The sequence below is a fragment of the Sphingomonas sp. PL-96 genome, from assembly GCF_020707215.1.
Taxonomy (GTDB): domain Bacteria; phylum Pseudomonadota; class Alphaproteobacteria; order Sphingomonadales; family Sphingomonadaceae; genus Sphingomonas.
Genome location: NZ_JAJFET010000001.1, coordinates 968,223 through 1,025,893, shown reverse-complemented (window position 1 = coordinate 1,025,893; position 57,671 = coordinate 968,223). Strand labels below are relative to the sequence as shown.

42 protein-coding genes and 1 tRNA gene (2 of these 43 cut by a window edge) are annotated in these 57,671 nt (G+C 66.5%); 17 read left to right on the top strand and 26 right to left on the bottom strand.

Annotated elements, in window-relative coordinates; translation table 11 throughout:
- The 8 genes from LK533_RS17920 to LK533_RS04660 all read left to right on the top strand — a co-directional run.
- On the top strand, positions 1 to 792 hold the 3' portion of the coding sequence (locus LK533_RS17920) for an NlpC/P60 family protein (protein ID WP_229361593.1). It extends 6 nt beyond the left edge of the window; 792 of the gene's 798 nt are visible here — the last part of the coding sequence; the start codon falls outside the window, past its left edge; its stop codon occupies positions 790 to 792.
- Positions 789 to 1,715 (top strand): N-acetyl-gamma-glutamyl-phosphate reductase, encoded by a 927-nt coding sequence (argC, locus tag LK533_RS04690; protein ID WP_229361592.1) that lies wholly within the window; start codon positions 789 to 791, stop codon positions 1,713 to 1,715. Before LK533_RS17920 ends, argC begins: the two co-directional genes overlap by 4 nt.
- 84 nt (positions 1,716 to 1,799) lie before the next feature.
- Positions 1,800 to 3,257, top strand: a complete 1,458-nt coding sequence (zwf, locus tag LK533_RS04685) for a glucose-6-phosphate dehydrogenase (RefSeq protein WP_229361591.1) — start codon at positions 1,800 to 1,802, stop codon at positions 3,255 to 3,257.
- An 88-nt stretch (positions 3,258 to 3,345) separates the two neighbouring features.
- Entirely contained in the window at positions 3,346 to 4,053 is a 708-nt protein-coding gene (gene pgl / locus LK533_RS04680; protein WP_229361590.1) for a 6-phosphogluconolactonase, read from the top strand.
- Positions 4,050 to 5,870, top strand: a complete 1,821-nt coding sequence (gene edd / locus LK533_RS04675; protein ID WP_229361589.1) for a phosphogluconate dehydratase — start codon at positions 4,050 to 4,052, stop codon at positions 5,868 to 5,870. Before pgl ends, edd begins: the two co-directional genes overlap by 4 nt.
- A 38-nt stretch (positions 5,871 to 5,908) precedes the next feature.
- Positions 5,909 to 6,877 (top strand): glucokinase, encoded by a 969-nt coding sequence (locus LK533_RS04670; protein WP_229361588.1) that lies wholly within the window; start codon positions 5,909 to 5,911, stop codon positions 6,875 to 6,877.
- On the top strand, positions 6,874 to 7,485 hold the full coding sequence (gene eda, locus LK533_RS04665) for a bifunctional 4-hydroxy-2-oxoglutarate aldolase/2-dehydro-3-deoxy-phosphogluconate aldolase (protein ID WP_229361587.1): 612 nt from the start codon (positions 6,874 to 6,876) through the stop codon (positions 7,483 to 7,485). Before LK533_RS04670 ends, eda begins: the two co-directional genes overlap by 4 nt.
- A gap of 8 nt (positions 7,486 to 7,493) precedes the next feature.
- Positions 7,494 to 8,042 (top strand): nucleoside 2-deoxyribosyltransferase domain-containing protein, encoded by a 549-nt coding sequence (locus LK533_RS04660; RefSeq protein ID WP_229361586.1) that lies wholly within the window; start codon positions 7,494 to 7,496, stop codon positions 8,040 to 8,042.
- A gap of 5 nt (positions 8,043 to 8,047) precedes the next feature.
- Here the strand turns inward: LK533_RS04660 and mltG are convergent, their stop codons facing one another.
- The 5 genes from mltG to fabD all read right to left on the bottom strand — a co-directional run bounded on the left by mltG (position 8,048) and on the right by fabD (position 12,498).
- Positions 8,048 to 9,016, bottom strand: a complete 969-nt coding sequence (gene mltG / locus LK533_RS04655) for an endolytic transglycosylase MltG (protein ID WP_229361585.1) — start codon at positions 9,014 to 9,016, stop codon at positions 8,048 to 8,050.
- A gap of 40 nt (positions 9,017 to 9,056) precedes the next feature.
- On the bottom strand, positions 9,057 to 10,316 hold the full coding sequence (fabF, locus tag LK533_RS04650) for a beta-ketoacyl-ACP synthase II (protein WP_229361584.1): 1,260 nt from the start codon (positions 10,314 to 10,316) through the stop codon (positions 9,057 to 9,059).
- 132 nt (positions 10,317 to 10,448) lie between these two features.
- On the bottom strand, positions 10,449 to 10,685 hold the full coding sequence (locus tag LK533_RS04645) for an acyl carrier protein (RefSeq protein WP_229361583.1): 237 nt from the start codon (positions 10,683 to 10,685) through the stop codon (positions 10,449 to 10,451).
- 101 nt (positions 10,686 to 10,786) lie between these two features.
- Complete coding sequence (gene fabG, locus LK533_RS04640) at positions 10,787 to 11,524, bottom strand: 3-oxoacyl-[acyl-carrier-protein] reductase (protein ID WP_229361582.1); 738 nt, start codon at positions 11,522 to 11,524, stop codon at positions 10,787 to 10,789.
- Between the two features lie 14 nt (positions 11,525 to 11,538).
- Positions 11,539 to 12,498, bottom strand: coding sequence for an ACP S-malonyltransferase (gene fabD / locus LK533_RS04635; protein ID WP_229361581.1), 960 nt, complete (start codon positions 12,496 to 12,498; stop codon positions 11,539 to 11,541).
- 172 nt (positions 12,499 to 12,670) lie between these two features.
- Between fabD and LK533_RS04630 the strand changes: the two genes are divergently transcribed.
- The 5 genes from LK533_RS04630 to LK533_RS04610 all read left to right on the top strand — a co-directional run bounded on the left by LK533_RS04630 (position 12,671) and on the right by LK533_RS04610 (position 14,928).
- Complete coding sequence (locus LK533_RS04630; protein ID WP_229361580.1) at positions 12,671 to 13,033, top strand: RcnB family protein; 363 nt, start codon at positions 12,671 to 12,673, stop codon at positions 13,031 to 13,033.
- A 151-nt stretch (positions 13,034 to 13,184) separates the two neighbouring features.
- The gene (gene rpsF / locus LK533_RS04625) at positions 13,185 to 13,601 is read left to right on the top strand and encodes a 30S ribosomal protein S6 (protein ID WP_229361579.1); all 417 of its coding nucleotides are present in this window, start codon (positions 13,185 to 13,187) and stop codon (positions 13,599 to 13,601) included.
- Between the two features lie 12 nt (positions 13,602 to 13,613).
- On the top strand, positions 13,614 to 13,838 hold the full coding sequence (rpsR, locus tag LK533_RS04620; protein WP_125959570.1) for a 30S ribosomal protein S18: 225 nt from the start codon (positions 13,614 to 13,616) through the stop codon (positions 13,836 to 13,838).
- A gap of 12 nt (positions 13,839 to 13,850) precedes the next feature.
- Complete coding sequence (rplI, locus tag LK533_RS04615; RefSeq protein WP_229361578.1) at positions 13,851 to 14,444, top strand: 50S ribosomal protein L9; 594 nt, start codon at positions 13,851 to 13,853, stop codon at positions 14,442 to 14,444.
- 409 nt (positions 14,445 to 14,853) lie between these two features.
- A tRNA-Glu gene (locus tag LK533_RS04610) sits at positions 14,854 to 14,928 on the top strand.
- A 221-nt stretch (positions 14,929 to 15,149) separates the two neighbouring features.
- Here the strand turns inward: LK533_RS04610 and LK533_RS04605 are convergent.
- The 9 genes from LK533_RS04605 to glf form a co-directional block, all read right to left on the bottom strand.
- Entirely contained in the window at positions 15,150 to 16,103 is a 954-nt protein-coding gene (locus LK533_RS04605; RefSeq protein ID WP_229361577.1) for a Tim44 domain-containing protein, read from the bottom strand.
- A gap of 50 nt (positions 16,104 to 16,153) precedes the next feature.
- Complete coding sequence (locus LK533_RS04600) at positions 16,154 to 16,465, bottom strand: zf-TFIIB domain-containing protein (protein WP_229361576.1); 312 nt, start codon at positions 16,463 to 16,465, stop codon at positions 16,154 to 16,156.
- Between the two features lie 204 nt (positions 16,466 to 16,669).
- Complete coding sequence (locus LK533_RS04595; RefSeq protein WP_229361575.1) at positions 16,670 to 18,061, bottom strand: efflux transporter outer membrane subunit; 1,392 nt, start codon at positions 18,059 to 18,061, stop codon at positions 16,670 to 16,672.
- Positions 18,062 to 18,072: 11 nt separating this feature from the next.
- The gene (locus tag LK533_RS04590; RefSeq protein WP_229361574.1) at positions 18,073 to 21,258 is read right to left on the bottom strand and encodes an efflux RND transporter permease subunit; all 3,186 of its coding nucleotides are present in this window, start codon (positions 21,256 to 21,258) and stop codon (positions 18,073 to 18,075) included.
- 79 nt (positions 21,259 to 21,337) lie between these two features.
- Entirely contained in the window at positions 21,338 to 22,609 is a 1,272-nt protein-coding gene (locus tag LK533_RS04585) for an efflux RND transporter periplasmic adaptor subunit (RefSeq protein ID WP_229361573.1), read from the bottom strand.
- Complete coding sequence (locus LK533_RS04580; protein WP_229361572.1) at positions 22,606 to 23,007, bottom strand: hypothetical protein; 402 nt, start codon at positions 23,005 to 23,007, stop codon at positions 22,606 to 22,608. Before LK533_RS04580 ends, LK533_RS04585 begins: the two co-directional genes overlap by 4 nt.
- Positions 23,008 to 23,317: 310 nt before the next feature.
- Complete coding sequence (locus tag LK533_RS04575; RefSeq protein WP_229361571.1) at positions 23,318 to 23,923, bottom strand: TetR/AcrR family transcriptional regulator; 606 nt, start codon at positions 23,921 to 23,923, stop codon at positions 23,318 to 23,320.
- Positions 23,924 to 24,004: 81 nt separating this feature from the next.
- Positions 24,005 to 25,231 (bottom strand): multidrug effflux MFS transporter, encoded by a 1,227-nt coding sequence (locus tag LK533_RS04570; protein ID WP_420705813.1) that lies wholly within the window; start codon positions 25,229 to 25,231, stop codon positions 24,005 to 24,007.
- A gap of 128 nt (positions 25,232 to 25,359) precedes the next feature.
- Positions 25,360 to 27,609 carry a UDP-galactopyranose mutase gene (gene glf, locus LK533_RS04565; protein WP_229361570.1) on the bottom strand — a complete coding sequence of 750 codons (2,250 nt, stop codon included), beginning with the start codon at positions 27,607 to 27,609 and terminating at the stop codon, positions 25,360 to 25,362.
- A 272-nt stretch (positions 27,610 to 27,881) separates the two neighbouring features.
- Between glf and LK533_RS04560 the strand changes: the two genes are divergently transcribed.
- Positions 27,882 to 30,068 (top strand): family 1 glycosylhydrolase, encoded by a 2,187-nt coding sequence (locus LK533_RS04560; RefSeq protein ID WP_229361569.1) that lies wholly within the window; start codon positions 27,882 to 27,884, stop codon positions 30,066 to 30,068.
- Positions 30,069 to 30,139: 71 nt separating this feature from the next.
- Here LK533_RS04560 and LK533_RS04555 read toward each other — a convergent pair whose 3' ends face one another.
- The 6 genes from LK533_RS04555 to LK533_RS04530 all read right to left on the bottom strand — a co-directional run bounded on the left by LK533_RS04555 (position 30,140) and on the right by LK533_RS04530 (position 37,290).
- Complete coding sequence (locus LK533_RS04555) at positions 30,140 to 32,113, bottom strand: glycoside hydrolase family 2 protein (protein WP_229361568.1); 1,974 nt, start codon at positions 32,111 to 32,113, stop codon at positions 30,140 to 30,142.
- 94 nt (positions 32,114 to 32,207) lie between these two features.
- Complete coding sequence (locus LK533_RS04550) at positions 32,208 to 33,650, bottom strand: efflux transporter outer membrane subunit (protein ID WP_229361567.1); 1,443 nt, start codon at positions 33,648 to 33,650, stop codon at positions 32,208 to 32,210.
- Complete coding sequence (locus LK533_RS04545) at positions 33,647 to 34,573, bottom strand: HlyD family secretion protein (protein ID WP_229361566.1); 927 nt, start codon at positions 34,571 to 34,573, stop codon at positions 33,647 to 33,649. Before LK533_RS04545 ends, LK533_RS04550 begins: the two co-directional genes overlap by 4 nt.
- Positions 34,574 to 34,580: 7 nt before the next feature.
- Positions 34,581 to 34,805 (bottom strand): DUF1656 domain-containing protein, encoded by a 225-nt coding sequence (locus LK533_RS04540; RefSeq protein WP_229361565.1) that lies wholly within the window; start codon positions 34,803 to 34,805, stop codon positions 34,581 to 34,583.
- Positions 34,802 to 36,835 (bottom strand): FUSC family protein, encoded by a 2,034-nt coding sequence (locus tag LK533_RS04535; protein ID WP_229361564.1) that lies wholly within the window; start codon positions 36,833 to 36,835, stop codon positions 34,802 to 34,804. The genes LK533_RS04540 and LK533_RS04535 overlap by 4 nt, the downstream gene beginning before the upstream one ends.
- Entirely contained in the window at positions 36,832 to 37,290 is a 459-nt protein-coding gene (locus LK533_RS04530) for a MarR family winged helix-turn-helix transcriptional regulator (RefSeq protein WP_229361563.1), read from the bottom strand. Before LK533_RS04530 ends, LK533_RS04535 begins: the two co-directional genes overlap by 4 nt.
- 170 nt (positions 37,291 to 37,460) lie before the next feature.
- On the opposite strand from LK533_RS04530, the gene LK533_RS04525 reads away from it, so the two are divergent.
- Positions 37,461 to 38,294: an endonuclease/exonuclease/phosphatase family protein gene (locus tag LK533_RS04525; RefSeq protein ID WP_229361562.1), complete on the top strand. Its 834-nt coding sequence runs from the start codon at positions 37,461 to 37,463 to the stop codon at positions 38,292 to 38,294.
- Positions 38,295 to 38,339: 45 nt separating this feature from the next.
- Here the strand turns inward: LK533_RS04525 and LK533_RS04520 are convergent, their stop codons facing one another.
- Positions 38,340 to 40,754, bottom strand: coding sequence for a TonB-dependent receptor plug domain-containing protein (locus LK533_RS04520; RefSeq protein ID WP_229361561.1), 2,415 nt, complete (start codon positions 40,752 to 40,754; stop codon positions 38,340 to 38,342).
- Between the two features lie 344 nt (positions 40,755 to 41,098).
- Here LK533_RS04520 and LK533_RS04515 point away from each other — a divergent pair, with 344 nt between their 5' ends.
- Positions 41,099 to 43,435: a GH92 family glycosyl hydrolase gene (locus tag LK533_RS04515; protein WP_229361560.1), complete on the top strand. Its 2,337-nt coding sequence runs from the start codon at positions 41,099 to 41,101 to the stop codon at positions 43,433 to 43,435.
- Between the two features lie 84 nt (positions 43,436 to 43,519).
- Here the strand turns inward: LK533_RS04515 and LK533_RS04510 are convergent, their stop codons facing one another.
- The 5 genes from LK533_RS04510 to LK533_RS04490 form a co-directional block, all read right to left on the bottom strand.
- A complete protein-coding gene (locus LK533_RS04510) occupies positions 43,520 to 45,844 on the bottom strand; it encodes a GH92 family glycosyl hydrolase (protein WP_229361559.1) in 2,325 nt (774 codons plus the stop codon).
- Between the two features lie 17 nt (positions 45,845 to 45,861).
- Positions 45,862 to 47,292 carry a glycoside hydrolase family 125 protein gene (locus tag LK533_RS04505; protein ID WP_229361558.1) on the bottom strand — a complete coding sequence of 477 codons (1,431 nt, stop codon included), beginning with the start codon at positions 47,290 to 47,292 and terminating at the stop codon, positions 45,862 to 45,864.
- Positions 47,293 to 47,315: 23 nt separating this feature from the next.
- Positions 47,316 to 49,622 carry a GH92 family glycosyl hydrolase gene (locus LK533_RS04500; RefSeq protein WP_229361753.1) on the bottom strand — a complete coding sequence of 769 codons (2,307 nt, stop codon included), beginning with the start codon at positions 49,620 to 49,622 and terminating at the stop codon, positions 47,316 to 47,318.
- Positions 49,623 to 49,803: 181 nt separating this feature from the next.
- Positions 49,804 to 50,871: a glycoside hydrolase family 43 protein gene (locus LK533_RS04495; protein WP_229361557.1), complete on the bottom strand. Its 1,068-nt coding sequence runs from the start codon at positions 50,869 to 50,871 to the stop codon at positions 49,804 to 49,806.
- 117 nt (positions 50,872 to 50,988) lie between these two features.
- Positions 50,989 to 54,045, bottom strand: coding sequence for a TonB-dependent receptor (locus tag LK533_RS04490; protein WP_229361556.1), 3,057 nt, complete (start codon positions 54,043 to 54,045; stop codon positions 50,989 to 50,991).
- 548 nt (positions 54,046 to 54,593) lie between these two features.
- On the opposite strand from LK533_RS04490, the gene LK533_RS04485 reads away from it, so the two are divergent.
- Positions 54,594 to 57,671, top strand: partial view of a glycosyl hydrolase 2 galactose-binding domain-containing protein gene (locus LK533_RS04485; RefSeq protein WP_229361555.1) — the 5' portion only. Its footprint extends 330 nt past the window's final position; the window shows 3,078 of its 3,408 coding nt (coding positions 1–3,078); its start codon is at positions 54,594 to 54,596; the stop codon falls past the right edge of the window.

The following is a 57,671-nucleotide window of genomic DNA, read 5'->3' as shown; positions in this document are numbered from 1 at the left end:
GTCGATGCCGCGCGTCGCGACCTGGCCGATGTTCGATTGGCGGATCGCGTGTTCGCGCCGCACTATGCCCTTGCGGTGCCGCGTACCGCAGGCCGAGCAGTGCCTCTTCTCGCCCGCGGCAATGCGCCGGAAACGGTTCAGTCGGAAGTGCTTGCAGGTGAACCCTTCGACGCACTCGAGTTTTCCGGTGACCATATCTGGGGCCTCTCTCCGGTCGACGGCAGCGTCGGCTTCGTCGAGGCAGCCGCTTTCACCGCCGTCTATGCTCCCACCCATATCGTCGCAGTCCGCAACGCGAGCATCCGTGCCCTGCCCTCCAGCGACAGCAAGGTGCTGGGAACGCTCGCGATGGGAAGCCGGGTTGCAGCCACCGGTGCCGGTGAGTCGGCGTTCGAGGTCGACGGTGGCTATGTCGATGCCGACGCTCTGCTGCCCCTCGACGCGCTGGCGCTCGACATTGCAACCGTCGCGGAGCGCCTGATCGGAGCACCGGCGCGCGCAGGCGGCCGGTCCGGCGCCGGGGTCGATGCTGCAGGCCTGGTGTTCCTGTGCCTGCAACTTGCCGGCGTCGAGGCACCGCGCTTCCTGGACCTTCAGGGGGCAATGCTGGGCATGGCCCTGATCCCGGAGGCTCCGTTCGTGCGGGGCCAGGTCCTCTTCTTCGAAGACCACAGCGCCGTCGTGGTCGACGCCGAGAACGCGATCCATGTTTCCCCGGACGGTGTCGCACGCGCGCCGATTGCGGCGCTTGTTGCCGCACATGGGACCATCGTGAGGAGGCGGCAGCCGTGACCGCGACCGTATTCATCGATGGTGCCGTCGGCACCACCGGCCTTGAGATCCGGGAGCGGCTCACCGGTCGCCCGGAAATCAGCCTCGTGACTCTGGAAGACAGCCGCCGCAAGGATCCTGCGGCCAGGCGCGAGGCGCTGAACGACGCCGACTTCGTCATCCTCTGCCTGCCCGATGACGCAGCGCGCGAGGCGGTCTCGCTGATCGACAACGATCGCACGCGCGTGATCGACGCTTCCACCGCTCATCGCACCGTGGAAGGCTGGACCTATGGCATGGCCGAACTGGAGCCGGTGCAACCGACGCTGATTGCCGAGGCTGCGCGCGTCGCCAATCCGGGCTGCTACCCGACCGGGTTCCTGGCCCTTGTGCGTCCGCTGGTACGGGCCGGCCTGATCCCGCACGACTGGCCGGTCAGCGTCAACGCCGTGTCCGGCTATTCGGGCGGGGGTCGGTCGATGATCGAGGAATATCAGCAGCCGAACCCGCCGGCGTTTCGCGCCTATGCGATGGCGCTGGGACACAAGCACGTGGCCGAAATGCAGCGCCATGCGCGGCTGGCACATCCGCCGATCTTCACGCCAGCCGTGGCGAACACCTATCGCGGCATGGTCGTCGAGGTGCCGCTGCCACTGCACGCGATGACGCCGCGTTCCGCGCTTCCGGCGATCGAGAGCGCGCTTCAGGAGGCCTATCGCGGCTCCCCGGTGATCCATGTCGGTTCTGCCGAAGCGCCGACCGTGTCGATCGAGGAGAACGCCGGTACCGACAGGCTGACGGTGCGGGTCTTCGGCAACGCCGCGGTCGGCCAATCGCGACTGGTCGCGACACTCGACAATCTGGGCAAGGGCGCGGCGGGGGCCGCTGTCCAGAACCTCAACATCATGGCCGGGTTCGATCCCGCCGCCGGGCTGGTCCTCTAAGGGCAGCCGTTCGACCAGCCTGCGGGTTGCATGGCGCCGCAGGCGGGCTAAGCGCATGTGCGAAGTTAGAGCGAGGGAGTTACTATGAGACAGCCGGTCGGCAAGCTGCTGCTGTTCGGGGCAACGGGCGACCTGTCGCAGCGCATGTTGCTGCCGTCGCTCTACGGCCTTCATGCCGACGGGCTGCTGCCGGAAGGCCTGACGATCACCGGGACGGCGCGGCACGACCACGACGACGCCGGCTTCCGCGCCTTTGCCAAGGCGGCATTGGACGAGCACCTGCCCGCCGATCGCCAGGATGAGGCTGCGCTTACCGGCTTCCTGGAGCGTCTGCACTATCACCCGATGGACGCGTCGCAGGTCGACGGGTTCACCGGGCTCGCTGAAAAGCTGGGCGACATCTCGGGCGGGCTCGCGATCTTTCTCTCCACGGCGCCGTGGCTGTTCGCCCCGACCATCAAGGGCTTGAAATCCGCGGGGCTTGCCGGCGAAAACGTCCGCATCAGCCTGGAGAAGCCGCTCGGCAACGACCTGAAATCCAGCCGCGAGATCAACGACATCGTTGCCGAGGCGTTTCCGGAGGACCGCATCTTCCGGATCGACCATTATCTGGGCAAGGAGACGGTGCAGAACATCCTGGCGTTGCGCTTCGGCAATGCGATGTTCGAGCCGATCTGGAACGCCCGCGGCATCGACCATGTCCAGATCACCGTGTCGGAAACCGTCGGGCTGGAAGGCCGTGCAGGCTATTACGACGATGTCGGCGCGCTGCGCGACATGGTGCAGAACCACATGCTCCAGCTGCTGGCATTGATCGCGATGGAGCCGCCGGCACGCTTCGACGGCACCGCCATCCGCGACGAGAAGGTGAAGATCCTGCGCTCGCTGCGTCCGATCGGCCCGGCCGAGGTACAGACCGAGACCGTGATCGGCCAGTATCGCGACGGCGCCGTCAACGGCGAGATCGTGCGCGGCTATGTCGAGGAGCTGGAGAAGCCGTCGAACACCGAAACCTTTGTCGCGGTGAAGGCGCATGTCGACAGCTGGCGCTGGCAGGGTGTCCCCTTCTACATGCGCACCGGCAAGCGGCTGTCGGCGCGACAGTCGGAAATCTCGATCCAGTTCAAGCCGGTGCCGCACTCGATCTTTGCCGATCGTGGCGGCATGCTCCAGCCCAACACGCTGGTGATCCGGCTGCAGCCGGAGGAATATGTGCGTCTTCTGGTGATGGCCAAGGAGCCGGGGCTGGATCGCGAGGGCATCCGCCTGCGCGAAGTGCCGCTGGACCTGTCGCTCACCACAGCCTTTGCTGGCACCCGCCGTCGCATCGCCTATGAGCGCCTGCTGCTTGACCTGATCGAGGGCGATCCCACCTTGTTCGTGCGCCGCGACGAGGTGGAGGCGCAGTGGACCTGGATCGACGCGATCCGCGCCGGCTGGGAGGCCAACGACATGAAGCCCAAGCCCTACGCCTCCGGCAGCTGGGGCCCCACCGCCAGCGTCGCGCTTACCGAGCGTGACGGCGTGACGTGGAACGAGTGAACCTTACCCCGCCCCTTTCCGTTGGTTCGGAAGGGAGCGCAGGACCAGCTCCGGTCCTGCGCCCGCGGCTGGCAAGCAGGATGATCGAATGACCGAGATTGAATGGTGGGAATATGACGACGCGGCCGAGATGGCCGGCGCCGTCGCCGGTGACGTGCAGTTCATCATCGAAAGCGCGATCGACGCACGCGGCGCGGCGGTAATCGCACTGCCGGGCGGCAAGACCCCCCTGCCCATCTATGAGAAGCTGGCATCGGCCAAGCTCGACTGGAAGCGGGTGACGATCGTACCCACCGACGACCGCCTCGTGCCGATGGGCGACGCGCTGTCGAACGTGACCGGGATCGCCAAGGTGTTCCTGCCCAAGGGCGCGCGCGTGCTGCCGCTCACCAGCGAAAAGGCGAGCGACTATCGTGCCGCCGGGCGCGCTGCCGACGCCCGGCTGCAGGACGTGCACTGGCCGCTGGACCTCTGCCTGTTGGGCATCGGCACCGATGGCCACACCGCCTCGATCTTCCCCGGTCCCGACCTGGACGAGGCGCTGCAGGGTCCCAAGGAGCGCCGCGCGCTGGGCGTGATGCCCGACCCGCTGCCGCCCGAGGCACCGGTCGCGCGCGTCACCCTCTCCCACTCCGCCATCGCCTCTTCCCGCGCGCTGATGATCGCCATCTCCGGGCCGAAGAAGCGCGAAGTGCTGGAGCGCGCGATCAGCGAGGGCGCCGGCTCGACGCTGCCGATCGGGCGCGTGCTGTCCGAGGTTGAATTGCCGGTCGACGTCCACTGGAGCGAATCATGACGCTGCATTCCGAAATCGCGGCCGTCACCGACCGCGTCATCGCCAACTCGCGCGAGCGCCGCGCGGCCTATCTCGACCTGATCCAGCGCGAGCGGGAGGGCGGCGTCGATCGCCCGATGCTCGGCTGCGCCAACCTGGCGCACGGCTATGCAGGGACGGACGAGGATCGCGACTTCATGCGGCCCGCCAAGAACATGAACGTCGGCATTGTCACCGCCTACAACGACATGCTGTCGGCGCACGCGACCTATTACCGCTATCCCGAACAGATGAAGGTCTGGGCGCGTGAGGCCGGCATCACCGCGCAGGTGGCCGGCGGCGTGCCGGCGATGTGCGACGGCGTGACCCAGGGTTATCCCGGCATGGAACTGTCGCTGTTCAGCCGCGACACCATTGCCCTCTCCACTGCGGTTGCGCTCAGCCACGGCATGTTCGAGGGCGCGGCGTTGCTCGGCATCTGCGACAAGATCGTGCCGGGCCTGCTGATGGGCGCGCTGCGCTTCGGTCACCTGCCGATGGTCATGGTGCCGGGCGGCCCGATGCGCTCGGGCCTCGCCAACAAGGACAAGGCGGCGGTGCGCGAGCGCTATGCCGAGGGCAAGGCGACCCGCGAGGAATTGCTCGACGCGGAAATCGCCGCCTATCATGGCAAGGGCACCTGCACCTTTTACGGCACGGCCAATTCCAACCAGATGATGATGGAGGCGATGGGCCTTCATGTGCCCGGCGCAGCCTTTGCCAACCCCGGTACCAAGCTGCGTCAGGAACTGACGCGCGCCGCCGTTCATCGCCTGGCCGAGATCGGCTGGAACGGCGACGACTATCGCCCGGTCGGGCGGTGCGTCGATGAAAAGGCGATCGTCAATGCAGCCATCGTGCTGCTCGCGACCGGCGGTTCGACCAACCACCTGATCCACCTGCCCGCGATCGCGCGCTGCGCCGGCATCGTCCTCGACTGGGAAGATTTCGATCGCCTGTCGAAGAGCGTGCCGCTGCTCGCACGCGTCTATCCGAACGGCGCGGCGGACGTGAACATGTTCGAGGATGCGGGGGGTCCCAGCTTCGTGATCCGCGAACTGCTGAACGCCGGCCTGCTGCACGGCGACGTGCTGACGATCGCAAAGGACGGCATGGCTGCCTATGGCCGCAAGGCCGGGATCGAGGCGGACGCGCTGGTCTGGCACGAGCATGGCGCCCAATCGGGCGACGAGAATATCGTCCGCACCGCCGACGCAGCCTTCTCGCCCGAGGGTGGCTTCCGCATCCTCCAGGGCAACCTCGGCCGCGCCTGCATCAAGGTGTCGGCAGTCGAGCGCGACCGCTGGACGATCGAGGCGCCGGCGCGCGTCTTCTCGGACCAGGCACAGGTGCAGGAGGCGTTCAAGGCCGGCGAGCTCGACCGCGACGTGGTGGTGGTCGTCCGCCACCAGGGTCCGCGCGCCAATGGCATGCCGGAACTGCACAAGCTGACCCCGCCCCTGGGCGTGCTCCAGAACCGCGGTTTCCGCGTTGCACTGGTCACCGACGGCCGCATGTCGGGCGCGAGCGGCAAGGTGCCGTGCGCGATCCACCTGTCGCCAGAGGCGCTGGGCGGCGGCCCGATCGGCAAGGTGCGCGATGGCGATATCGTGCGGCTCGATGCTGAGGCAGGCGTGCTCACCGCGCTGGTCGATCCGGCCGAGTGGGAGGCCCGCGAACTTGCCGAGGCACCAGCGCCTACGCAGGGCACCGGCCGCGAGCTGTTCGCGCTCATGCGCCACGGCGCGAGCGAGGCGGAGGCGGGAGCCTCGGCCATGCTTGCAATGGCAGGCTTCTGACAAGGACCCGAAAAACGGGCAAAGGGAGGGGATGCGGAATGGAAGTCGTTGCGGTTGATATCGGGGGCACGCACGCGCGCTTCGCCATCGCCGAGGTGGAAGCCGGTCGGGTCATCAGCCTGGGCGAGCCGGTGACGCAGAAGGTGGCCGAACACGCCACCTTCCCGCTCGCCTGGTCGGCCTTTGCCGAGCAGCTGGGCCGGCCGGTCCCGCGCGCCGCGGCGATCGCGCTTGCCTCCCCGATCAACCCCGAGCTCATCAAGCTCACCAACAATCCCTGGATCATCCGCCCGCCGCTCATCAAGGAGCGGTTGGACGTCGACGCGTATTCGTTGATCAACGATTTCGGCGCGATCGGCCATGCGGTGGGCCAGCTCGACGGCGACGCCTATGTTCATCTGTGCGGCCCGGACGTGCCGTTCCCGGATCGCGGCTCGCTGACCGTTTGCGGCCCGGGCACCGGCCTTGGCGTCGCCCAGGTGTTTCGCGAGGCGGGCGAGTACCACGTCATTCCCACAGAGGGTGGGCATCAGGATTATGCGCCGCTCGACGAGATCGACGACGCCATCATCCGCCGCCTGCGCCCAACTTACACCCGCGTCTCCGCCGAGCGCGTCTGCGCCGGCCCGGGCCTCGTGCACATCTACGAGACGCTAGCACAGATCGAGGGCAAGCCCTTCGTCCACCTCGACGACAAGCGGCTGTGGCAGCTCGCGTTCGAGGGCAGCGACCGGCTGGCCGTGGCGGCGCTCGACCGGTTCTGCGTTTCGCTGGGCGGCGTCGCGGGCGATCTGGCACTGGCGCACGGCCCGACGGGTGTGGTGATCGCCGGCGGCCTGGGGCTGCGACTCAAGGACCGGCTGATCGAATCCGGCTTTGCGCAGCGCTTCGTCGCCAAGGGGCGGTTCCAGCAGCTGATGAACACCATTCCCGTCAAGATCATCACCCATCCCCAGCCCGGCCTGTTCGGCGCCGCGGCGGCATTCGCGCAGGAGCACGCACGATGACCTATCCCGACATCCAGACGATCATGAACACCGGGCCGGTCATCCCCGTGCTGGTGATCGAAGACGCTGCCACCGCCCGCCCGCTGGCCGAGGCGCTGGTGCGCGGCGGCATCCGCACGCTGGAAGTCACGCTGCGCACGCCCGCCGCCCTCGACGCGATCCGCGAGATGAAGAAGGTTGAGGACGCGATCGTCGGGGCGGGCACCGTGGTCAACGCCGGCCAGTTCGCCGAGGCGGTGGATGCCGGCGCCGAGTTCATCGTCTCGCCGGGCCTTACCGAAAAGCTTGGTGCGGCGGTGATCGAAAGCGGCGTGCCGTTCCTGCCGGGCATCGCCAATGCCGGCGACATCATGCGCGGCCTCGACCTGGGGCTCACGCACTTCAAATTCTTCCCGGCGGAAGCCTCGGGCGGATTGAAGGCGTTGAAGGCGCTGGCGGCTCCCTTCTACCAGGCACGTTTCTGCCCGACCGGCGGCGTGTCGCTGGCAAGCGCGCCGGAGTGGCTGGCGTTCGATCCGGTCCTCTGCGTCGGCGGGAGCTGGCTTGCGACCGGCACAATGGAAGAAGTTGAGGCAAAGGCGCGTGCGGCTGCCGAGCTGAAGCGCTGAAACCAGGCGTGGGTCGCCTGCTGTGTGCACTGCTGCCGGCGCTCGCGGTCGTCCTTTCCGGGACGGCTGCGGCCCAGCCGCGGTTGATCACGTCGCCCGCACCGCTCCCGCAGGATCATGCGCACCCGCGTGTGTTCCTGGCCGGCAGCATCGACATGGGCAAGGCGACGGACTGGCAAGCCGAGTTCGTAAAAGCACTCGGCGACCTCGATGTGACGATCCTCAATCCGCGTCGCACGGACTGGAACCCGGCCTGGAAGCCCGAAGCGAGCCAACCCCACTTCCGCAAACAGGTCGAGTGGGAACTTAGCGCGCTCGAGTCCGCCGACGTGATCGTCCTCTACCTCGCACCCGGCACCCAAAGCCCCGTCAGCTTGCTGGAGATGGGGCTACATGCGCGGTCGGGGAAGCTGATCGTGCTGTGTCCGCCGGGCTTCTGGCGCAAGGGCAACGTAGACATCACTGCTGAACGCTACGGCATCCGGCAGGTGGACAGCATGGAAGCCCTCACCGCCGAAGTACGCCGGCGGCTCACCAGCGCCAACCGACCGAACTAGACGGTCTACATCTCCCCGCGCGCACGGCGGATCGCGTACCATTTGCGCACGTTGGCGTTGTGCTGTTCGAGCGTGTCCGCGAACACATGGCCGCCCGTGCCGTCTGCGACGAAGTAGAGCGCGCTGGTCGCGGCGGGATCGAGCACCGCATCGATCGACGCGCGCCCCGGATTGGCGATCGGGCCGACCGGCAGTCCGGCGGACGCATAAGTGTTGTAGCCGTTCTTCGCGTCCAGTTCGGAACGCAGGATGCGCCGACCGAGCGGCCGCCCCTTGGTGACCGGGTAGATGACGGTTGGGTCCGCCTGCAGCGGCATGCCCTGGCGCAGGCGGTTGCTGTAGACCGCCGCGACCGCCCGCCGCTCCGCTGCCTTGGCGGTCTCCTTCTCAACGATCGAGGCGAGCGTCAGCGCTTCGCGCGGGCTGCGCACGACCGCGGTGGGCTTACGCCGCTTCCAGGCAGCGGCGAGATAGTCGCGCATCGCCGCCTGCATGCGGTCCAGCACCGCCTGGCGCGTGTCGCCGCGCTGATAATCATAGGTGTCGGGAAGCACGCTGCCCTCTTCCGGCACCGCCACGGTGCCGGTCAGGTGCGGCGCGCGCATCAGTGCTTCGTGCACCAGCACGGAGGGCATGCCCTCGGGCACCGTCACCCGGCGCTGGATGACCTTGCCGCTCTGCAGCAGTTCCAGCACGTCGGACTGGCTGGCTTGTGCCGGCACGCGATATTCGCCCGCGCGGATCGGCGCGTCGGAGCCCAGCACGCGCGCGAACAAGAGGAAGCGACTGGCCGAGCGGATCGCGCCGGCCTTTTCCAGCTCGGTCGCAGCGCGCGACAAGGTGGCGCCGTTCGGCACCACCACTGCCAGGTCTTTTTCGGCCGGTCCCGCTCCGGTCCAGCTCCTCGCCACCCCGAACAGGGTGACGAGCAGCACCAGAGCCAGGACCATGCCCAGGCATCCGAGACGACGCATCAGCCGCGGCTCCAGGACTGCGGCGATGCGCCAACCCGCATCAGATCGCCTTCATCACCAGCGAGGCGTTGGTGCCGCCGAAGCCGAACGAGTTGTTCAGGATCGCCTTCACCTTGCGCTCCTTGGCGACGTGCGGGACCAGGTCGACGCCTGCGCAATTGTCGCTCGGATTGTCGAGGTTGAGCGTCGGCGGGACGATGCCGTCGCGCATCGCCAGGATGCAAAAGATCGACTCGACGGCGCCGGCGCCGCCGAGCAGATGCCCGATCGCCGACTTGGTCGAGCTCATCGATACGCCGTCCATGGCGCTGCCGAACAGGCGACGAACGGCGCCGAGTTCGAGCTCGTCGCCGAGCGGCGTCGAGGTGCCGTGCGCGTTGATATAGTCGATGTCGGAGAGCGCCAGGCCCGACTTGCGCAGCGCCATTTCCATCGAGCGGAACGCGCCCGACCCCTCGGGATGCGGCGCCGTCACGTGATAGGCGTCGCCCGACAGGCCATAACCGATCACCTCGGCATAGATCTTGGCGCCGCGCTTCTTGGCATGCTCATATTCCTCGAGCACCACCACGCCCGCGCCTTCGCCCATGACGAAGCCGTCGCGATCCTTGTCGTACGGGCGGCTGCCCTTGGTGGGATCGTCGCGGAAACCCGTCGACAGCGCACGCGCCTGGCCGAAGCCGGCGATGCCGATCGGGCAGATCGCACCCTCGGCGCCGCCTGCCAGCATCACGTCCGCGTCGTCCATCGCGATCATTCGCGCGGCATCGCCGATCGAATGCGCGCCGGTCGAGCAGGCGGTGACCACTGCATGATTCGGACCCAGCAGCCCGTATTTGATCGAGACCTGACCCGAGATCAGGTTGATCAGCCGGCCGTGGACGAAGTGCGGCGACACGCGCTTCGGGCCCTTGGCCGCGAGCACCAGCGACTCGCTTTCGATGCCCGGGAGACCGCCAATGCCCGCGCCGATCGAGCAGCCGGCGCGATAACGCGCTTCCTCGCTCATGTCGGTGAGGCCGGCGTCCTCGATCGCCTGGCCTGCGGCGTCGATGCCGAAGACGATGAACGGATCGACCTGGCGCTGAACCTTGTGGTCCACGCGCTTGTTCGGGTCGAACCCATATTCATGATCCGCCGGCTTCACTTCGCAGGCATAGTTGGTGTGGAAGTCGGTCGCGTCGAAGCGGGTGATCGTCCCGGCGCCCGACTTGCTGGCGATGATGTTCTTCCAGGCCGTTTCGACATCGGCACCCAGCGGGGTGACGAGGCCGAGGCCGGTCACGACTACGCGGCGCATGGCAACTCTCCGTCTGTGCTCTTCAAATGCGAACGGCCCCCCGCCCCTCGCTTGTCGCGGCGGGACGGAGGGCCGTTCCTGATCGGCGTCAGCCGCGGCCCCGTCGCGTCACCGCGACCGGACCGGCAGGGCTCAGCCCTTGTGCTCGTCGATGTAGTTGATCGCGTCCTTGACGGTCGTGATCTTCTCGGCGGCATCATCGGGAATCTCGACCCCGAACTCTTCCTCGAACGCCATCACCAGCTCGACAATGTCGAGGCTGTCTGCGCCCAGGTCGTCGATGAAGCTGGCGTCCTCGGTCACCTTCTCGGCCTCGACGCCCAGATGCTCGACGACGATCTTCTTCACGCGATCGGCGGTCTCGCTCATTCCCTGTTCCTCTTCAAATGCTGTAACGCGAATTCCTGAACGCACCTAGAACGCCGCCCGTTCGCTTGCAAGGGGCCGAGCGCGTCGGAGCGTGCAGCAGCTCAGATCATTGCCATGCCGCCGTTCACGTGCAGCGTCTGGCCGGTGACGTATCCCGCTTCGCGGCTCGCGAGATAGACAACGGCAGCACCGATGTCCTCTCCCGTGCCCAGATCGCCGGCCGGGATCTTGCCCAGCAGGCCCTGCTTCTGCGCGTCGGGCAGCACGTCGGTCATCGCCGAGCGAATAAAGCCCGGTGCCACGCAGTTCACCGTGATGCCGCGGCTCGCCAGTTCCTGGGCCAGCGCCTTGGACAGACCGACCAGCCCCGCCTTGGACGCGGCATAGTTGGCCTGGCCGGGATTGCCGGTCTGGCCGACAACGGAGGTGATCGACACGATGCGTCCGAAACGGGCCTTCATCATCGGCTTGGCGGCAGCGCGTGCGAGGCGGAACGCGGCTTCCAGGTTGACGCGGATCACCTGATCCCATTCGTCATCCTTCATCCGCATGGCGAGGTTGTCGCGCGTGACGCCGGCATTGTTGACGAGAATGTCGAGCTTGCCGAGCGCCTGCACCGCCTGCGGCACCAGCTGGTCGACGGCCGCACCATCGGAGAGATTGCACGGCAGCGCGACGTGATCGCCGCCCAGCTCCGCCTTGAAGGCTTCCAGCTTGTCGAGGTTGGAGCCCGAGAGCGCGAGCCGGGCACCCTGCCCTGCCAGCGCCTTAGCGATGGCGGAGCCAATGCCGCCGGATGCGCCGGTCACCAGCGCGGTCATGCCTGTAAGGTCGAACATATCCTGGTTCCTGTTCAGAGGCGCGCGACGAGCGCCTCGATGTCGTCCATCGTCACCACGCTGGTGGGGGTCGCATCGGGTGCGATCCGCTTGACCATCGGGCCGAGCACCTTGCCGCCGAACTCGACGAAGTCGCTGACGCCGGCGTCCTGCATCGCCAGCACCGATTCGCGCCACCGCACCATGCCGGTCACCTGTTGGACCAGCGCGACCCGGATCGCGCCGGGATCGGCAATCGCCACGGCGTCGACATTGGCATAGACCGGCACCAGCGGCGCGCGCAGATCGGCGTCGAGCAGTGCATTCTCCATCGCCTCCGCCGCCGGCTGCATCAGCGGGCAGTGGAACGGCGCCGAGACCGGCAGCAGCAGCGCGCGCTTGGCGCCCATCTCCTTGGCAAGCGCGACCGCGCGCTCGATCGCCTGGCGATGGCCGGAGATCACCACCTGGCTCGGATCATTGTCGTTGGCGACGGTGGAGACCAGCTGCGGGCCGCCTTCGGCGAGGATCGAGTCGGCGGCAGCGCCCGCGATCGTCTGCGCCTTTTCCAGGTCGACGCCCAGCAGCGCGGCCATGGCGCCCTCGCCCACCGGCACCGCAGCCTGCATCGCCTGCCCGCGCAGCTTCAGCAGCCGCGCGGTGGTGGCAAGGTCGAACGCCCCCGCCGCGCACAATGCGCTATATTCGCCAAGCGAATGGCCCGCGACGAAGTCGGCCTTGTCGGCAAGGCGGATGCCGCCTTCCTTCTCCAGGACGCGCAGCACGGCGATGGCGTTGGCCATGATCGCCGGCTGGGCATTCTCGGTCAGCGTCAGTTCGTCGGCAGGACCTTCGGACATCAGGCGGAAGAGATTCTGCCCGAGCGCCTCGTCAACCTCCCCGAACACCTCGCGGGCATGGGGCGATGCGGCAGCGAGTGCCGCCCCCATGCCGACCGACTGGCTCCCCTGGCCGGGAAAGATGAAAGCGCGCACGTGCCTCTCCTTGGATCTCGAACCCGCCGGTTAGGCCGAGCGGCAAGATGAACGCAAGCCCGCGCGCCGCGACAGCTTGCGACCATTTCGCCCGTTCCGCGACAAACGCCTGCGACAGCCAGCCCCCAGATTGTCTTCATCGCCACTGAGGGTGATGAAGGAGTAGGTTCCCATGAAGAAGTTCGTTCTCGCCGCCGTCGCCGCTTCGCTGCTCGCGACGCCCGCCATGGCCGCGCCGCAGCGCGGGGACCATGGGCCGGCCCGCACCGAGCGGACCACCGTCGTCCACAAGCAGGTCACCCGCACGCCGCAGCGCGGCTACGCCCAGGCGCAGCAGAACCGCAACTGGCAGCGCGGCGAACGGTTCGACAGCCGCTATGCCCGCAACTATCGCCAGGTCGACTACCGGACCCACGGCCGCCTCTATGCGCCGCCGCGTGGCTACCAGTGGGTGCAGTCCGGTAACGACGCCGTACTGGTCGCGCTGGCGAGTGGCCTGATCGGTGCCGTGCTCGGCGGCGCCCTTGCCAACTAAATGCCTTGCCTTTCGCCGCTTACACGGTACAGGCACGGGTCCTCGGGGGTGGAAGGCATCTGCTTTTCCGCCCCCGATTTGAATACGGACGACAGTCGGAGGGGCGTCGCATGGGGCGGCGTCAGCGATCGGCCAACATTAAGGTAACAGCATGGCTCTGTACGAGCATGTGTTCCTTGCGCGCCAGGATCTGGCACAGGCGCAGGTGGACCAGCTGGCGGAAACCGCCACGAAAATCATCGAAGACAACAACGGCCGCGTCGTGAAGACGGAGACCTGGGGGCTGCGCTCGCTGGCCTACCGGATCGCCAAGAACCGCAAGGCGCACTATGTCATGCTCGAAATCGACGCGCCGGCTGGCGTGGTCGCCGAGCTGGAGCGCCAGACCCAGATCAACGAGGACGTGATCCGCTTCATGACCGTCAAGGTCGACAAGCTGGAAGACGGCCCGACCGTGATGATGCGCAAGAGCGAGCGTTCGGAGCGTGGCGACCGTGGTGGTCGTGGCCGCGACCGCGACGATCGTGGTCCCCGCGAAGACCGCGGCCCGCGCCGCGAAGAAGCGTAAAGGAGCATCATCATGGCACGACCGTTTTTCCGCCGCCGCAAGAGCTGCCCCTTTTCGGGCAAGGATGCTCCCCGGATCGACTATAAGGACGTCCGTCTGCTGCAGGGCTTCGTGTCCGAGCGTGGCAAGATCGTCCCGTCGCGCATCACTTCGGTGAGCGCAAAGAAGCAGCGCGAACTGGCCCAGGCCATCAAGCGCGCGCGCCATCTGGGCCTGCTGCCCTACATCGTGAAGTAAGGAGCGCCCGACATGGACGTCATTCTGCTGGAGCGGGTCGAGAAGCTCGGCCACATCGGCGACGTGGTGAAGGTGAAGGACGGCTTTGCCCGTAACTTCCTTCTGCCGCGCAAGAAGGCGCTGCGCGCCAACGAAGCCAACCGTAAGGTCTTCGAAGCCAACCGCGAGCGGATCGAGGCCGACAACGCGTCGCGCCGCACCGACGCACAGGCCGAAGCCAAGACGCTGGAAGGCGTCTCGGTGACCCTGATCCGTCAGGCATCGAATACCGGCCAGCTCTACGGCTCGGTCGCGGTTCGCGACCTGGTCGAGGCGCTGGTTGCCGATGGCCACAAGGTCAACAAGGCACAGGTCGTTCTCGACCGTCCGATCAAGGCGATCGGCCTGCACGAAGTGCGTGTCGCGCTGCACCCGGAAGTCGCGGTGACCGTCAAGGTCAACGTCGCACGTTCGCCGGAAGAGGCAGACATGCAGGCGCAGGGCGTCGACGTGATGGCTGCGATGTTCGAGCAGGACACCGCCGGCTTCACCGAGGACTATGATCCCAACGCCGAGCCGGGCGAGATCGCGCGCGACGACGCGCCGGCCGTGGGCGAAGAGGCCTAAGGCTTCTCGCGGCAACGCCGAAAACAAGAAGGGCCGCCGGGTACTCCCCGACGGCCCTTTCTTTTTGCCTGCGCGCCTTGCCGGTGCTTCCGGCCGCGGCGATCAGTGTACCATCACATAGGCGCTGACCACCGCTACCAGGGGAACCGAAGCAAAGACGACCGGAACGAACTTGAACATCGCATCACCTACAAGGTTGTTGCTGGTTCAATGCGCCACCGAAAGAAAGGTTGCCAGAAGGTGAACGGCAAGTCGCGGTCACGCATCAGCCCCCGGCTCCGGGGGGCGAGACCAAGAAGCCGGCTTTTCGCGCGCAATCTCAGCGGCTTGCGAAAAAGACTTACCCGAGCAAATTGGTCGCTTGACGTGCCCGGCCTCCGACCGTAAACGGCCACCTCACCAAGCGATTGGCCCCTTCGTCTAGCGGTTAGGACGTCGCCCTCTCACGGCGAAAACACGAGTTCGATTCTCGTAGGGGTCACCATTCCAGGTCAGTGCACCTGAAGTTCCGGAAGTTTCCGGAAGGTGAGATCTACCCAGCAGCTTGTTTGTATTCGCAGCGGCGCGGTCTTGCGGCCGGCGCTTTCCGCTGCGGTTCTGCAATCCCGTCGGACGAGCATGACAACGCTCAGACGATTTAAAAGACAAGGGCGGGGCGAGATTGCTCCCGCCCCGCCCTTGTCGTCTAGCGAACCTGCGCTTCGGTCACGCCTCCTGGATCGCGGAGAGGCGCCAATCCCCGTTCGCATCCCGCTTGAACGTCCACAGTTCGGTCGCCTGGCTGGGCCGGTCGGGGTCGCCCTCGACGACGGCACCGGTGCTGCGGTCGCGCATCACGTCGATGCTCTCGTAGCGCATGGCGATGGTGGCATAGTCGCTCGTGCCTTCCCGCCACGCCTCCGCCACCTCGGCGTCGATCAGCCGGGTGCCGACCACGTCGTTGCGGCGGCCGCTGGTGGCGTTCTGGCCGAGTTCCTCCGCGAAATAGGACATGACCTCGGGCGTGGTGCGCTCGCGCAGCCGTGCATAGTCCTCCTTGCCGAACGCATCCTGCACCTCGATCAGCAGCCGCTCGAACGCCTCGCAATCGGCGTGATCAATCGCGATGTCCTGGTGCGCGGTCGCTGGAATGCCCGAGGCGGCGAAGCTGCGGGCCGGCGCCGGTGCCGCGTACGGCTCCGGTCGCGTGAAGGGCGACGCCACCGAACCGCCAGGGACACCGGCAAGTGCAGGCTTGCGGCGGAACATGCGGAACAGCAGCCATGCGATGCCGCCGATCACGGCCACCTGCAGCAGCGCCAGCAGCATGCCCGCCCCGGCCAGCGAACCGAGCCCGCCACCCAGCAGCGCACCGATCAGGCCGCCGGCGATCAGGCCGCCGATCAGTCCCCGGCCCAGGCCGCCGCGACGTGCGGGCGCGCCGCGGCCGGCCTGGGTCGCCTGGGTCGAGGCATTGGGCCGCTCGGTCATCGAACGCTGCACCGGCGCGGTCTGGCGCGGCGCCACGCCCGTGGTCGGCGGCGCCTGATAGGTGCGGGCACCCCGGCTGCCGAAGCTGCCACGACGGCGCGCGTCGGCATCCCCGGGCGCGGCGAGCATCACCACCGTACTCAGGCCAAGGGCCAGTGCGGCCAGGTTCCCGGTCTTGAAGCGGATCATTGAGGGTCCTCGAGAAAGAATAACGATTGGGGGGCGAATAGGAGCGTGCGTCAGTCGAACAGCTCTTCCAGGAACGACTTGCGGCGCTTGTGTGGCTTGCCCTGGCCGCCGTGATAGCCGGAGTGCTGCTGCGTCGGCCAAGGAGACGCCGGAGACGCCTGCCAGTTCGGCTGCCGGGGCGGCGGCGGCGGGGCCATCGCACCGCTGTCGGCAGCGCTGCGCTCAAGGATCTTGTCGAGCTCGCCGCGGTCGAGCCAGACGCCGCGACATTGCGGGCAATAGTCGATCTCGACGCCCTGCCGCTCGCTCATCACCAGCGGCACGCGGCAGATCGGACAGGGCATTCCAACGGCGGTGGTCATCGCAAACTCCACGTTCGGGGACCGGCCGCAAGATTGAGAGAGTGCCGGGCCCGAGTTTCACGCGGTCCGACATCACAACCACAAGGTGGGTGTCAGAGGGGCCCGGCCCGCACCGACAAGTTGGGGAAATTAGCCGCGCGGTTCAAGAGGGGAAGCGCGGCAACGTCGCGGATCGGGGCGACACCATCATGCCGCCCCGGTTGGTCACGCTTGCCAATTACCGCCGAGCGCGCGGAACAGATCGACCTGGGCGTCCGCGATAAAGGCATCGGCATTGGCCAGCGCCGCCTGAGCATCGGCAAAGGTCCGCTCCGCATCCAGCAGCTCCAGCGAATTGATGTCGCCCTCGCGCTGGCGAGCGCGCGCAATGGTTACGGCCGCCTCGGCCTCGTTGCGCGCCGCCTGCAGCGCCGTGCGGCGGTCCAGCGCATTTGCGTAGGAAGAAAGCGCCGTCTCCGTCTCCTGCAGCGCGCGCAGCACGGCGCCGTCGAAGTCGGCGAGCGCCTCGCGGCTGTCTGCCTCCGCGGCCGCGACCCGCGCACGCGCCGGACCCGGGTTTACCGCCCAGTTGAGCAGCCCGCCTACCAGCCAGCGCAAAGGACCGGCGCCGAACACGTCGCCGATGTCGGTGCCGGTCGACCCGCCCGAGGCGCCCAGCGAGATGCGCGGGTAGAGGTCGGCGGTCGCAACCCCGATACGCGCGGTGGCGGCAGCAAGGCGCCGTTCGGCCGCACGCACGTCCGGCCGCCGCGAGAGCAGGGCCGCACCGTCGCCGACGGGGATCGGACGGTCGAGGCGCAGCGTCGTCGTTCGCGCCCCCGCGATCGGCGGCAGGTCCGCCGGCGTGCGACCGGTCAGCAGCGCGAGCCGGAACAAGGCCGCGTCGCGCTCGGCGCGAAGCGCGGGAACCTGCGCCTGTCGCTCGTTGCGCAATGCGCCGATCCGGGCGGTGTCGAGCCGCGTCCCCTCTCCGACGGTCCGTCGCCGCTCGGTGAGATCGAGCGACTGGTCGAGCAGACGGACGATGTGCTCGGCGACCGCGATCCGCTCTGCGGCGGACGCGGCATCGGCATAGGCGCGGGTCGTCTCGGCCACGACGGCGACCCGTACCGCTTCCGCGTCGGCAAGGGCTGCGCCGACGTCGCCACGGGAAGCCTCCACGCCACGCGACAGGCGGCCGAACAGGTCGACTTCGTAGCTGACGTCCAATCCGGCATCGATCTGCCAGTTTTCGCGCGCTGTTCCCGGCAGCCGCTGGATCTGCGGGACGCGGCCGTAGTTGGCGCCGGCACCCAGCGTCGCCTGCGGAAGGCGATCCGCCTGCGCGCCGCGCAACAGTGCGCGGGCACGCTCGATCCGGGCGGCAGCGGCGCGAACGTCGGTGTTGGCGGCGAGCGCGTCGCCGACCAGCTGGTCGAGCACGGGATCGTCATAGAGCCGCCACCAGTCGCCCTTCACAGGATCCGGCGTGACCGCGGGGGTGGCGGCGACAAAGGTTCCGCTGGCGCTTTGCGGAGGCTGGGGCGCCACATAGTCCGGACCTGCGGCACAGGCGGCAAGCGCCAGTGCCGAGGCGGTGATCAGGATTGAACGCATGGTGCCGCTCCTTATTCAGCGGGCTGGAAGTGCGGTGCGGCGCCATCGTCCGCAGCCTTGCGCGTGCGGGCGCGGGCGATGCGATCGCCAAGGGCCCGGCACACGACGTAAAAGGTCGGCGTGAACAACAGGCCGAAGGCGGTGACGCCCATCATCCCGAAGAACACTGCGGTCCCCAGCGCCTGCCGCAGTTCGGCACCCGCCCCGCTCGCGATCAGCAGCGGCACGGCACCGAGGATGAAGGCGAAGGACGTCATCAGGATCGGCCGCAGCCGGTCGTGCGCGGCGCGTACCGCCGCCTCGACGATCGACAACCCATCCTCCTCGGCCTGCTTGGCGAACTCCACCACCAGGATGGCGTTCTTGGCCGCAAGCGCGATCAGCACGACCAGGCCGATCTGGGTCAGGACGTTGTTGTCCATGCCCCGAAGGTTCACGCCGGCCATCGCCGCCAGCAGGCACATCGGCACGATCAGGATGATCGCCAGCGGCATCGTCAGGCTCTCATATTGCGCTGCCAGCACCAGGAAGACGAACAGCACGGCCAGCGCGAATACCAGGCCCGCGGTGCTGCCGGCCATCTTTTGCTGGAAGGCGATGCCCGTCCACTCGGCCTCGTAGCCGGTGGGCAGGTCGCTCGCGAGCTTCTCCATCGTAAGCAGCGACCGGCCCGAGCTGTATCCTGGTGCCGTGTCGCCATCGACCTCGACCGCAGGGAAGAGGTTGTAGCGCGTCACGCGGTAGGGACCCGTCTTGTTCTCGAAGGTAGAGACCGAGCCGATCGGCACCATCGCCCCGGTGTTCGAGCGCGTCTTCAGGTTGGCGATGTCCGCTTCGGTGGTGCGGAACGGGGCATCGGCTTGCGCGGTGACGCGATAGGTGCGTCCCAACATGTTGAAGTCGTTCACGAACGTGGAGCCAAGGTAGACGTTCAGCGCCTCGAACACCCGCTCCGGCGGCACGCCCAGCAGGTCCGCCTTGCGCCGGTCAATGTCGGCAAAGACGCGCGGGGTGGCCGTGTTGAAGAAGGTGTAGACCTGCTGCAGCCCCTCGGTCTGGTTGGCCTTCCCGATCAGCCCGAACGCGGTCTTGCCGAGCTCCGCATAGCCATGCTCTCCACGGTCCTCGACCATCATGCGATAGCCGCCCGCCGAGCCGATGCCCTGGATGAGCGGGGGCGGCACGACCAGCAGCATCGCCTCGTTGATGTCGGCGGTGCGCTTGCGCGCCTCGTCCATGATGCCGGCATAGGTGACGCCGAGCTTCGCGCGCTCCTCAAAGGACTGCAGCGGGACGTAGGCCGCGGCGCTGTTGGGCGCGAGCGTCTGCGAAGGGCCATCGAAGCCGGCAAGCATCACCGATCCCTTCACGCCCCTGATGGGCAGGATGCGGGCGACGACCTTGCGCATCACCTCGTCCGTGCGCTCGAGCGACGAGCCCGGCGGCAACTGGATGACGGTCAGGAAATATCCCTGGTCCTGCGCCGGGATGAAGCCGACTGGTGTCACCCAGAACATCGCCACCGTGGCGGCGATCAGCCCGGCATAGGTAACCATCATCCGCTTGGGCCGGGTCACCAGCGCATAGGTCAGGCGGCTGTAGCCGTGGCTCATCCGTTCGAAGCCGCGGTTGAACGCATCGGCTGCGCGGTTGACGATGCGCCCGATCCGCCCCTTGGGCTCGCCCTCATGCCCCTTCAGCAGCACGGCTGCGAGCGCGGGCGACAGGGTGAGCGACACCAGCAGCGAGATGGCGGTCGCGGCCGAGATGGTGACGGCGAACTGCTTGTAGAAGGCGCCCGACAACCCGTTCAGGAACAGCGTCGGCAGGAACACCGCCAACAGCACCAGCACGATGGCGACCAGCGCGCCGGACACTTCGTCCATCGAGGTTTGCGCGGCCTGAAGCGGCGTCATGCCGCGCGCCAGATTGCGTTCGACATTCTCCACCACAACGATTGCGTCGTCGACGACGATGCCGATCGCCAGCACCAGGCCGAACAGCGACAGGTTGTTGAGCGAATAGCCGAGCGGCAGCAGCACCGCCATCGTGCCGATCAGCGAGACCGGGATTGCCACCACCGGGATGATCGCCGCTCGCCATTTCTGGAGGAATACGATCACGACCAGCACGACGAGCAGCACCGCTTCGCCGAGGGTGTGGTAGACCGCGTCGATCGACTGGGCGATGAACTCGGTGGGATTGTAGATAACTCGATATTCCAGACCCTTGGGGAAGTCCTTTGACATCGCCTCGAGCTCGTCCTCGACCGCGGTGGCGGCAGCGAGCGCGTTGGAACCAGGGCGCTGGAACACGCCGAGGATGACGGTCGGCTGGTTCGAAAGGTAGGTGTTGGAGGAATAATCAGCGGCGCCGAGTTCGACGCGCGCAACGTCGCTCACCCGCACCTGGCGACCGTCCGTGTCGGTACGGACCACCACCCGGCCGAACTCCGTCGGATCCTTCAAGCGCCCCTGCGTTTCGATGTTGAGCTGAAAAGCGCTGCCGCTGGGGGTGGAGCCCGGCTGTCCCAGAGAACCCGCGGCGACCTGAATGTTCTGCCCGCGCAGCGCCTGGACGATATCGCCCGCCGTCAGGTTGAGCGCCGCGGCACGACCCGGATCGATCCACACGCGCATCGCGAAGTCGCGGGCGCCGAACATCCGCACGTCGCCAACCCCGTCGACGCGGGCCAGCCGGTCCTTCACCTGCGTCAGCGCGTAGTTGGAGATATAGCTGCGATCGACCGACTTGTCGGGGGAGATCAGGTTCACCACCATCAGGAAGTCGGGCGTGGTCTTGCGGGTCACGACGCCCAGCCGCTGCACCTCTTCGGGCAGGCGCGGCACCGCGACGGCGACGCGGTTCTGCACCAGCACCTGCGCGGCATCGAGGTCGGTGCCCGACTTGAAGGTGACGGTGATCGTCACATTGCCATCGCCAGTCGATTGCGACGACTGGTAGAGCATGTCATCGACGCCGTTGATCTCCTGCTCGATCGGGGCGGCAACCGTTTCGGCCACCGTCTCGGCCGATGCGCCGGGATAGCTTGCGGTCACCGTCACCGTCGGAGGCACGATGTCCGGATATTGGGAAATGGGGAGCGCCAGATAGGCGATCGCCCCGATGATCGTGATGATGACCGAGATCACTGCCGCAAAGATCGGGCGCGTGATGAAGAACCGTGAGAGGCGCATGGGGCCACTCCTCGTCAGAGAGGTCGAAAACTGGGGGTGTCAGCCGCCGGGTGTTGGGGGCGTCCCGGCGGCTGACGGGTCACCGGGCGAAGGTTGCCTCGCCCGTGACCGGTGCCGTGACGACCGGCGCGTCGGCAGCCGCGACCGGCGCGATGCGGCCGGGCTTTGGCTGAACCTTGGCGCCGGGCATCGCCATCTGGGAGCCGGCGATCACCACCTTGTCCTGTGGCGTGAGGCCGGAGCGAATGATGCGCAGGCCGTCGAGAACGGGGCCGAGTTCGACCGGCTTAGGCGCCACCGTGCCGTCCGGACCAACGGTCAGCACGAGCTTGCGTGCCTGGTCAGTCTGGATCGCGGCGTCGGGCACCATCAGCGCACGGGTTGTGCCGCCGGCCGATAGCCGCATGTTCCCGAACATGCCGGGCGTCAGGAACAGGCCCGGATTGCTCAGCACCGCGCGGCCGCGGATCGTGCCGGAGCGCGGATCGAGGCCGTTGTCGGTGAAGTCCAGCCGCCCCTTCCACTTGTACTCGGCCTCGTCCTGCAAGCGGATTTCGACCGGTGACGCCGCCCCGCCCGCTTCCTGCGCACGCCGAGTCTTCAGGAACAGCGCCTCCGACCCGTCGAAGGTGAAGTAGATCGGATCGAGCGCGTTGATCGTGGTGAGCAACGAACCGCCCTGCCCCTCTCCCGCGGCGACGAGATTGCCGGGGTCGACGCGGCGGTCCGAGATCCGGCCGGAAATCGGCGCGAGGACCCGCGTGAACTCCACGTCCAGCGCTCGGCTGCGAACCCGCGCTTGCCCCGCCGCAACCGCTGCATTGGCGGCGCGAACGCGTGCCTGCAGCCGTTCGAGGTCACTCCTCGAAACCGCGTCGACCGCGACCAGTCGCTCGGCCCGGCCGAGATCGGCCCGCGCCAGCGCCAGGTCGCTCTCGGCGCTGGCCAGACCGGCGCGGGCTTCCGCAAGCGCAGCGGTGAAGGGCCGCGGATCGATGGTGAAGAGCAGCTGGCCCTTGCGGACCACCGCGCCGTCGGTGAAATGCACGCCGGTAATCGCACCGGCAACGCGGGGTCGGACCTCGACCGCGCGGCTTGCCTCGAACCGGCCGACATAGTCGTCCCATTCGTTGACCTCGCGCACGAGCGGCGAAGCGACGGTTACCACGGGTGCCGGAGGTGCCGCGGGCGCGGCAGGCGCGTCCTTGAAGGCGATGCCCGTGCCGGCGGCGACCAGCGCAACCGGCAGGGCGACCACTCCTGCGCGCTGCCATAGCGGCAGGCGGCGGAAGCGTCCCCGAACGCCTGCGCGCGGCGTGTCGTCGGAGTGGATTGGAGAAATCATGTTCATCGGAAGCGCCTTCCCTGGTTCAGGGCTGAGCGGCCGCGGCTGATGCTGTCGAGCAGCGTCTCATACTGCTCGGGCGTGAAGCCGGCCTCGTGAAAAGAGCGGATTTCGTGACCGGGAACCGCGTCGCCATGATGCCAGGCGAGCACCGCCATCCGCCGCAGCGCCTCGAGCCGGGTGTCGGCGAGACGGGAGCTGCCGCTCTGGGCTCCGAACATCGAACCGAAGGCGATCGAGAGGCGACCAGGGGTTGCCAGGCTCGACAGCCGGTCCTTTTGCGCGATCGCCACCACGGACCATTCGAGTGCGGTAAAGCCGGTTGCGCGCGCGACCTGGGCGACGACGTCCGCCGGTGCGGCAATCGGGGTGCCCTGTAGCTCACTGAAGTTCAGATAGGCCATGACTCGTCTCCTCCTGTCCGACCGATCGCGGGCGCACGCCCCCGTGCCGCGCGGATCCCCTCCGCCGGCCTGCCGGTCCCTTGTTGTCCAAGGACATGGCTCTACGTTTCGCGCAGGAGGGTCCCAGCGGCGTCTCGTCCGAACCAATGCTGTTTTTGAAACGCTGTACCGAAGCCGCTGCCGGGTTCGCCCCGGTCCACGCTTCCTCTTCTATACTGTGCAGTATAGAAACGGCGGAAGAAGGGTCAAGAGCCTTTTCGTACCGGCCGGTATTTTTTGCGAGCCGGGGCGCTGCAAGGGCCCCGGTGGATCACTTGCCCGGCCACATCGCCAGGCTGGTGTCGATCAGCGATGTGAGGTCCTGGCACGACGCGCCTGCCCCGCCCTGCACCGCCAAGCCCTGCATGATGGCGATCAGAAAGCTGGTGAGCCCGACTGCGTCCGTCTCTGGCGGCAGGTCGCCCTCGCGCTTGGCCTGCTCGAACCGTTCGATCAGCGCTTGCTTGGCGATACGACCGCGGTGGATCACCTCTGCGCGGATCGACTCGGCGTCCGCCCCGCAGGCGACGGCATTGATCACGCCCATACAGCCCCTGGGGTCGCAGCTGCTTTTCTGCATTTCGAGCGCGCTGCGCAGCAGATGCTCTGCGACCTTGCGTGCGGTCGGCTCCTTCAACGACTCGCCGATATAGTCCAGCTTCTCGCGCTCATAGAGGTCGAGCGCCTGCTTGAAGAGCGCTTCCTTGTTGCCAAAGGCGGCATAGAGGCTGGGGCGCGTGATCCCCATCGCCTCCGTCAGGTCGCTGAGCGACGCGCCTTCATAGCCCTTGCTCCAGAAGACGCGCAGCGCCGCGGCTAGCGCGGCATCGGCATCGAACTCGCGGGGGCGACCCCTGACAGAACAAGCAAGTTTCATAATGACCGGTACATAAGGCAGCGGCGCGGAAAATCCAGTCCGTCGTCGCTCCGACCGGAGGTGCGGCGGGCGGCTGTGAGCCTACTGTGGCGACAGCCGGGCCCGGAACAGCTGCCCGCCCTCAATGACATAGATGATCGCCAGCAGCGCGATCCCGATGGCGAGATAGCCGATCGCCAGCGGCAAGGTTGTGCCGCTGTAGGATTGGCCGATAACCAGGCTTACCAACACCGCACCGATGCTGGTGATGAAGCCCTGCAACGACGACGCGGTGCCCGCAATGTGGCCGACCGGCTCCATCGCCATGGCCCCGAAGTTGGAGCCGCACAGGCCGATGCAGGTCATGCTGCATGCCTGAAAGACGATATAGCTCGTCAGCGTCTCCACCCCGGCCTGGATCAGCAGCACGTGGAGAAGCGAAAGCCCGATCAGCACCAAGACCGCCGTCTGGGAGATCAGGCGCGTCCCCAGTCGTTCGACCAGGCGGCTGTTCGCGAAGGACGCGATCCCCATCGCGCCGGCGCACACCGCGAACAACAGGGTGAACCGGTCCGCGGCGTTGAACTCGTCCACGAAAATCTGCTGCGCGGAGGAGACGAAGGAGAGGATGCCGCCAAAGGTAAGCGATGCGGCAATGGCATAGCCGATGGAAAAGCGGTTGGTGAGCGTGAGCGCATAGCTCGTCCGCAGCGCAGCCAGCGAGATCGGAACTCGGCGCGTGACCGGGAGCGTTTCCGGCAGGCGGACCAGCGTCCAGGCGAGGACCAGTGCGGCGAACGCCCCCAGCGCATAGAAGATGAACCGCCAGGGACCAAAGGCAAGCAACGCCTGCCCGATCGTTGGGGCGAGGATCGGCACCAGGAAGAAGATCATCTGCGCGATCGACATGGTACGCGCCATCTGGCGCCCGGAGGCACCGTCCCGCACGATCGCCACTGCGAGCACTCGCGTCGAGGCCGACATCAGCCCCTGCAACAGGCGCGCCCCGAGCAGCCCGGCAAAACTCACCGACCCCGCCGCGAAGATGGCGGCCGCGACGAACCCCGCCAGCGTGCCGATCAGCACCGGCCTGCGGCCGAGGCGATCGGCGAGCGGGCCATAGACCAGCTGGCCGGCGCCGAACCCGATCATGTACGCCGTGACGATCCACTGCCGGTGGTTCGGTGTGCTTACCGACAGGTCGCGGCCGATATCCGCAAGCGCTGGCAGCATGAGGTCGACGCCCAGCGCATTCACCGCCATCACCGCGGCGATGAAGGCGACAAACTCACGGGGGTGCATGCCGGCAGGCGCAGGATGAGGCTTCATGCGGGTGCCTATCGTCGAGGGAAGCACGCGAGACAAGGGATGGACGCAGCCTTCCACCTGTTCGACGATTCGGCTGCGGCGACGCGGCGAGCGAGGACCTTCCGGCCCCGGCCCGCCGACGTACCGGTTCAGGCGGCGGTGCGTCCGAGTGCCACAGGCATAGATGGCGCGCTGGCCTGCCGCGACTTTTGCGCTCCGGCCATGCGGCGGTAGGTTGCCAGCGCCTGCCCGACGACCTGGTCCATGTTGTAGTAACGGTACGTCGCCAGCCGCCCGACGAAGCTCACCCACGGCTCCGCCAACGCCAGCGCTTCGTAGCGCTTGTACAGCGCCTGGTTCTCTTCGCGGGGGATCGGGTAATAGGGATCACCGGTCGCACTGGGATATTCATAGGTGACGCTGGTGCGGTCGGCTTCCTGCCCGGTCAGGTGCTTGTACTCGGTCACGCGCGTGTACGGGACGCCTTCGTCGGGATAGTTCACGACGGCGACCGGCTGATGCTGCACCTCGTCCAGCGTCTGATGTTCGAAGCGCAGCGAGCGATACGGAAGCGGGCCGTAGCGGTGCTCGAAATACTCGTCCACGGGGCCGGTAAACACCAGATGGTCGTGTGGATACGAGTCCCGCACGTCGCGGTAGTCGACACCCAGCATCAGATCGATGTTCGGGTGGTCCAGCATCCGCTCGAACATGCGGGTATAGCCTTCCAGCGGCATCGCCTGGAAGCGGTCGGTGAAATAGCGGTCGTCCGTGCCGGTGCGGGTGGGCACGCGCGCAGTCACGGCCTTGTCGAGCTCGGACGGATCAAGGCCCCATTGCTTGCGCGTATAACCGCGGAAGAACGTCTCGTAGAGTTCCTGGCCTACCTGCGACACGACCACATCGGCCGAGGTGCGGATCGGCTCCACCGGTTCTGCACGGGCCGCGAGAAAGGCCGCGACCTCCTCGTCGGTCTGCATGTCGAGCCCGTAGAGCGCGTTCAGCGTGGTCCGGTTGATCGGGATCGGCACCAGCTGGTCGCCGACCGAGGCCTGCACCCGATGCTCGTACGGCCGCCATTCGGTGAACCGCGAGAGATAGTCGAAGATCTCGGGCGAGTTGGTGTGAAAGATGTGCGGACCATATTGGTGGATCAGGATGCCGGCATCGTCGAGACGATCATAGGCGTTGCCGGCCACATGCGGCCGCCGATCCACGACCAGCACGCGCTTCCCGCCGTCCGCGGCCAGGCGCTCCGCCATCACCGCGCCCGCAAAGCCGGCACCGACGACCATCACGTCATAGCGGTCGCGGGACGCAGGCCACACCGTCGGCGACACGACTGCCTCGACACGGCCGCGCGCGGCGATCTCCGCCGAGATCAGCGCCATCATTTCAAACGCGGTGCTGTTCCAGGACGCGCGCGCGAGCAGCGCATCCGCTTCGTCGCGCCATGCCGTCCCCTCGCCACGCAGGCGCATCGCTGCCTCGCACGCCCGGACGAATGCGTCAGGCGTATCGGCAATCCCGACCGCTGGCAGCTGGCCATAATGCCGCACCACATCCGTGATCGGCGTGGAGACCACGGGACATCCGGCGGCGAGATATTCGGGGGTCTTGGTCGGGCTGATGAACCGCGTGGCTTCGTTCATCGCGAACGGCATGAGCGCCACGTCCCAGCCAGCCATATAGGCAGGCAGTTCGGCGTAGGTCTTGGCGCCCAGATAATGGATGTTGGCGCGGCGCGGCAAATCCTGTTCTGCGATCTTGACCACGGGGCCGACGACGACCAGCGACCACTCCGGGTGCGTGTCGGCGACCGCCGCAAGCAGATCAAGGTCCATCCGCTCATCGATCACGCCGCTGAAGCCCAGCCGCGGGCCGGGGATACCTGCCTGGTCCAGCGGCGTTTCCAGCCCGTGGCGCGCATGGGCAAAATGCGGAACGTCGATGCTGGACGGGAACGCGTGCACGTTCGAATGGCGGCTTCGCTTCGCCTCGTACAGGCTTGTTCCGCCAGTGAAAACGAGGTCGGCGCACTCCAGCAGCAGGCGTTCGCGCTCCAGCAGCTCGGGCGGAGCGCCGCGAAACGCCGACAGCTCATCCATGCAATCATAGACGATGCAATCGGCAGGAAGGTGCTGCGAGAAGGGCAGCATCATCGGCGTATAATACCACCGGACGACCGGACCCCGTGTTCCGGCAAGCGCGTCGTCCAGCAGCGACGCCAGTTGCGCCTCCTCACCCGGTCCACGAGCGGACGCATCCAGCTGCGGCGTCAGAACCTCGACGCCGCTGTCCTTGCAGACCTCCCGCCGCAATCGCGCTGCGCCCAGCCCTTGCAGATACTCGGGCTCTTCCCAGAAGATCACCCGATGGCTTGCGGCAAAGCGGGTCATCAGATGCTGCGGTCGCTGAAAGACGAAGGCCCAGCGAAGATGACTGAAGCAGATCAACGTCGGTCGATCACCGCGTGCCCTGGCAAATTCGAGGACGCTACCATTCGACGGCAACTGATTGGCCATGCGCGTCCCTCCAAGACATCTATGTACAACTAGGATGAAACTACGTTTTCCGTCGATTGTTCCATAATGTTGCCGGGAGATCCGAAAATACACGGAACGAACGCCGTCCGCCACGGGTTGGGGTGAGGATGAGCTAGAGGTGCCGGATGCAGCAGATCGAGCTTTGGGGTGGAATCGAATGCACGGTGAACCGCACGCGCGGAGGCTATCTCGACCAGTCCCGCCTGAACGGACACCAGGACCGGTTGGCAGACCTCGACCGCTTTGCGGAGCTGGGGCTCGATGCAGTCCGCTACCCCGTCTTGTGGGAGCGGGTCGCGCCCGATGATCCGGAACAGCCGGACTGGCGCTGGTCGGACGAGCGGCTGAACCGCTTGCGCGAACTGGGCATTCGGCCGATCGTGGGCCTCGTTCACCATGGCAGCGGGCCGCACTACACCAACCTGCTGGACCCGGGTTTCGCACCGGGTCTGGGCCGCTTCGCCGAGCAGGTTGCCGAGCGCTACCCCTGGGTAGAGGACTGGACGCCGGTCAACGAGCCCCTGACCACGGCGCGATTTTCCGCGCTCTATGGCCATTGGTATCCGCATGCGGCGGAAGAAGGCAGTTTCTGGATGGCGCTCCTGAACCAGGTCGACGCCACGCGCTTCGCCATGCAGGCGATCCGCCGGATCAACCCGACCGCGCGGCTGATCCAGACCGATGACCTTGGACGCACCTATGCGACCACGCAGCTGGCACAGCAGGCCGCATTCGACAATCTGCGACGCTGGGCAAGCTGGGATCTGCTGTTCGGCCGCGTCACGCCGCAGCATCCGCTGTGGAAGCGGGTGGCGGCATTCAGACTGGGCGATCGCCTGCGGCAGATCGCCGATGCGCCCTGCCCTCCCGATGTCGTCGGGTTGAACCATTATCTCACCAGCGACCGGTTCCTGGACCATCGTCTGCAGCGCTATCCGTCGTCGACCCACGGCGGGAACGGCCGGCTCGCCTATGCGGATACGGAGGCGATCCGCGTCTTGGATCCGCCTCCCGCAGGCCTTGGCGGTGCAATCCGGGAGGCTTGGCAGCGCTATCGCACGCCGATCGCGATCACGGAGGTGCACAATGGATGCACCCGCGAAGAACAGTTGCGCTGGGTTGCAGAGGCTTGGGACACCGCCTGTGCAGCCCGCGCCGACGGGGTCGATCTTCAGGCCGTCACTGCCTGGTCCTTGTTGGGCAGCCACAGCTGGGACACGCTGCTCACCCGGCCGGGAACCTATGAGCCGGGCGTGTTCGATACCTCCAGCGGTCTGCCACGCCCGACGGCACTGGCCGATCTTTGGCGGGGGCTTCCGAACGACGCCGCGCGTCACCCGCTTGCGCGGCAACCGGGCTGGTGGCGCCGCCCGGAACGGCTGCTCTACCCGCTGCCTCATCCTGGGACGGCAAGACGGTCCGACGTTCATGAGCCTGCACCACCCCTCATGATCTGCGGTGCCGAGACCATGCTGGGTCAGGCGATCGTCCGTGCCTGCGACGTGCGCCACATCCGCTATGCCCTCGCGGATCAAAGCGCCTTCGTGAGCAACCCAGTGGAAGCGGCCACCGGCGTGCTGGAGGCGACCTCTCCCTGGGCAATCGTCAACGCTGCCGGGTGGAGCGACATCGACGCCGCCGAAGACGCGGAAGAGCAATGCCGCCACAGCAACGTGCAAGGCCCCGTGTCTCTGGCCCAAGCCGCCGCCGCACGAGGCATCCCGTACCTCGGGTTCTCAAGCGACCTGGTGTTCGATGGCAGCAAGGCTGGCCTCTATGTCGAGTCCGATCCTGTCCGACCCCTCAGCGCCTTTGGCCGAAGCAAGGCGGCGCTGGAGGCGGAATGCGCCACGCTCGGCAACACGCTGCTGATCCGAACCGCGGTCTGCTTTTCGCCGCATGATCCGGCCAATTTCGCCGCGGCGGTGTTGGACAGCCTGGCGGCGGGGCGGCGCGTTGCGGCGTCGCAAGACTATAGGGTGACGCCCAGCTTCGTGCCGCAACTCGTTGATGCGGCGCTCGATCTGCTGATCGACGGCGAGACCGGTATCTGGCACCTGACCAACGGCGAGGCGCTGAGTTGGGCGGAGTTCGCAGCTCGGATCGCAAGCTGTGCGGGCCATGATCCCGCTCAGATCAAGCCGTTCGCGGGTCCTCCGCCGCAATGGCAGGCCCCCCGCCCTCGCGCCGCAAGGCTTGGCAGCGAGAAGGGTAGGTCGTTGGGATCCTTGGACAAGGCGATCCAGCGCTTCGTGACCGAACGGACCGCCCTGCAAACCCGGAGCATCGCGCCGGTTCGCGCGCTCGGCTGAGCCGCGAATTCCGCGTAAAGCCGAGTCCCATGACACGGCCGGCGCTCCGTGGAACGCCGGCCGCCTCTGCATCACTGCCCCTGGTACGGGTCCACGCCCGGCGCTGTGAGCGGGGCGGCGATCCGCGCCAGATCCTCTGGCGGCGCCTTCGCCTCGGCACGGTCGTAGGTGAGTAGGCCGTTGATCTCGTCCTCCACGTCTGTGGTCTGCGTGTAGACGGCTGCGCTCAGGCCCTCCTCGCGCGCCTGGCGGATGATCTCGTCGAACTTGATGCGATAGCGCGTGAGGTAGTCCTGCCGGTCGGTCGCCACCTGATAGCCCCAGTTGCGCTTGCCGGTCCGCCAGATGTGGCCGCTCACCGGCAGGCCGATGCCGCCATATTCCCCGATCACGATGGCACGCGTGGCCGAGCGCGGAGGGACGTTGGGCTTGTCCTCATAAGTATGGATGTCGACCATGTCCGAGGCCTCGGGCGCGACGTCGAGCCAACCGCTATCCGCGTTGACCACGCGGCTCGGGTCCATGCCCTTCACCAGCTTGGCAAGGGTGGTCGAGTCATACTGCCCCCAACCCTCGTTGTTGACGACCCAGGTCACGATCGAGGGGAAAGCGCGCAGATCGCCGATCATGGCGGTCAGTTCCTGCTGGAACTCGGTCATTGCGGTCGACGAGAACACCGCCTGGCTCTTGCTGGAGCCGGTGACGAACTGGTCTTCGTCGCCGCCCGATGGCATGTCCTGCCAGATCAGCATGCCCAGGCGGTCGGCGTCATGATAGTAGCGCGCCGGTTCGACCTTGATGTGCTTGCGCAGCATGTTGAACCCGGCCTTTTTCAGGAAGACGATGTCGCTCGCCATCGCCTCTTCCGAAGGGGGCGTCAGCAGGCCGTCGGGCCACCAGCCCTGGTCCAGCGTGCCGTTCTGGAAGAGCGGCTTGTTGTTGAGCAGGATGGCAGGCTGGCCGCGCAGCGTCCCCGCTCCGATGGACACCTTGCGCATCGCGAAATAGCCGGTGACACGATCGATCGGCTCCCCCACCACCTGCGCCCGCGCGTAGGTGGCACGCTCACGCTCCGTAAAGCGCGCGTCATAGGCGCTGCGGTTGCGATCCTTTGCGGTGGCATAGGGATCCTTCACCGTCAGCAGCTCGGTCGTGAGATCGTACAGAAACGGATCATCCGGCGACCAGAGATGCGCGTTCGATATCGGAAGGCTGGCGTGGCGGTTTGCCCGCACCACCGTGGATGCGATCACCTGCCCGTTCTTGCTGGCAGTGACGCGCACGGCATCGGTGTCGTTGGCCGAGCGGTTGAGCGCGATGTCCACCTCCAGGCGCCCGCGGTCAATGTCCGGGGTCGCGCGCACGTCGGCGATGTGCAGCTCCGAAACCGGCTCCAGCCACACGGTCTGCCAGATGCCGCTCACCGGCGTGTACCAGATCCCCTGGGGCGCCAGCGTCTGCTTGCCGCGCGGCTGGGTTCCGTCCGACGTGGGGTCGGCTACCTGGACGACCAGCTCATTGTCTCCGCTGCGCAGATGCGGCGTGATGTCGAAGCCGAAGGTGGCCGAGCCGCCCTTGTGCGCGCCGACATAGGCGCCGTTGACCCACACCGCCGCTTCGTAATCGACCGCGCCGAAGTTCAGGAGAACGTGCTGCCCCTTCCAGTCCGCGGGCACGGCGAAGCTGCGACGGTACCAGATCCGATCGTCCGGAAGCACCGGCCGCTGCACGCCGGACAGCTTGGATTCGACCGCGAACGGCACCAGGATCTTGCCCTGCATTTGCGTCGGCTGGGGCGTGCCTGCCTTGGCAATGGCATAATCCCACTGGCCGTTCAGGTTGAGCCAACGATCGCGCACGCGCTGCGGCCTGGGGTAGCTGCGCCAGGCGTTCTCCGGTGTTACCGCCTGCCCCCAACGGGTCGTCAGCGCCGTCTTGTAGACGATCGCCTCGGGCGCTGCGGGAACGGTGCGCTGCGCGGCTGCAGGCATGGCTGCAACCAGCGCCAGGGCAGAGCCCAGCAACAACGTGCGCGAAAACACCATCAGATCCTCCCTTTTTTCGGAAGCCTAACGGCATCCCCTGCGGGAGGCGAATGGAATTAGCGTGTCTTTGCCGAGGCCGGCGCAGGCTCCCACGTCATGCTGCGGGAGTCGCCTGCCACCCCCCACCCAGTGCCAGGAAGAGCCGTACCTGGTCGTCCGCGATGCGGCTTTCCTGCGCAGCGAGCGCCTGCTCGGCGTTGATGAGCACGCGGTCCGCGTCCAGCACCGGCAGGAAGCCCTGGCGCCCGGCCCGGAAGAGCGTCTGGGCATCCTTGGCCGCGCGGGCAGCCTGGCTCCGGGCCGCCTCCAGTTCGGTGCGCCGGTCGAGATCGCGCGCATAGACGGTGAGCGCAGTCTCCGCCTCCCGCAGCGCCGTCAACACCACGCCGTCGAAGCGGGCATAAGCTGCATCCGCCTCTGCCTCAGCCATGCCGATGCGCGCACGGACCCGCCTGCGGTTCGGAAACTCCCAGCTGATGAGCGGCCCCAGTCCGAACTTCAACGTATCGGAACCGAGGAAGGATTCCGCCACGCCGACCGAGCCCGCAGAAGCGCCCAGCCGGATCTTGGGATAGAGGTCAGCCGTCGCCACCCCGATCCGGGCGGTCGCGGCCCGCAGCAGCAGCTCGGCCTGCCGAACATCCGGGCGGCGGCGCAGCAGCGCGGCACCGTCGCCGATCGGGATGGGCGCCTCGATGCGCGGCTCATGCGCACAGGCAGCGACCCGCTGGTCGAACTCGGCTGGCGGCTTCCCGGTCAGCGTGGCGAGCCGGAACAACGCAGTCTGCTTCTCAGCGATCAACGTCGGCATGTTGGCACGCACCTGGGCCTCCTGCGCGCTCGACCGGGTCACGTCGAGCGTACTCCCCCGGCCGCCGCGCACGAGCCGGCGGGTAAGTTCGGTGCTGCGGCGCTGCAGGTCCAGCGCCTGCTGGACGACGCCGATCTCCCGACCCGCAGCACAGGCCTCGACATAGGCAGCCGTGGTCTGCGCGACGACGGTGACGCGGGTCGCGTCATAGGCCGCCTGTGTCGCGGCGACGTCTGCATCGGATGCCTCGATCGCGCGGCGGATCTGCCCGGCGAGATCGACCTGATAGCTGACCGAGGCACCGAGTGAGTAGACCCAGGCCGACGGTAGCGTCTCGCCTGGACGCAGTTCCTCCTGCGCCGATCGCATCCCCCGCGCAAAGCTTGCATCAAGCCCTGTCTGTGGGTTGCGGGCATCCTCGGTGATGGTGCGCTGCGCCTGCGCCCGGTCGATGTTCGCCGCTGCCACGCGCAGATCCGTGTTGGCCGCGATAGCCTCCTGTACCAGGCTGTCGAGCACCGGATCGCGGTACAGGCGCCACCAGTCCGCCGGCACCGGGGTCGCGGCAAACGCCGCCTCCTTGCCGCTGACGAAGGGGGCATTGGCGGACGGCCGCTCGGCAATCGCCGTTGCCGGGCGGTGATAGTTGGGGCCGACCGGCGCACAGGCCGCCGCAGCGACCGTCGCCAGCAGCGGCACCACTCGGCGAAATCCACGCGCGATCATGCTGCCTTCTCCGCCGCTACCTTCCGCCCAGGCACGCCGACCGGCGGCTTGTTCTTGTCGCGGTCCGGATGGATCACGTTCACCGTCGCCGTGCGCCCCACGACCAGGGACAGGCCTGCCGGCACGCGATCCAGCGTGATGCGGACGGGCACGCGCTGGGCCAGCCGCACCCAGTTGAAGGTGGGGTTCACATTGGGCAGCAGCTTGTCGCCGGCCGAACGATCGCGATCGTCGATGCCGCTGGCGATGCTCTGCACATGCCCCTCGATGATCCGGCTCTCACCCATCAGATGCACCTGGACCCGATCTCCCGGTGCGATGCGCGGCAGCTTGGTTTCCTCGAAATAGCCGACCGCGTGGATCGACTTGCGATCGATGATCGCGAACTCGGGGCGGCCAGCGGTGGCATAATCGCCGGGCCTCAGGTCGAAGTTGGTAATGGTGCCGTCCACGCCCGAACGCACCTCGGTGCGCGCAAGGTTCAGCCGCGCCGTCTCCAGTTGCACCTGCAGCCGGGCAAGCTCGGCACCCAGCTGCGCCACCTTGGCATCGCCCTGTTCGCGCTCCTCGGCGGGAACCAGGTCGCCGAGGGCGCGATTGCGTCGCGCTTCCCGCTGCGCCTGGGCGATCAGCACGCGCTGCGCAGCCATCGCCGCCTGCGCCTGCTGCACCGCAAGCTGGTAGCGCGGCCGGTCGATGATGAACAAGGGCGTGCCGGCGCGCACCTGCTGGTTGTCGTGCACCAGCACTTCGCTCACCAGCCCGGACACGTCGGGTGCGACCTGCACGACATCGGCGCTGATGCGCCCGTCGCGGGTCCAGGGATCGGTCTCATAGTGGCGCCACAACGCCTCCCCGACAAAATAGGCGGTAAGGACGATGGCGAGCGTGACAAGCACGCGAAGGATGATGACGGGTTTCATGACGATCTCAGAAGGAAAGCGCGAAGGGCGTACCGCGGGAGAGCCCCATGGCGATCAGTCCCCAAAGGACGACCACCAGCGCGAAGTCGAAGAGGCCGCGGTGGAACACGATGCGATAGAAGCCGACGCGAGCGAGCGCCCATTCGAGCGGCAGCGACGCCGCATAGGCGAGGATCGCCGCAATCAGCAGCGGATGGACATAGATGCCGTTGATGTCGATCTGGCCGTTCATGCGGCGGTTGCCTCCGGTTGCCAGGCGTTTGCGTCAGGGAAAAGGTTGCGGCGGAGTCCCACCAGCGCATGCAGGGTCGGGGCGCGGCTCTGAAGGTCCGCGGGCTCGTCCAGCACCCGGCTCAATGCTGCATCGATCTGGTCGAGCAGCAGCAGCGGCGGCGGTTCGCTCCCACCATTGCCGAGCCGGCGGAAGTGTCGGCCGAGCGTCGCCACCAGGACTTCGAGCGCCGTGCGCCCAGCGCCCGATGCGGTACCTCGCGCTGCATCGCGGACCTGGAGCACGCCCAGGCCGACACGCAGATCGCGCAGTGCGTCGGTGCCGGCAAGGCGGAGGTCTGCCGCCGCACGCGGCAGCCGCGGGAGGATCAGCCCGACCCGGTCGAGCATCCGGCTGGTCCAATCCGCCGGGCTGCGGATCGCCCGCCCCTCTGCCGCATCGGCAAGGTCGCGCCAGCCCGCCCGCAGGACGCGCAGCACGGCGGCAGCCGGGTCGAGAACCCGGACCAGGCGCGTGGCAAAGATCGCCGCCAGCACGCCTGCGCAAAGCGCGAAGTTGCTGTTCACGAAGGTGGCGAAATCGGACGGGCCATAGTTGTTGTTCAGCGCAAGCCCGCCCGCGATGCCGATCAGCAGCGGCATCACCGCGCCCAGCAGCGGTGGAAAGGCCAAGGCCGCGCCCAGCGGCAGGAACAAGGGTGCGAGCACCAGGGCGAGCATCGGAAATCCGCTGATCATTGGCAGAATCGCGAACAGATAGAGGCCGACGATCGGCACCCCTGCCGCGGTCCCGAACAGGAATCCGCGTTGGGCGACGGTCGGATCGTCCATGGCAGCGAAGAAGCAGCACATGACGGCAGCGATCATCGTCGCAGTCGCGCCATCGGGCCACCCGCTGAAGATCCAGAACGCAGCACAGCCGAGGATCGCGAGAACGGTCGCGAACGCCGACCGCAGCGCAAGACCATAGTCGAGGTGGAAGCGCCTGGGTTGCGCGGCACGGATCACCGGCCTGAGGCTCTCCGGCAGCTTTTCGTCCGGATGCTGGATGACGCGCGCAAGTTGGCGGATGGTCGCGAGCAGCACGACGAGCTCGCCCAGGCGACCCGCTAGATTGGTTCGCAGGAGCGCGTGCCAGCTCTGTTCGCGTGCTGCGTCCTCGGCCAGTTGCTCGCATCGCTCGCGCAGCGAATCCGGTTCGGCGGACGCAGGATCCTCGCTCCAGCGACGGACGTCGGCGATCAGTGCGTCGAGCGGCTGTGGCATCGCGTCTTCGGCCCGAAGCGTCGCGATGCGATCCTCTATCGCCGACACCATCGGCAGCAGCAGGACGAGCCGGTCCTGAAGCGCCGCCAGCGTGCTGCGCTCCGGGCGCACGCGCGCGGTGTCATAGGGAAGATGGGTGCCGAGCAGGTGCAGATCGGTGGTGTCGTTGGCGAGGCGTCGGCGCTCGGCGTCCACTTCGGGAGCGACCCGCCCCCCCAGCGCGTGCGCCGTCCAGCGCTCGGCATCCCGCAGCACCCCACCCACGCGCGCACGCACCGCGTCTGCCACGCTCACCGGCAGCACGATGGAATGGAACACCAACGCGCACAGCACGCCCAGGCCGATTTCCTGCGAGCGAAGCACCGCCGTCGCAAAAACGGTTTCGGGATGGGTGGCGGCCGGAAAGCCGACGAAGGCCGCCGTATAGCCGGCAAGCATGAACAGATAGGATCGCGGCGTACGGTCCAGCAGCGAGACGAACAGACAGACGCCGACCCAGAGCGCCAGCACCAGCGTCAACAGCACCGGCGCGTTCACGAACGCGGGGACCAGCAACGTCGCCGCCCCTGCGCCCACCACGGTCCCGATCAGGCGGAACACGCCCTTCGACACCGAGGCGCCCGACAGCGGCTGGCTCGCGATATACACGGTCACCATCGCCCAGAACGGGCGCTCCAGCCCGATCGCGAACGACAGGTACAGCGCCAGCAGCGCCCCTGCGAACGCATTGGCGGAGAAGATCATGTGCCGGAAGCCGATGGTCATGCTGCGCAGGTCCGCTCGACGCCTTCCTGCAACGTCGCTGCAACCCGGTCCATGACGCGCAGCGCGACCTGAACGTCCTCGTCGGGAATGCCGGCGAAGACATGGCCGCGCAGGGCCGCCGAGCGCGCTTCCACCTCCGCCGCAAGCGACCGCCCTGCTTCGGTCAGGTGCAGCGTCTTGGCGCGGCCGTCCTCCGGATCCGGGCGGCGGTCGATCAGCCCGGCATGCAGCAACTGCTGGATCAGCGGCACCAGCGAGGCGCCTTCGACACCCAGTTCCTCCGCAAGCGCCCCTTGCCGCAGGCCGTCGCCCATTCGGCCGATCAGCATCACCGCCAGCGCCGTGGTATGCGACAGCTCCAGGGAAGAAAGCCCCTTGTCGATGTAGCGGCGATACGCGCGCGCGAGCGGCATGAGGCGGTGCGTGAACCCGCGCTGGAGTTGTTGATCCGGCATGCGGCGTCAGATAGTTAGGTAGCTAACTAAATGGAAGTCCCTCCGGCAACATTTTGTTGCAGTTGAAGGCAGCGGTGGGACGGCCGCCACTGTCCCCCTCCCCGCGTCCATTCCGGTTGACTGGCAGCGCCGGATACGGTCGAACGCGGCGTCACCAAAGGAGAGTGGGGATGCGGGTTCTGGGTCGAGCGCTGGGCTTGCTTTTGCTGGGAACGGTCGCCGGTTGCGCGCCAACCGCATCGGTGAAGGTGATGACGTTCAACGTCCGCCTTCCGGTCGACAAGGGCTTCAAGAGCTGGGAAGCGCGTCAGCCCGTGATGGTTGCCACGATCCGCGACACCAAGCCGGACATCATCGGATCCCAGGAACTGTTCAAGCGCCAGGGCGATGATCTGGTGCGCGCCCTGCCGGAATATCGCTGGTTCGGCCGCGATCGCCGCGGTGGCGAGGCGGACGAGCATATGGGCATCTTCTACCGCACCGATCGGCTGCGGCTGGTCGAGCAGGGCGACTTCTGGCTGTCGGACGCACCGGAACAGCCGGGCAGCATGAGCTGGGGCACCGACCTGCCGCGGATGGCGAACTGGGGGGTGTTCGAGACGATCGGGCGCACGCCGCACCGGTTCCTGTTCGTCGACACCCACCTGCCGCACCGCGACAAGGATGCGCAGGCACGCGAACGGGGGATCGCGCTGATCCTGGCTCGCCTGCCTGAGATCGCCAAGGACCTGCCGGTGGTGCTCGCCGGGGATCTCAATTCCGAGCCTGACAGCGGGGTCTATGCCGCGCTTTCCCGGGCCATGACCGACGTCTGGACCGCCGCGCCGCGCAAGCAGGGACCCGACGCCACCTTCCACGACTTCACCGGCCAGCCGACGAAGCGGATCGACTATCTTTTCGTGCGCGGCTTCACCGTGAAGGATGCGGTGGTCGACACGCACCACGAGGGCATCACCTATGCATCCGACCATTTCCCGGTCGGCGCGACGCTGACCTTCCAATAGCAGAGTTGCCGGGTCGGCCGCCTTCGCGCCCGACCCGGCACCGCCTTACCAGTTAAAGCCGGCCCGCGCGTAGATGTAGCGGCCGTTGAAGCCGAACGGCGAGTAATAGGGGAAGCCCAGCACGCCGCTGGTGTTGTTCGCCGGGATGATCTGGTCGGGGTAGACGTCGAACAGGTTGTTCACGCCCAGGCCGAACTGCGCGCCCTTGCTGGCCTGATACCGCAGCTCCAGGTCGGTGATCGCGCGCTTGCCGGTGTGCACGTCGGCCGCTTCGGTCGTGCCGGGCTGAGTGACGTCGCCATAGTAGGTGACGCGTGCCAGCGCGCCGAGCTGGTCGAGCGACCAGTCGATCGTGCCGGTCACCTTCTCCCGCGGAGTGCCCTCCTCCAGCGACAGGATGCGGGTGCGCGCAAACAGCGTCGGCGCCGGGTCCAGCGTGGATGTGGTGGTCGGCACGCGCGTGACCTTCACGTCGTTGATGTTGCCGGCGACCGTGAAGTCAAAGCTGCCTGCCGCAGCCGTGCGCAGACGGTAATGCGCGACCGCATCGATGCCCTTGGTCGTTGATGCCAGTCCGTTGATAAAGAAGCGCGCCGCCTGCACGCCGGTCGGCAGCAGTTCGGCAACGGCGCCGCCGCTCAGATTTTCCGACAGGCCCAGCTGATCGCGGATGTGGATGCGATAGGCGTCGACGGTCAGGTCGAAGCCGCCGGCGCGCACCACGAAGCCCGCCGACAGGTTGGTCGACTTCTCGGCATCGAGCGGCAGCCCGCCCAGCGCCTGGGCGACCGGGTCGACGGAAGGATAGGTACCCGTCTGCACCGGCGAACCGTTCTGCACCACCTGCGCGATCTGGGTGAAATACTGCTGCTGCAGCGACGGCGCGCGGAAGCCTGTCGAGGCGGTGCCACGCACCGCCAGCCAATCGGCCAGATCATAGCGCGCCGACAGCTTGCCGTTCACCGTCGAGCCGAAGTCCGAATATTTCTCCGCCCGACCCGCAATGCCAAGCAGAAGCTTGTCGGTTACCTGCGCCTCGACATCGACATAGAGGCTGCCGTTGCGACGGCTGCGCTCGATCTCGTTGAGCGGCGAGAAGCCGCCGAAGCCCTGCGCACCCGGGGCTGCACCCGCGACCGCGCCGGTCGTCGGGTAGCCATAGGAGGCAAGCTCGCCCGCCTCGATCTTGTACCCCTCGCGCCGGCCCTCGATGCCGAACGCGACGTTGAGCGACTGGAACACGTCGAAGCTCCGCGCGACGTCCAGGCCGGCGACCCACTGATCATAGACCAGTGCGCCGTCGTAGAAGTCAGTCGGCGTGTCGGCGCCGAACGCATAGTTCGCCGAGTTGAGCGTGCGGAACTCGATCTTGTTGCGCCCATAGCTGACGTTCAGGTCGACGTTCCAGCCGGCGACATCCCCCTTCACGCCGACCGCCGAGTTGATGTCCTTGGAGCGGCTGTTGATGAGCGGCAGGAATCCGTCGGGGTAGCCGGCCAGCGTCGTTGCCGTGCTCGCAAGCCGGGGAAAGGCCGCGCTCTCGGACTCGCGGTTCTGATAGCCGGCCCAGCCGTAAAGCTGGAAGTTCTCGCCAATCGACGTGCCGGCGTTGGCAAAGATTGAATACTGATCGACCTCGGGATCGCCATAGCGGCCGGTGACGCGGGTCGGCGTCACGCGCGGGTCGAAATCGGCGCGGTTGGTCGGCTCACGCTTGGTGTACTCGCCCGAGACGGTCAGGAAGCCGTCGCTGCCGAAGCCGATGCCCTGCCATGCCGAAGCCGTCACCGTCGGCTCGCCATTGGTGTGGCGGCTGCCGCGCGCGGTGTCGATCTGGGTGTTGTAGAAGCCGTAGGTCACCGACGCGCCGCCGCCCTCGCGCGCTTCGCGCAGGCGCAGGTTGACGACGCCCGCAATCGCGTCCGAGCCATATTGTGCCGACGCGCCGTCGCGCAGCACCTCGATGCGGTCGAGCGCAGTTACGGGGATGGTGTTGAGGTCAACGGCGGCCGAGCCGCGGCCCACCGTGCCGTTGGTGTTGAGCAGCGCCGAGGTGTGCCCGCGCACGCCGTTGATGAGCACCAGCGTCTGGTCTGGTGACAAGCCGCGCAGCGTCGCCGGGCGGATTGCGTCGGTGCCGTCGTTCGCCGCCGGGCGCGGGAAGTCGATTGAAGGCGCCACCGCCGCCAAGGCTGCACCAAGCTCGGTCGTTCCCTGCCGCTGCAGGCTTGCCGCGCTCAGCACGTCCACCGGCGAGACGCTGTCGAGGCGGGTCCGCCCTTCGGCGCGAGTGCCGGTGACGATGATCTCATTGCCTTCGTCTGCAGGCGTCGCGGCACCTGCCGTGGGCGCATTCTCCGCCTCCTGCGACGGGACACTGGTCTCCTGCGCCATTGCAGGCGCGGCGGTCAGCGCCAGGAAGGAGACGGTAAGCAGGCCGGCAAGGCGAAGACGATCCATGGAAACCCCGTTGATGGTCGCCGCCCGAGCACAGGCGGCGGAGTGTCGCGGCCACGTCCCAGCGGGACGCACGCCACGCGCCGACTCGGCGGCGCGGCCGACGGCGTTCACTCCAGCTACGCGCATCCAGGCAACGAGGGAGCAGAAACCTCCTTGCGGCCGCGCAAGCTTTTCTTTGACTTGGCACCGCCCTGCCCGTCTTGCCGCACAGCCTCCCCGAACCAAGTCGCTGCCTAATCAATTGACAAATTACTTTGTTTAACTGACCTTCCCGCATCGCTGGATAGACGAGCCGAAAACGGCCGCTGCCCTGCAAAGATGGAACGCGAACCAGGGGAGGTTTCATGCACATCCAGACTTGCCGCGTCCTGCTGGCATCGGCCGCATTGCTGGCAGGATACTCCGGTTTGGCTCTCGCGCAGACCAGCGCCACCCGTCCCGTGGACGAGGCCAATCCCCTTGTCGGCACCGCGCCGCTCGACCGCAAGGAACTGATCGGCAACGCGCCGCCGGCGGGCGAACCGCTTTATTCCGGCATCACCTCCCCGGGTGCGCGCCTCCCCCACGGCGCGGTCGAGGCGGCGCCGGTCAACGTCAACATCGAGCAGACGTACCCGACCGGCGTGGCGACACCCTATTACTATCCCGCGCCCACCATGATCGGCTTCACCGGGGGCGGCGGTGCGACCTATGGCGGCGGTGCGCAGCCGATCCTGATGCCGATCGTCGGCGATTGGACCGTGCCGCCGGTCTACACGCAAAGCTGGTACGACAAGGCCAAGGAGGTCGCCGCACCCGGCTATTATTCGGCTTATCTCGACAGCTTCAAGGTCCGGGCGGAGCTGACCGCTACCCGCTGGACCAGCCTGATGCGGTTCACCTTCCCGACCACGGACCGCGCCCACATCCTCCTCAACCTGCCTTTACGCGGGGGCGAGGTGGAGATCGTCGGCGACCGCACCGTTCGCGGCATCGCCGCCAGGCGCGCTGAAAAGGGCGACAGCCAATATTTCGTCGCGGAATTCTCGCGGCCGTTCACGACCTTTGGCACGTTCCGGAAGTCGGCCGGAAACAACCGCGGCTATGGCATCGGCGACAAGGAGGTGATGCCGGACACCCGCCGCACCACCGGCAGCTATGCCGGCACCTACCTGGACTTCACGACCAAGGCGAACGAGCCCGTGCTGGTGCGCATGGCCCATGGCGCGAGCTATGCTGCCGCCGAGCGTCGCCTTCGCGCAGAAAGTGCCGGCTGGGACTTCGACGGCACCCGCAACCAGGCGCGGGAGGCATGGGCGCAGCTGCTCGACCGCGTCCACGTGACCGGCGGCACGCCCAAGCAGCGGATGCTGTTCTATTCGACCCTGTTCCAGTCCTTCGCGAGCCCGCGCCTGGTCGCCCGCAAGGGAGAGAGCTTTGCCGATAGCAACGGCAAGGTGCAGACAGCGGGGTACGACCGCTATGGCCCGGTGCCCTTCTGGGACACGGGCCGCAACCAGATCGTGCTGCTGGAACTGCTCGAGCCCAGGACGGTGCAGGACATCATGCAGTCCGAGCTCGACATGGCGCGCGAGCGCGGCTTCATGAACACGTCCTTCCACGGCGACAATGCGGTGTTCCTGTACCTGGGTGCCGCCCGACGCGGCATTCCGTTCGACTATGCGGCGGCGTACGAATATCTCCGCAAGAACGCGCTCGATCCGAAGGGGCCCCGCGGCTACCTGGCGGAGTATCAGCAGAACGGCTGGATCTCGGACGAGGTGCCCGCGGGCAACCCCAGTCCGCCCTATGCAGACGGCAAGGCGGGCGTCGCCAAGACCTTGGAATACGCCTGGGACGACCATGCCCTGGCTGAGATGGCGCAGATGCTTGGGCGCCGCGAGGACGCACAGCTGTTCCGCAAGCGTGCGGCCAATTATCGCAACGTCTTCGATCCCTCGATCGGTTTCATGCGCGGGCGCACTGCCGACGGCAAATGGATCGCGCCATTTGACCCGCAGGAGCCCTATTACAACTTCATGATGAAGGAGGCGTCGGGCTGGTCGACGCTGTGGCTCGTGCCCCATGACGTGCAGGGCCTCGCCGGCTTGCTGGGCGGGCGGGACGCGTTCAACGCCAAGCTCGACCGCTTCTTTGCGACCCCCTACACGCCCAAAGGTATCTGCCGCGACTGCACCGGCATGATCGGCCAGTACGTCCACGGCAACCAGCCGGACCAGCAGGCGCCGTTCCTCTATGCCTGGTCCGGGCAGCCGTGGAAGACGCAGGCGCTCACCCGCCAGATCCTCGACACGCTCTATGGCAGCGATGCGTCCGGCTATGGCTATCCGGGGATGGACGACCAGGGTGCGACATCCTCCTGGTACGCGATGACCGCGATGGGCTTCTACCCGGTCGACCCGTCCAGCGACGTCTACATCCTCTCCAGCCCGGTGTTCGACACGGTGAAGCTGGCGATGGGCAACGGCAAGGCGCTGGAGATCGTCGCCCGCAACAACTCGGCCACGAACCTCTACATCCAGTCGGCGACGCTGAACGGTCGCCCCTGGACAAAGCCGTGGTTCCGCCACGCCGATGTAAAGGATGGTGCCAGGCTGGTGCTGACGATGGGTGCGAAGCCGAACCCCACATGGGGCAGCGCGCCAGCGGACGCGCCGCCGTCGATGACTTCCGCCTCCTGATCCACGGTTCCGCTGGCCCTACTCCCCTGCCCAGCGGGAACATTCCCCCGGAAGATGGAGGACCATCTTCCGGGGTCTTTTTCGTCAGGCGAGGGTGCGTCCGAACGACGGCGGCCGGTCGGCCTTGGCGGTGCCGAAACGAGAGGGCTTCGGCCCCATCTCGAACTCCAGCGTGCCGCCCTTCTGCAGCTCGGCGTGCGCGATCCAGTTCCGGGTCCAGCGCTTACCGTTCCAGCGCACCGACTGGATGTAGGGGCTGTCCGGGCCGTTGCCGCGCGCCAGCACGCGCAGGGTCCGGCCGTTGCCGACCGCCACCTCCGCCTCGTCGAACAGCGGGGAGCCGAACACATAAAGGGCGCTCACCGGGTCTACGGGATAGAAGCCGAGCGCACTGAAGACGAACCACGCGCTCATCTGGCCACAGTCGTCGTTGCCGATCACGCCGTCCGGGTCGTCCTTGTACATCTCGGTCAGCAGGCGGCGCACCATCGCCTGAGTCTTCCACGGCGCGCCTGCAAAGGCATAGAGATACGCCGCATGGTGGGTCGGCTCGTTGCCGTGCGCATACTGCCCGACCAACCCGGAAATGTCCGGCGGCGCATTGTCGGGCAGCGTGGAGGGCGCGTTGAAGAAGCTGTCGAGCTTCTGCTCGAACGCGGCCTCGCCACCGAAATGCTCGATCAGGCCATAAACGTCGTGCTGGTTGAGGAAGGTCGCCTGCCAGCCGTTCGCCTCGGTATAATCCCGCCACCAGGGCTTGGGCATGTGGCCGATGTGGACCGGGTCATAGGGCGCCCACCATTTGCCGTCCGAGAACTTCGGCCGGGCGAACCCGATCGAAGCGTCCAGCACGTTGCGATAGTTGCGGCTGCGCGCGCGCAGGGTCCGGGCATCGTCGGTCGCGCCCGCCGCTTCGGCGAGCACCGCCATCGCCCAGTCGTCATAGGCATATTCCTGGGTGCGGCTGACCGACTCCCAGACCTTGTCGGCCGGGATGTAGCCGAGCTTGTAATAGTCCTCGCGGCCAAGCGAAGCATCGCTGTCCTTGAACGTCGGGTCGAACGCGCGGCGGCGGATGTTCGGCCAGGCGGCGGCATAGTCCGCCTCGATCCCCTTCACCTTCGCCTCGGCCATCACCGACACCGAATGCCAGCCGATCATGCAGCCGGTCTCGATCGCCTGGAGCGGCCAGGTCGGTGGGCCATAGGGGCTCTGCGCCGTCTGTCGGATCAGGTCGCGAGTGAACATCGTCGCCCGCTCCGGCTGCACCAGCGTCAGCAGCGGATGCAGCGCGCGATAGGTATCCCACAGCGAATAGGTGCTGAAGGCAGGCGAGTCCGCCGGCGCCTGATGCACCTGCCGGTCGAGCCCCATGTAGTGGCCGTCGCGGTCGGTGAAGAGCGTGGGGGCAAGAAATGCGTGGTAGAGGGCGCTTGCCAGGATAGTGCGCTGCGCCTCGGTCCCACCCTTCACGCGCACCCGCTGCAGCTCGGCCGCCCATGTCCGGCGCGCTTTGGCCGCAGTGCCATCGAAATCCCAGGCCGGGACCTCGCCCGCCAAGGCTGCCCGAGCGCCGTCCTGCGACACCGCGGACAGACCGGTCTTGATCACGATCGGATCGCCGCCGGCGTCGTCGAAGAAAAAGGCGACCTTCACCTTGCCGCCCGACACGCCGCTTGCCCCCTTGGCCGCCGGCTTGTCGTCGTCACCGAAGAACTCGATCCGGTCGGGCTTGCGCGACAGCTGCATCGCGAAGTGGATGCGCCGACCCTTGGCCCAGCGGTTCACCTGGCGGCTGCCGGTCAACACATGGTCCGCGCCCCAGCTGAGCGAGGCGTTCTCAAGCAGCACGCCCTTGTCCCAGACGTCCAGGATCATGTGCGCGAAGTCGATCAGCACATGCCCTGGTCCAGTGGGGAACCGGTGACGGCTGATGCCGCACCGCTCGGTCACGGTGAGCTCGCTCAACACCCCGGACTCAAGCCGCACCCGATAATAGCCGGGCTCGGCATATTCGTCCGAGAAGCGCTGGCGATAGCCTAGGTCCGCGTCGCCGAGCTTGCCGGGCTTGAGCTTGAGCGGACCGCGCGTTGGCACCACCAGCACGTCCAGCATGTCGCCGATACCGGTTCCCGAAAGATGCGTGTGGCTGAACCCCATGATCGAGCGGTCGGTGCGGTGATAGCCCGAGCACGCATCCCAGCGCGTGTTGTCGGTGTCCGGGCTCAGCTGCGCCATGCCGAACGGTAGCGACGCGCCGGGAAAGGTGTGTCCGTGGCCGCCGGTGCCGACGAACACATCCGCCTTTCCGGCGGCAGGTGCCTGGGCCCAGCCGGTGGCAGGCACCGCGCCGCCCAGCGCGGCGAGCCCGGTACCGGCAAGCATGTTGCGGCGATTGGTGACGATCATCGCATCTTCCCCGGCATTCAGTAGCGAGCGGCGAGCAGCGCCGGCTTGCGGCGCTCCAGGTCCAGGATCAGGTCGCCGAACAGGCCGTTTACCCAGGCGAACCAGCTGCGCGTGAACTTCGTAGGATCATCCTTGTGGAAGCTCTCGTGCATGAAGCCGGTGCCGCCGTGCGTGGTCTTCAGCCAGCGAAGGCACTCGCGGATCTCGTCGTCGCTGTCGCTGTTGAACGCGCGGGTGATGATCGACATCGGCCAGATCATGTCCATACCGATGTGCGGCCCGCCGATGCCCTTGGCCGCCGTCCCCTCGAAGTAATAAGGGTTTCGCGGGCTCCACGCGAGCGCAGCCGTGCGGCGGTAGAGCGGATCGTTGCGGTCGGCCGCGCCGAGCAGCGGCAGCGCCGACAGGCTCGGCACGTTGGCGTCGTCCATGAAAATCGCATCGCCAAAGCCGTTCACCTCGAACGCCCAGACCTCACCGCCCTGCCCGTCCGACATCTTGCCATGCTTGTCGAGCGCGTCGCGGACGCTCGCCGCCAGCGTCTCCGCCTGCGCCGCCCCCGCGGTGTCGCCGCGTGCCTCGCGCAGCACGGTTGCGAGCATGTCGAGCGCCGATACCGCGAACAGGTTTGACGGGATCAGGAACGGGAACACGCAGGCATCGTCCGACGGACGGAAGCCGGAATGGATCAGCCCGACCTTGCGGGTCGGCGCGCCAAAGCCCCCGAACATCAGCGTCTCAGTCGGCGACGGGTTGTTGCGCTGGAAGTGATAGGCCGCCGGCCCATCCAGCCGCTGCTGCTCTTTCAGCGTCGCAACCGCCTGCATCATCCCGCGCGCCCAATAATCGTCGAACGGCGTCTTGTCGCGGGTCGCCATCCAATAGGCGTGCGCCAGCCGCATCGGATAGCACAGGGAGTCGATCTCCCACTTCCGCTCGGCGACCCCCGGCTTCATCTCCGTCAGGTCGTCCCGCGCGCCCAGGTTCGACTTGGCCGACGTGTCCTTCATGAACGCGTTGGCATAGGGGTCGACCAGGATGCAGCGGGCCTGGCGCTGGAGCGCGCCCTGGAACACGCGCCGCAGGGCCGCGTCCTTGGGCGCCAGGTGCACATAGGTCTGCAACTGGGCCGAGCTGTCGCGCAGCCACATCGCGTCGATGTCGCCGGTGATTACGAAGGTGTCGGGCTTGCCGTCCACCACGCCGGTCTGCACCGTCGTGTCGAGCGTGTTCGGGTAGCAATTCTCAAACAGCCACGCGAGCTCCGGGTCGGCGATCTTCGCCTTCACCCGGCGGATCTCCGCCTCCACGGCGGTGCTGACGAACTTGCGCTGGCTGCGCGGCGGCCGCTTGCTCACGAACGCCGTCCCTTGCGCGCCCGCCGGAACGGCAGCGGCAAGCGCCATCGCTCCGGCGCCCATCATCACGTCGCGTCGGCCCCAGGTCATCGCCATATCCTATCCAATCCTTCTTATTTTTGTGTGCTCATCGAGAAGGGCGCCGCCGCCTTGCTGCTGGCCCAGGCCTGGTTCGGCTTGGCTCCCATCACGAAGCGGAGCGTACCGCCCCCCTGCAGCGCTTCGCGCGACAGCCATGCCTTGTCATGCGACTTGCCGTTGAAGGTGGCCGACTGGATGTAGACGTTCTCGGCGCTGTTGTTCACCGCCTCGATCGTCAGCACCTTGCCATTCGGCATCGTCATGCGCACCGTGCGGAACAGCGGGCTGCCGATCGCATATTCGCCCACCGCCGGCGTGACCGGGTAGAAGCCCAGCGCCGAGAAGACATACCAGGCCGAAGTCTGGCCATTGTCCTCGTCGCCCGGATAGCCGTCCGGGGCGGCGGAGTAGAGCTTCTTCATCACGTCGCGGACGTGATATTGCGTCTTCCACGGCGCGCCGGCCCAGTCGTACAGGTACGGCATGTGCTGGATCGGCTGGTTGCCATGGGCGTACTGGCCCATGTTGACGATCTGCATCTCGCGGATCTCATGGATCACCTGACCATAATAGCTGTCGTCGAAGATCGGCGGCGTGGTGAAGATCGAATCCAGCCGGTCGACGAACTTCTGGTCGCCGCCCGTCAGGCCGATCAGCCCCTGCACGTCCTGCATCACCGACCAGCTGTAATGCAGCGAGTTGCCCTCGGTGAAGGCATCGCCCCACTTGTACGGGTTGAACGGCGTCGACCAGCTACCATCCTGGTTGCGGCCGCGCATCCACCCGCTCTGCGTGTCGTAGAGCTTGCGATAGTTCTGCGCCTGCTGCGCGTATTTCTGCGCGTCGCCGGTCTTGCCGAGCGCGGCCGCGAGGCGCGACAATGAGAAGTCGGCGGTCGCGTATTCCAGCGTGCGCGCGGCATTTTCGTTGATGCCCACGTCGTACGGAACGTAGCCGAGGCGGTTGTAATATTCGACGCCCTCGCGGCCGACCGCCTCCACGACGTTCCCGCGCTTGTCCTTCGGCCGCCCTTCGGAGGTGGTCGCGTTCTTGACCATCGCCTCGTACAGCGTCTCGACATCGAAGCCGCGCACGCCGTTCAGATAGGCGTCGGCGATCAGATTGGCCGAGTTGGACCCGATCATCACGTTGCGATGCCCCGGGCTCGCCCATTCAGGCAGCCAGCCGGATTCCTTGTAGGTGTTGACCAGCCCCTGCATGATCTCGCCGTCGCGTTCCGGGTACATGAGCGCGAACCAGGGGAACACCGCGCGCCACGTGTCCCAGAATCCATTGTCGGTATAGAGCACACCGTCGTGCACCTTGCCGTCGTACGGGCTGTAGTGAACGGTCTTCCCCGCGGCATCGGTCTCGTGGAACATGCGGGGGAACTGCAGCATCCGCCACAGCGCCGAATAGAAGGTGCGGCGGTTGTCGATGCTGGCGTCGGTCACCTGGACGCGGCGCAGCTCCTTCTCCCAGATCTGCTTGGCCTTGGCCTCCGTCTGGTCATAGCTGTCGCGGCCGATCTCGCGCTCCAGGTTGCGGACTGCCTGCTCGGCGCTGATGAAGGAGGAGGCGACCTTCACCCCCACCTGCTCGCCGGCGCGAGTCTTGAAGCTGACGACCGCGCCGACATGGTCGCCCTCGCGCGAGCGCTCTGCCGTCACCTGGCCATTGTCGTCCCAGGTGCGCGAGACGGTGAAGTCGTGATCGAACTCGGCGACGAAGTAATTGTGGAAGTTGTCCGGCACTCCGCCATGGTTGTTGCGCACGTAGCCGGTGATGCGGCGCTTCACCGGGTCGATCTGGACCATCGACCCGCCGTTGTACGCATCCAGGATGATGTGCGCGTCGTCGGCCTTGGGGAAGGTGAAGCGGAACTGGGCGGCACGCTCGGTCGGCGTCACCTCTGCCGTCACGTCATAGTCGGCCAGATACACCTTGTAGCGATAGGGACGGCTGTCCTCAGCCTTGTGGCTGAACCAGGAGGCGCGCTCCGCTTCCTTGACCTTGAGCGGTCCCGTCTCCGCGAACAGCGCGAAGGCGGCATAGTCGTTCATCCAGGGGCTGGGCTGGTGGGTCTGCTTGATGCCGTTGATCTTGTGTTCGGAGTAGGTGTAGCCCCAGCCGTTGCCCATCTTGCCGGTGACCGGCGTCCAGAAGTTCATGCCCCACGGCACCGCCACCGCCGGATAGGTGTTCCCATAGGACAGCTGGTAGGTGGAATCGCTTCCCATCAGCGGATTGACCAGGTCGACGAGCGCCTCGTCGGCAGCCGCACGCTCCTGCGCGCTGGCGGGCACGACTGCGGTGCCGAGCGCCGTGGTGAGCAGCATGGCGGTTGCGCTGAGCGCGCCGATGAACTTCCTCACGTTTTCGTAACTCCCCTGATTTCGTCGCCGTCTTCTGGTCCGGCACTCGTCTGACGGATGCCTTGCTGATTGCCACCATCCTGCACTGCGCAAGCGCACAGCAGCATCACAACACAGCGGTGTACGGACGGCGGATGGAACGCGATCACTGTCGCGCGCGCGCCTTGCCGATCGGGCGCGGCTGGACGCCCGTGGTCGTCATCACCACCGGCTTGATCGAACCGTCTGCGGCAAATTCCAGCCGGTCGATCGCGACCTGCCGGTGCTCGCCCTTGTCGTCGCCGAGCGGCCGGCGGTGATAGACGATGTACCTGTCGTCGGTACCCGGCACGTTCACCACCGAATGGTGCCCCGCCCCGCGCGCGACGCGGAAGTCCTGTGAGAGGATCTTGCCCATCGGCTTGAACGGCCCGGTCGCACTCGGCGCCGTTGCATAGGCGACGCTATAATCCGGTCCGGTCCAGCCACCTTCGGACCACATCAGATAATAGGTGCCGTTCCGCTTGATCATGAACGACCCCTCGACATAGCCGGGGGGCGTAATCTCCTTGTAGCTGGTACCGTCCGCAAAGGGCTGAACGGTCTTCAGGTCGGCACTGAGCTTCACCACGTTGCAGTGGCCCCAGCCGCCGTAGAACAGGTAGATCTGTCCGTCGTCGTCCCGGAAGGCGAAAGGATCGATCGGCTGCGCGCCATTGTGGAAGGCGCCGATCAACGGCTTGCCGAGCGCATCCTTGAACGGCCCCTCCGGCTTGTCGCTGACCGCCAGGCCGATGCCGCCCACCTCCGCGTCGCTCTGGATGTCGTTGGCACTGAAGAACATGTAATAGCGGCCGTTCGCGTCGATGACCGACGGCGCCCAGATCGCATAGGCCGCCCAGGCCGCGTTCGCGACATCGAAGACATGAGCATGCTTGGTCCAATGGACCAGGTCAGGCGAGGAAAAGGCGTTGAAGAACGTCTGCTGCACATAGGACGGGCGCACCGTCTTGCGCTTGCGCAGTTCCTGCTGGTGCGGGGTGAAGCTGGGCGAGACGTCGGGCTTGCCCCAGTCGTCCGAATAGGTGGGGTAGATCCAGTAGCGGTTCCCGAACACCCGCGCCTCCGGATCGGCATACCAGCCCGGCACGATCGGGTTCTCCGCCACTGCAGTGCCGCTTCCGATGAATGCGGCAGCCGCAAGCAACCATTTGACGCCAACGCGCTTCACCATGTCTTCCCTTATCGCTGACGTCCCAGCTCTGCTGCCGTCTCGCTGTTGCTTGTCGATCGCTTAGCACTTCGGCGGAAAATGGCTCATGCAGAGCCACCTTCCGCCAAAAACCAGTGATCAGAACTTGAAAGACAGCCCCATGTAGAACCGACGACCGGCGTAGACGTTCGAGATGAAACGGTCCTTGGTGTCATTGCCCAGATGCTGACGCTGCTCAGACTTGGTGAGGTTGATGACCGATGCCGTGATCTGCAGGTTTTCGAACAGATCGAAGGCCCCGTTCAGGTCGAACTGTTCGTACGGATCGTCATAGACGTTCAGGCCGGAAGACAAGCCGCGAACCACTTCACCACGACGGTTGTACGATCCGCGCACCAGCACCGGTCCGTGCTCGTAGTAGATCGATGCATTGAACTGTGTCTTGGCGCTGCCGACCAGCGGCGAGGTTCCGACCTTGGTTCCATTGAGGCTTACGTCGGCGACCGAGGTGTCGTTGTAGGTGAAGTTCACCTGCGCACCGAGACCAAAGTCGAGCGTGTGCTGCGCATAGACTTCAACGCCCTGCGACACTGCGCTCGAGCCGTTCGCCTGCGTCGAATATTGCTGGATCGTCACATCCTCGCCCGCAACCGTCTGCTGCACGTCGAGCACCAGCGGAACGATGAAGTCTCCAACGTCCTTGCGGAACAGGGTCGCACCGACCACCGATCCCGGATGGAAGTACCACTCGATGCCGAGGTCATACTGCCAAGCGTTGAAGGGCTTCAGGTCGAAGTTGCCGCCGCTGCCAAACCAGCCCGGAAGCGCACCAAACTGTGCCCGATCGTACACAAAAGCGTCGGAGTTAAAGGTCAGCGAGCGCGATCCAGCAAGGTCGCCATAGCCAGGCCGGGCAATTACCTTGGAAGCAGCGCCCCGGACGAGCAGATCCGGAGTTACATTCCACGCCACGTTCAGGCTCGGCAGGATGTCCGTGTACGACTTGGTCTCGTTGACCGGGCTGAACACCTTGACCTCGCGGTCGTCGAGCGGAAGCACGAGGCAGTTGCCATCTTCGCCCACCGGAGGCGGGGTGAACGGATCGCCATTGGTGTTCTGGCAATAGTCATTCTCATAGTAGAGCACGTCGGTAGAAACGCCGCTCTGTTTGGTATGAACGACCCGAACACCCAAGTTGCCGCGGACCGTATCCGTCTTGAAGTTAAGCTGGGCATATCCCGCCAGAATTCGTTCGTCGATGTTATACACGTTCTCCGGCTCCGCGACGCGGAACGGGCCGTTGTAGGTCTCGCTGAGATAGTTGATGTACTGCTTGATGTTGATTGCCGGGAAGGCGCTTGCCGAGAAACCGCCCGCGATGTTGCCCAGCGACTCCGGGTAGAAAAATTCCGGCAATGCAAGCGCGCCGCCCGGAGTGTCCTGGAAGCGCAGCTCGTTTTCGGCGTCCGAATACCATTCGAAGCGACCAGTCTCACGGTGCACATGTCCTTGGCGCCACTTCGCGCCGACCTGAATCGAGTCGATGAAGCTGTCAAAGTCACGCGTTACGTCGACTTGCGCGTACCGCTGCGAAATCGCGCTGTTCGTGAAGCCGGAGCCGGTCGATCCGAGGTCGATCTGGGCCACGCCGTTCAACATGTTCTGCAACACGTCGGGCGAGAACTGCATCGCGATCGACTGGTCTGTGAAGTTCCACGCGCTCAGGCTATTGCCGTTGACGCTGCCGTTGCGAGGCTTCGCCTGCGCATAGAACTGGAACGACGGTCCGCCGGTCGCGCGAGTCTTGCCGACCGCAAAGTTGACCTTCAGCCGGTCATGGTCCCACTCCCCCTGTACGTCAAAGGTGTTGGAGACACTCTTTTCGCGCGTGTAGGTGTCTTGAGGGGCGGGTGTCTCCATGGTGCAGGGCGAGGTGCCGACACGGCAACCGCTACCCTCTGCAGGCACTTGGAACGTCGCCCCCGTCAGGATCGTCCCGCTGGGGTCGAAGGTCGCGTCGGTAAAGAAGTTGCCATAGCCCCACTCCGGCACCTTGATCGTGCTCGAGGTATAGTTTCCGTTCAGCTGGAATCGGAAGTAGTTGGCCGTGATCGTGAGGTCGTCGAACGGACGCAGTTGCACCGTCGCCTGAATGCCAAGGCGCTTACGCTTCTGATCCGTAATGGTTTCGCTGACAGACTGCGGCGCCCAATAGCCACTGTAGTGCGTTCCGCCCTGCGTCGTGGTGCCTGCGTCTTCGCCGCTGTTCCAATAGGAGATTGCGTCGTCGTTGGCGAAGGTGTTGCCGTTGACGTCGGTCGCCGGGTTCGTCGTCTTGTCGTCGGTCCACCACTGCCAGCTGCTCGCATTGGCGCTCAACGAACGGTTGGTGCGCTGCTGGTAGGTCGCGCCCAGCAGGACGCCGATCCGCTCTTCTGGATCCTTCCACGAGATCAAGCCAGAAATCTGCGGCTCCACCTTTTCCGTCACGTCGGCATAGGTGCCTTCGACAGAGATATTGCCAGACCAGGGATCAAGGTCGAATGGTTCACGGGTGTGATTGATGATGACACCGCCAACACCACCCTCATCCAGGCGCGCTTCCGAAGATTTGAAGACTTCGACGCTTCCAATGAGGTTCGATGGAAGCAGCAGGTAGTTGAACGAGCGGGACGGATCTCCCGAGTCCGCGGACGCGATGAAGTTTCCATTCAACTCGGTCAGCGTGAGGTCGGAACTCAGGCCGCGGATGCTGACCCGGGACCCTTCACCGCCGCTACGTTCGATGATAACACCCGGAACACGCTGCAGCGAGTCTGCTACGTTCTTGTCAGGGAACTTGCCGACGTCCTCGGCAGTGATGACGTCAACGAAGGCGTTCGCCTCGCGCTTCTGATTGAGGCTTTCCTCGATCGAGCGGCGGTAGCCGGTAACAAGAATATCTCCGCCGGCAGCGTCCTGATCCGCGCCAACGCCGGGATCGACTGACTGGTTCTGAGGCGATGAGGCATCGCCGGAACCACTTTGCGGAACATCAGACGTGGGCCCAGAAGATTCCTGCCCGGCAGGCGCTCCAGCGTCTTGTGCATGAGCCACCCCGCTCATGCCGACGATCACGCTCGCCGTAACAAGCAGGTGGCGCACCAGCCCGGTGCGCGAAGCGGTGTTCGGTCGACAATGCTGACGAGCGTTCATGTCTATCCCCTCCTAGTTAAGAGAGCACAAGTGCCCTCCCCCTGACACGGTTCATCTCCTGCGGCGAACTAGGGGCTGCCGAAAACCAGTCCTGATTGCTCTCCAGCGCCCTCGATCCGCAACCGAGATATCATAATACAAAAAGTAAGTTGTCAATTGGATGCTGCGATAATTGGCGGGTGTGGCATTTTGGTACTCACCCCAACGCAACTTCAACCATGATTGGTAGCGATACCGAAGACCAGTTTAGCCCAGAGATTGACTGTTGCGTCCGGCTAGGCGCGGTTGTTGAAGGTTCGGCTGCGGCGATGCTCGCGCAGCTCTTCAGGGACTCTGCAGATCGCCTGCGACAATAAAATCAGGTTGCCGATCCTTGAGTATCCAGGCTGCCGACCCCTTGCTTCCGTGTCGGCGAAGCAACGTCCCGACGTCGGCGATCTGCGGCTCCAGCGCGCACGCAGATTTGTTGACGCGGCGGGCGGGAAACAGCACCATCCGTGCGGGGAAAGAGCGGGGCACCAGACGCCGCACCGACAGGGAGAGATAAGATGCGTGCGTTGCCCGTCGTCGTCGCCGCGCTGCTTGCCGGCGCCGCAAGTCCCATCTTCGGGCAATCCATCGCGAACACCGGGCCCTATAATGCCGCCTTCCTCCAGGGAGGGATCGGGATCGAACGCGATCTGCTCGGCGCCGATGCCTCGCTTGCGGCCGGTGCCGGCTGGTCGCTTTCCGCATGGGTTCGGCCGGACGCGACGCGGCAGGATGCGCCGCTCATCACCATCGGTGGTCCGGATGCTGCGCGCAGCCTGAAGCTGCGTCGCGGCACCCCGACCGCAATGGATGGCGGCCGCAGTGTTGCGTCGTCTTCCGCTTTGCGCGCCGGCGAATGGACTCACGTCGCCGCGGTATCCGATGGCCGGCAGCTGACGCTGTACATCAATGGCAAACGGGCAGGTTCGATCTCTGCTTCGTCCGCGGCGGTGGCACCGCGGCTCGCCATCGCCCCTGCGGCACAGGAAGGCCATTTCGGCGGCACCCTGGTCCACGCAAGCTTCACCCCAGCCGCCCTTTCGGCGGAGGCGATCGCCGCTGCGGTTCGCAACCGCCCGAACTTCGACCTCGTACAGATCTGGCGCGTCGGCGTGGGCTGGGAGTGGCAGAAGCAGGCGAACACGGGTCTGTGGCGGCAGCAGGATCCGTGGACGCTGCCTAAGGCGCGCGGCACGGCGACACGGCCGCCGGCGGCACGACCCGCAGAAGCCCTGCCGCCGCTGACGCGCAGCGCCGACGGTCGCTGGACGATCCACGGCTGGCAACTAGCCGCAGCACCCGAAGTCAAGGAGGATGGCGCCGCCCTGTCGCGGTCCACGCGGGCGAGCGGGACCTGGCGCGCGGCCACGGTGCCGGGCACCGTGCTGACCACGCTTGTCGACCGCGGCGTCTATCCGCATCCTTATTACGGGCTCAACAACCTCGGAATCCCCGAAAGCCTGTCGCGGCAGGATTATTGGTATCGCACCAGCTTCACCGTGCCTCCCGAAGCTGCGGGCAAGCGGCTGACGCTGGTGTTCGGCGGCATCAACTATGCGTCTGAGATCTGGGCGAACGGCCTGCGGCTGGGGACCACCAGGGGCGCCTTTATTCGCGGCCAGTTCGACTTCGTACCCGTCGCCGGCGAGAACCGGCTGGCGATCCGCGTCTCACCGCCGCCGCATCCCGGCATCCCGCACGAACAGTCGATCACGGCCGGCGTGGGCGAGAACGGCGGGCAGCTTGCCATCGACGGTCCCACCTTCATTGCGACCGAGGGATGGGACTGGATCCCCGGCATCCGCGATCGCAACACCGGCCTTTGGCGCCCGGTCGAACTGCTCGCCCACGGCGACGTGCGCATCCTCGACCCACAGGTCATCACTGATCTTCCCCTGCCGCGCACGGACACCGCCGATGTGTATGTCACCGTGCCCGTCGAGAATGACGGCACTGCCGCTCGCCAGGTGACGGTGCGCGCCGCCTTCGGCACCGTGCGGGTCGAGAAAACCGTGTCCGCGCCGCCGGGCGAGAGCCGGGTCGCGTTCACGCCTGCCGAGTTTCCCGCGCTGCGCGTCCGCAATCCGAAATTGTGGTGGCCCAACGGCTATGGTGAGGCGGCGCTCTATCAGCTGTCGCTGGAAGCACTCGCCGACGGGCAACTCTCCGATACCAGGACCCAGCGCTTCGGCATCCGCGAGGTGAGCTATGACCTGTCGCTGTTCGACCATGCCGGAGCGCTGCGCCGCGTCAACGTGCAGACCACGGACGGCAAGCTGGCGGGCACCAAGCTGATCGACGTCCGCCACGAGGGGATCAAGCAGAGCCCCCGCGGCTGGGCGGAGTCGCTCACCGCCGCCGGCGAGCGGTCGCCCGCGGTCACCCCCGTGCCGCAGCAGATGCCCGAGCCGCACCTGACGATCCGCGTCAACGGCGTGCCGATCGCCGCGCGCGGCGGCAACTGGGGCATGGACGATGCGATGAAACAGGTCAGCCGCGATCGGCTCGCACCCTATTTCCGCCTCCAGAAGGAGGCGCACATGAACGTCATCCGCAACTGGATGGGCAACAACAACGAGGATGAGTTCTTCGAGCTTGCCGACGAAAACGGTATGATGATCCTCAACGACTTCTGGCAGTCGACGCAGAATTTCCAGGTCGAGCCGCAGGACCCGCAGCTGTTCCTCACCAACGCGGTGGACACGGTGAAGCGCTATCGCAACCACCCGTCGATCGTGCTGTGGTTCGGCCGCAACGAGGGTGTCCCCTACCCCGCGCTGAACGAGGGGCTGGACGATGTGATCGCCGAGCACGACGGCACGCGCTGGTTCACCGGCAGCTCCAACGTGGTGAACCTGCAAGGCTCCGGCCCGTACAACTATCGGCCGCCGGTCGGCTATTTCACCGATCTTGCCACCGGCTTTTCGGTCGAGACGGGCACGCCGTCGCTCTCGACGCTGGAATCGGTACGCGCGTCGATGCCGGACAGTGAGCTGTGGCCGCTCAGCGACACGCTGGCCTACCACGACTGGCACTTCGCCGGGAACGGCGACACCAAGACCTTCATGCAGACGCTCGCCACGATGTTCGGTGAGGCGAGCAGCTTCGCCGATTTCGAGCGCAAGGCGCAGATGATGAACCTCGAAACGCACAAGGCGATGTACGAGGGGTTCCTGGGGCATCTGTGGACCAAGAACTCCGGCCGGCTGCTGTGGATGACGCATCCGGCGTGGCCTTCCAACGCATGGCAGATCTACAGCTGGGACTATGACACCCACGCTGCTTATTATGGGGCGAAGAAGGCCGCCGAGCCGCTGCACGTCCAGCTGAACCTGCCGGGCAACGAGCTGGTGGTGCTGAATACTACACAGGCGGCGGTGCCCGGGCTCACGGCGCGGACGCGGGTGGTGAGCCTCGACAATCGCGAGCTGTTCACGCGCACCGATCGTGTGGATGCCGCCGCCAACCAGGCGACGACGCTGGCCGCCGTGCCGCTCGACCGGATCTTTGGCGGGAACCCGATGGTGCTCGTGAGCTTGCAACTGCTCGACGGCAAGGACCGCGTGGTGGCGGAGAACTTCTACTGGCGCGGGCGC

What these genes read in the sequence shown, in the direction of transcription:
- pgl (WP_229361590.1), top strand. Translation starts at nt 3,346, where the DNA reads ATGACCGAGATTGAATGGTGGGAATATGACGACGCGGCCGAGATGGCC.
- LK533_RS04600 (WP_229361576.1), bottom strand. Translation starts at nt 16,465, where the DNA reads ATGACCACCGCCGTTGGAATGCCCTGTCCGATCTGCCGCGTGCCGCTG.
- LK533_RS04490 (WP_229361556.1), bottom strand. Translation starts at nt 54,045, where the DNA reads ATGAACGCTCGTCAGCATTGTCGACCGAACACCGCTTCGCGCACCGGG.
- LK533_RS04520 (WP_229361561.1), bottom strand. Translation starts at nt 40,754, where the DNA reads ATGGATCGTCTTCGCCTTGCCGGCCTGCTTACCGTCTCCTTCCTGGCG.
- rpsF (WP_229361579.1), top strand. Translation starts at nt 13,185, where the DNA reads ATGGCTCTGTACGAGCATGTGTTCCTTGCGCGCCAGGATCTGGCACAG.
- LK533_RS04505 (WP_229361558.1), bottom strand. Translation starts at nt 47,292, where the DNA reads ATGACCTGGGGCCGACGCGACGTGATGATGGGCGCCGGAGCGATGGCG.
- LK533_RS04540 (WP_229361565.1), bottom strand. Translation starts at nt 34,805, where the DNA reads ATGAACGGCCAGATCGACATCAACGGCATCTATGTCCATCCGCTGCTG.
- LK533_RS04575 (WP_229361571.1), bottom strand. Translation starts at nt 23,923, where the DNA reads ATGAAACTTGCTTGTTCTGTCAGGGGTCGCCCCCGCGAGTTCGATGCC.
- LK533_RS04515 (WP_229361560.1), top strand. Translation starts at nt 41,099, where the DNA reads ATGCACATCCAGACTTGCCGCGTCCTGCTGGCATCGGCCGCATTGCTG.
- LK533_RS04630 (WP_229361580.1), top strand. Translation starts at nt 12,671, where the DNA reads ATGAAGAAGTTCGTTCTCGCCGCCGTCGCCGCTTCGCTGCTCGCGACG.
- rplI (WP_229361578.1), top strand. Translation starts at nt 13,851, where the DNA reads ATGGACGTCATTCTGCTGGAGCGGGTCGAGAAGCTCGGCCACATCGGC.
- LK533_RS04590 (WP_229361574.1), bottom strand. Translation starts at nt 21,258, where the DNA reads ATGCGCCTCTCACGGTTCTTCATCACGCGCCCGATCTTTGCGGCAGTG.
- LK533_RS04535 (WP_229361564.1), bottom strand. Translation starts at nt 36,835, where the DNA reads ATGACCATCGGCTTCCGGCACATGATCTTCTCCGCCAATGCGTTCGCA.
- rpsR (WP_125959570.1), top strand. Translation starts at nt 13,614, where the DNA reads ATGGCACGACCGTTTTTCCGCCGCCGCAAGAGCTGCCCCTTTTCGGGC.
- eda (WP_229361587.1), top strand. Translation starts at nt 6,874, where the DNA reads ATGACCTATCCCGACATCCAGACGATCATGAACACCGGGCCGGTCATC.
- LK533_RS04500 (WP_229361753.1), bottom strand. Translation starts at nt 49,622, where the DNA reads ATGCTGCTCACCACGGCGCTCGGCACCGCAGTCGTGCCCGCCAGCGCG.
- zwf (WP_229361591.1), top strand. Translation starts at nt 1,800, where the DNA reads ATGAGACAGCCGGTCGGCAAGCTGCTGCTGTTCGGGGCAACGGGCGAC.
- LK533_RS04550 (WP_229361567.1), bottom strand. Translation starts at nt 33,650, where the DNA reads ATGATCGCGCGTGGATTTCGCCGAGTGGTGCCGCTGCTGGCGACGGTC.
- LK533_RS04510 (WP_229361559.1), bottom strand. Translation starts at nt 45,844, where the DNA reads ATGATCGTCACCAATCGCCGCAACATGCTTGCCGGTACCGGGCTCGCC.
- LK533_RS04580 (WP_229361572.1), bottom strand. Translation starts at nt 23,007, where the DNA reads ATGGCCTATCTGAACTTCAGTGAGCTACAGGGCACCCCGATTGCCGCA.
- mltG (WP_229361585.1), bottom strand. Translation starts at nt 9,016, where the DNA reads ATGCGTCGTCTCGGATGCCTGGGCATGGTCCTGGCTCTGGTGCTGCTC.
- LK533_RS04495 (WP_229361557.1), bottom strand. Translation starts at nt 50,871, where the DNA reads ATGGTGAAGCGCGTTGGCGTCAAATGGTTGCTTGCGGCTGCCGCATTC.
- glf (WP_229361570.1), bottom strand. Translation starts at nt 27,609, where the DNA reads ATGACCCGCTTTGCCGCAAGCCATCGGGTGATCTTCTGGGAAGAGCCC.
- LK533_RS04570 (WP_420705813.1), bottom strand. Translation starts at nt 25,231, where the DNA reads ATGAAGCCTCATCCTGCGCCTGCCGGCATGCACCCCCGTGAGTTTGTC.
- LK533_RS04530 (WP_229361563.1), bottom strand. Translation starts at nt 37,290, where the DNA reads ATGCCGGATCAACAACTCCAGCGCGGGTTCACGCACCGCCTCATGCCG.
- LK533_RS04525 (WP_229361562.1), top strand. Translation starts at nt 37,461, where the DNA reads ATGCGGGTTCTGGGTCGAGCGCTGGGCTTGCTTTTGCTGGGAACGGTC.
- fabF (WP_229361584.1), bottom strand. Translation starts at nt 10,316, where the DNA reads ATGCGCCGCGTAGTCGTGACCGGCCTCGGCCTCGTCACCCCGCTGGGT.
- LK533_RS04645 (WP_229361583.1), bottom strand. Translation starts at nt 10,685, where the DNA reads ATGAGCGAGACCGCCGATCGCGTGAAGAAGATCGTCGTCGAGCATCTG.
- fabG (WP_229361582.1), bottom strand. Translation starts at nt 11,524, where the DNA reads ATGTTCGACCTTACAGGCATGACCGCGCTGGTGACCGGCGCATCCGGC.
- LK533_RS04545 (WP_229361566.1), bottom strand. Translation starts at nt 34,573, where the DNA reads ATGAAACCCGTCATCATCCTTCGCGTGCTTGTCACGCTCGCCATCGTC.
- edd (WP_229361589.1), top strand. Translation starts at nt 4,050, where the DNA reads ATGACGCTGCATTCCGAAATCGCGGCCGTCACCGACCGCGTCATCGCC.
- LK533_RS04560 (WP_229361569.1), top strand. Translation starts at nt 27,882, where the DNA reads ATGCAGCAGATCGAGCTTTGGGGTGGAATCGAATGCACGGTGAACCGC.
- LK533_RS04670 (WP_229361588.1), top strand. Translation starts at nt 5,909, where the DNA reads ATGGAAGTCGTTGCGGTTGATATCGGGGGCACGCACGCGCGCTTCGCC.
- LK533_RS04555 (WP_229361568.1), bottom strand. Translation starts at nt 32,113, where the DNA reads ATGGTGTTTTCGCGCACGTTGTTGCTGGGCTCTGCCCTGGCGCTGGTT.
- LK533_RS04595 (WP_229361575.1), bottom strand. Translation starts at nt 18,061, where the DNA reads ATGCGTTCAATCCTGATCACCGCCTCGGCACTGGCGCTTGCCGCCTGT.
- LK533_RS04585 (WP_229361573.1), bottom strand. Translation starts at nt 22,609, where the DNA reads ATGAACATGATTTCTCCAATCCACTCCGACGACACGCCGCGCGCAGGC.
- LK533_RS04605 (WP_229361577.1), bottom strand. Translation starts at nt 16,103, where the DNA reads ATGATCCGCTTCAAGACCGGGAACCTGGCCGCACTGGCCCTTGGCCTG.